The following is a 54468-nucleotide window of genomic DNA, read 5'->3' as shown; positions in this document are numbered from 1 at the left end:
CCGGCGCACGTGATGCGACGGGACGCCGGCCCGATCGGCGATCCGCCGCAGTGACTCGCCCTCGCCCCATGCCTGCCACACGACGTCCTGTACTGCCGCTGGCAGCGACGTCACCCCACTCATCCCAGCCTCCACGACCACGCATCATCTACCCTCGTGGTGCGTTGGTGGGTTGAGACCGACCCTCGCCAACCCTGCGTGAGCTGCGGGGAGGTCCGGTTGCGCCACCGACGCGCCGAAGATGGCTCCGGCTACCTCTGCTGGGCCTGCGTCCCGCCGATTATCGAGACCTGCACGAGCTGCGGCGACGACCGGCTCGTGAATGGTCGGATCGAGGGCCGTCCGTTCTGCCCGCTCTGCTACCCCCGCCAGCCAGAGTCGTTCCGCCCCTGCACGAGTTGCGGGACCGTGACCCGGTTGATCGCGAAGCTCTGCCCGCACTGTCGCGCCGACCAAATGATCCGCGAGATGATCCCCGACGACCTCGCAGCCTCCGACGCTCGGATCGCTCACCTGCGCGAGCGGTGGTTCCAGGGTGCTCCCTCGAAGATTATCTACGCCTTCGAGCGCGGTACCGTCGCCTGCACCCTGATCACCCGGGTTCTCGCCGATCCGCGCCCGTGCACCCACGCCTACCTCGACGAGGCCGGATCCGAGTTCCAGACCCGAGCAGTCCGGTCCGTGCTCATCGATCATGGGCTGCTGCCACCGCGGGACGAGCTGCTCGCCCGGTTCGAACTCTGGCTCCCTGATGCACTTGCCGAGATCCCCGACCCGAGCGAGCGACGCACCGTCACCCAGTATGCGCGCTGGCGGCACCTTCGCGCGTTGCGACGGAACACGATGCCCTCCCGCTCAGGACAGCTGTCCTGGCGACGGATCGAGATTATGGGGATCATCGAGCTCCTGGCGTGGGTTCACGGTCGCAGCGGCTCGCTCGCATCACTCGCCCAGGCAGACGTCGATGAATGGCTCGCCGGCGGCCCCCGCCCGTTCCTGCACCATTTCCTGACATGGGCGGGACGGGACGGAAGTTCCCGCCAGCTCGCGGCCCCACGCCCGTCGTCCGGAGGCCTGAATCCGCAGGCGCTGAGCGACGACGAACGCTGGCGATTGTTCGCCGACGTCACCTCCGACGCGTCCATCGATCCGCATACGAAGTTCGCCGCGGGGCTGATGCTCATGTTCGGCGTCCGCGCAGCGAAGATCGTCCAGCTGCGTGCGGAGGACGTCGCCGTCACCGATCAGGCCGTGATCGTCCGTCTCGGGACGGAACCTCTCGTGCTCCCTGCCGAGCTCGCCCCGGCCGCCGCCGGAGCGGCCAGCAATCGCACCGCGCCCCGGATGTTCGTGGAGAGCATCGAACAGGAGTGGGTCTATCCGGGAGCCCGCGCCGGCCATCATATGGCACCCGACACGCTCAACAGCCGGCTCCGCGCCGTCGGCATCCCTCCACGACTAGCACGCACCAGCGCGTTGATCGCCCTCGCGCAGGAACTCCCACCAGTCGTTCTCAGTCGCCTGACGGGGTTGGACATCTCCTCCGCAATCGCCTGGTCCAACGCGATCGGCGCGAACAACAACGCCTACGCCACCGCAGTCATCGAACGAGTCGGCATGCCTTTGCCGACTCTCTGAACCATGACCCTACGCCCTGTCAGCGGAGTCCTTGGACGGTCGGCTTCGGCTATAGGTATCGGCATACGTCGACAGAACTACATGTGTCGGGTTCGACGTGTTCGGCGTGGTCGCGGAGCCCGGCGAGGGTGTTGCGCAGGTCGTTGAGCTGCGCGATCTGCTGGTCGATATCGGCGAGCCTCGTATCGAGCAGGTCCCGGACGTGACCGCAGGGTGCTTGACCGTGGTCGCGGATGTCGAGGATCTGCCGGATTTGGGCGAGTGTGAGGCCTGCGGCTTGCCCGCGGTGGATGAAGCCGATCCGAGTGAGGGCATCGGCCGTGTAGTCGCGGTAGCCTGCGGGTGTCCGCTCGGCGGACGGTAGGAGCCCTTGGTCTTCGTAGAACCGCAGCGTTTTCGTGGTCGTGCCGGCCGCGTCGGCGAGTTCTCCGATCCGCATGTTCCTCGCTCCTCTGCGCATGTTGCACGCACCTCTTGACCTTCCCCCATGCTGGAAGGTTCATGATGACTGTATCAGCAGGATTTTCAGTACTCCAGGGAGGAATCGGATGCAGTCGACGTTTGATCTCGCGATTGTCGGGTCGGGTGGCGGGGCGTTCGCCGCCGCGATCCGCGCCACGATGCTGGGTAAGTCGGTGGTGATGATCGAGCGTGGCACGTTCGGTGGCACGTGTGTGAACACCGGATGCGTACCGTCCAAGGCGCTGCTCGCGGCCGCTGAGGCACGCCATGTGGCCGCCGACGCCGGTTCCCGGTTCCCGGGGATCGCCGCCACCGCGGACCTGGTGGACACGCCGGCGCTGATCGCCGGGAAGCAGGATCTGGTGGAGGCGATGCGGAGCGAGAAGTACGTCGACGTGGCCGATGCCTACGGCTGGCAGAACCATCAGGGTGATGCGGCCTTTGCCGGCACCCCGGATGCACCGGTGCTGGAAGTCACGGCCGCGGACGGCAGGGTCGAAACGGTCGAGGCGGCGCATTACCTGATCGCCACGGGCGCGCGCCCCTGGGGCCCACCGATCGAAGGGCTGGACGGGGTCGACTTCCTGACCTCGACATCGGCGATGGAGTTGGACAAGGTCCCGGACTCGCTGCTGGTGCTCGGCGGTGGCTATGTGGCACTGGAGATGGCCCAGTTGTTCGCCCGGCTCGGCGCGAAGGTGACCCTCCTGGTGCGGTCCCGGCTGGCGTCGAAGGAGGAGCCAGAGGTCTCCAAAGCGTTGCAGGAGGTCTTCGCCGACGAGGGCATCCGGGTGGTCCGCCGCGCTGTTCCCACACGCGTGGCCCGGGACGTGGCGACCGGTCAGATCGTCGTCACGGCCGAAGTCTTGGGCAGTAAGCAGGAGTTCCGTGCCGACGAGATCCTCGTCGCGCTCGGACGCCGCCCGGTCACGCAGGGTCTCAACCTGGATGTAGTGGGAGTGAATACCGGCGACGCCGGGCAGGTCCTAGTCACCGGCGACCTGCAGTCCTCGAATCCTCGCGTGTGGGCGGCCGGGGATGCGACCGGGCATCCCGAGTTCGTCTACGTCGCCGCCCGGCACGGCACGATGGTCGCCGAGAACGCCTTCGCCGATGCACACGAGTCCGTCGACTACACGCGGATGCCGCGTGTCACGTTCACCAGTCCCGCGATCGGCTCGGTCGGGATGACCGAGAAGGAAGTCCTCGCGGCCGGGATCCGCTGCGACTGCCGCGTCCTTCCCCTGGAGTACGTGCCGCGGGCGGTCGTGAACCGAGACACCCGCGGGTTCATCAAGATGGTCGCCAACGCCGACACCGGTGAGATTCTCGGCCTCACCGCCGTCGCCCGGGACGCCGGCGAGCTCGCCGCCGCGGGCGTCCATATCCTCGGTAAGACCATCACGGAGGTCGCCGACGCGTGGGCCCCGTACCTGACCATGGCCGAGGGCATCCGCATCGTCGCGAAAGCCTTCACCACCGACGTCTCGATGCTGTCCTGCTGCGCCTGAGCACGGACCAACCCGCTTCATCACCCACGAAACCGGAGAAAATGCCCATGACTGACCTCACGACCGATCTGTCCGACCGGCTCGCCCGATTCGATGAAGAAGCCCTGCTGGTCCCGTTGCTGCGACTACTCGTCGACGGTGACCCGGTCACCATCGACGACCTCGCGGGCGCCGTAAAGCTCCCCGTCGACGAGGTCCGAGCCCGCCTGGCCGCTACGCCGGACACCGAGTACGACGGCCAGGGCCGGATCATCGGCCAGGGCCTCACCTTGCGCCCCACCAGGCACCGGTTCACCGTCTCCGGTGAAGAGCTCTACACCTGGTGCGCGTTCGACACCCTGATCTTCCCCGCCCTCCTGGACCGCCCCGCCCGCATCGAGTCGATCTCCCCAACCAGCGGCGACACGATCCGGGTGAGCGTCGACCCGACCGTCGGCGTCACCAGTGTCGAACCGGCGACCGCGGTGATGTCCCTCGTGAATGCCGCAGACACGCCATCGATCCGCTCCTCGTTCTGCAACCAGGTCCACTACTTCACCTCCCCGCAGGACGCTGCCAGCTGGCTCACCGAACACCCCGGCGCGCAGACCCTCCCCGTCAGCGACGCCTTCGAGCTCGGTCGCACCGTGATCACCGGGATTCTCGAGCGGCCCCAGCCCGCTCGCAGCGTCGAGCCGTCCAGCAACTGCTGCGGACCCGAGACCTGCTGCTGAACGGCATACGAAATCGAGGCTCAATAGCGCGAGGCTCAATAACGCGCGCTACCAATAGCGCTGCGCGTGCGGTCGCAGCTCGAACCAAGGCTTGCCAAGATCCAAGCCGAGAGCTTTCGCCTCCTTCGAGGCCGCGACCACCATGCCGTCGTTGTTGCTCAGGACAACCAGCGGTCGACCCTCCAGAGACGGATCAAAGACCCGCTCGAATGAGGCGTAGGCGGAGTTGACGTCGACGTGAGCGAGCATGTGGTGCTATCGCAGGTGATGGATGCAGTACGTCGCGACGCCCCACACCTGGAAGTCGCTGAGCTCAGGTACGACAATGTCCGGATGCCCCGCGCTCTCAGCGCGCAGGACGACACCGGCCGCCGTCAGCTCGAGCCGCTTCACGGTCAGCTCTCCATCCAGCACCGCCACGATGATGTCGCCGTGCTGCGCGTGCTTCGAGCGGTCCACCAGCAGCTCATCGCCGTCGCTGATGCCCGCACCCGTCATCGAGTGGCCGGCTGCGCGAACGATGAACGTCGCCGCTTGGTCGTCGACGAGCATGTCAGTGAGGTCTATCGGTCCGTCGTAGTAGTCCTGAGCAGGCGACGGGAACCCGCACGCGACCGCGACGGGCGCGGCCAAGAGGGTCGACGCCGTCTCCGAGTCGACCTGCCGTGGCAAGGTCGCGAGCATCCTGCCTCCCAGAGTATGAACATAGAACCGATAGTCAAGTATGCGCGCATTGCTCGACATTCGAACATTTGCCAGATCATCGGCTAGGTTCCGGGCGCGCCGTCCGCAAGAATGATCGGCATGACCAACGAGATTGACGCCGAGATTGACGATCTTGCCCGCAAGGCAAGGGAACTAGCATCACGCATCCCGTTCGCGGACCGCGCCAACATCCTTCGCACGGTGGCATACGAAGTCCGCCAGGCGGTGAAGTTCGATCCCACCACCAATGCCGGGGCGCCCCAGGGTCGAGAGTGGGAACTGGAAGGACTCGGGAAGGTCTGTGATGCCGCGGAGAACTACTACTTCGAGGCGCGTACTGAGACCCGCCGCTGACGATTAGAACGTGACACCAGGCCCTGCCGCAAACGATCGTTTGCGGCGGAGGCGGCCCGGTGGATGCGAGCGACGGCCGCAATCGTCCCCCGAAACTACCTAGCTGCAACGGGCGCTCGGCCACCCCGTTGCTCCGTGAGCCGTCCTTTCATAGCCGTCCCGTATCCTCGCCTCATGACGAGAACTCGACCGATTGCCTTATTAGGAATCTCCTGTCTGACGGGCGCGCTGCTCAGCGGATGCGCCCTCGTGCATGGTCCTGCCGATCGCGTCGACGAGTTCGCGGCAGCAGGTGCAGAGTGCACCGGTTCATGGTGGATCGGCGACCTGCGCGAAGGCACTAGTGACGAAGCGCGGGTCGTCGCCGAAAGTGCGCTTGCAGAGGCAGAGGTGTCGCCCGATGCGCTGGCTTCGGCTCGAAGTCTGCTTGACGATTCCAAGAATGATTATGAGCGAGAGAACACAACAGCGCAGGAGCTGGAGCGCGAGGCGTACATGCTCACTGTGACGCTGCACGTGAAGGATCAGCTCGAAGCCGCCGGCTACCCCGACATCGATCGGGTTGTCGAGGTGTGGGCCGAAAGTTCCTGCTCCTGACCTGCGGGATGACAGTCGCTCCGGAAGTCCCGCCGTAAACGATCGTTTTCGGCTTTCGCACGACCAAGGTTGGTAGTTCGATCCGCCCTGGCGAACTCGGTGCGCGCATCCGGACGATCTCTCAACTTCGGTGTTCGCTGAGTCACGGCAGGCCTCGGACAATCTTGGTCACTCGTGCGCGTCGCCAGTGCGCTTGAGCGACAGGAACGAGGTGTCTCACGACCCATGCGCTTTGCGACGCCGAAGCTTCGACAGGATCAGATGAACGTGCCCAACGCGTGCCGGTAGCTGTCGCTGTTCTCACGTGTTGCAGCGGTCATGAGAAGGGCGTTGTCGTTGATTCTGCGCGTGAACTCACCCGCACAAGGAATGGTCACGATCTTCGTCAAACCTGCACGCCAGGCCGGTATTAGTGCTGGTAGGTCGCGCCGCTCGGGTTGGGCTTGGAGTTGCGTCGGCATCCCGGCCAGGTGCGCGTCCATTCCACGTTGGAACCAGGTGCTGGACGATTCGTCGTCGAACGCATTGTCTCCAAAGTGAGCGCGCCAGTCGGGTCCCGTTATCCGGTGGAGGAGATCGGCGCGTTCGGTCGAACCGTTCGCGGTGTTGTGAAGCTCGTCGAACAGTTGGGGGTCACTATCCTGACCCGCGTGCATCACGGCGGAGTGCCAGATGCCGGGCCACGCTATCGCCCATTCGTCGCGAGTTTTGGCGGTGACCGCAGGATGCTGAACGGCCGCGGGCACGTCCAGCAGCCGCGGAGGGAGGTCTTCACCATATGGCTGCAATTCATACGCCTCCCGGATCCAGAGCAGCTCCAGGAGGGTGTTGGGCCGATCCTCAACGGTGATCGACATATCGTGCGGCCACGGGTTGCCCGGCACCGGTGCGCTGGATCGCATAGTCCCCACTTTCAGTTCCGCCCATCTTTGCGGTCTCATGATCGCGAAGCAACGAGCCGCAGAATCGACCTAGTCTCGAGGCCGACACTTGCCGGTCCGCGATGAGGGAAGAGGTATGCGCGTCTCCGTGAGATCAGCCGGAAACTCTTGCCGTTCGGCTGATCTCGGACTGCCCCGCTATTCTCTGCCCCCGTCCGGGGTATGAGGCGACGTTGGTGGGCAGTTCGGACGTTACCAGGCGTAGACATTCTCGGAGATCTTGACCGCTCCTTCCGGTGCTTGAACACCGTCGACTACAACTTGGTACTTGCCTGCCAGACCGTCGACCCCGACCGTGCCGCCACCGCAGCCCACCACCCACTCATCCTCGCCTGCGTCCGCGACAAGACAAACGGTTGAGTTTTCGAGTCCCCGAGCGAGCCAGAGCGAAGTGCCCGCATGCTCCCCGACGTAGCGACTCGTCGATACGTCGACGTCGTCATACGCGTAGTCCGTGAGTTCCGGCAACTCATCGCGGCTTTCTCTTTCCCCTTGAAGGTCCGAGAATCCGACCAGGTCAGTACTGCAGCCAGGGAGAAGCGTGATCGACGCGAGAACCAGAGCTGTCGCAGAAGCGTAACGGAGGCGAGGCATGGCCCCCATCTTGGCCCACCGCAACCAAGAGCACCACAGGTCGACCGCCAGGCAGCCGATAACGATCGTTTTCGGTGGGCAGGACGGCGTCGACGACTAGTGTCAGTGTCCGAAGTCGTCGGCACAGAAGATTGCGTCGTTCAGGGAGCTGTGCGCGGGAGTATGGGTCGTTTTCGTGTCACTACTTGTGCGTACGACCCGACATGTTGTCCCATAGTGGTGTGGAAGAAGAGCCGGTCAAGGATGACCGAATTTCCAGGCGCGGTCTGCTGACCGTCGCTGACGAGGCGTGGGAGCTGGCCGTCGAACGAGCTGCGATCATCGGGCCGCTTGCTGACTCCAGCACGGGTGGATACGCCGTGGACGTGGCGGCCGAGAAGCTGGGTATCTCACGCGGACACGTCTATTTCTTGATTCGGCTGTGGCGTGATGGCCAGGGGTCGGTTTCTGATCTTGTCCCTGGCCGCTCCAGTGGTGGCCGCGGTGGGGCCCGTCTGCCCGTTGAGGTGGAGACGATCGTCCGAGACGTGATCCGCAAGCACTATCTGACGCGTCAACGCAAGACGATCGCTGCCGTCCACCGCGAGATCACTCGGATGTGTCGGCTTCGTGGACTTCCCATCCCTTCACGTGGTGCGGTTCGGCGACGCGTCGCCATGCTCGATCCCCGGACGGAGACTGTGGGTCGGGAGGGAAGAGAGGCAGCACGCCGGTTGCAATCAGCGGGCGGGGATGTCCCCGCGATTGTTGAAGTGTCGGAGCAGGTACAGATCGACCACACTGTGGTGGATCTGATCGTGGTGGACGAACAGCACCGGCTGCCGATCGGCCGTCCGTATGTGACCGTGGCGATCGACGTGCGGTCGCGGAGCATCGTGGGACTGGTGATCACGTTGGAAGCACCGTCCGCGCTCTCGGTCGGTTTGTGCCTGGCGCACATGGTCACCGACAAACGTGCCTCGCTGGAGCGGCTGGGGGTCGAGGTCACGTGGCCGATGTCGGGGAAGCCGCGCGAGTTGTATCTGGACAACGCGTCGGAGTTCAAGAGTGAAGCGCTACGGCGCGGGTGCCAGGAGCACGGGATCGCGTTGAACTATCGGCCTCCAGGGCGTCCGCACTACGGCGGAATCATCGAACGCGTCATCGGAACGCTGATGGAAATGGTGCACGAGGTGCCGGGCACCACGTTCTCCAACCCTGCCCAGCGCGGAAGCTACGATTCGGACACCCGAGCCGTACTGACGGTCACCGAGTTGGAGAAATGGCTGACCTTGGCGGTCTCCAGCTATCACGGACAGGTCCACGGCACGACCCGGCAAACCCCACGGGCGCTGTGGACAGCAGGGGTCCAGGAGGCAGCGCCGTCGATGGTCACGGATGCATCCGCGTTCCTGGTGGACTTTTTGCCCGTGGTGCGGCGGAAGCTGACACGGACCGGGTTCGTGATCGACCACGTGCACTATTTTCGGAACGGGCTAAAGCCGTGGATCGCACGCCGTAGCCAGATGGAACGATTCGTGATCCGCCGAGACCCACGGGACATCAGCCGCATCTGGGTCCTCGATCCCGACGATGGTTCCTATATGCCTGTGCCGTACCGGACGCTGTCGTACCCGGCTGTCAGCGTGTGGGAGCACCGCGCCGCTCTGGAGCGGCTGCGCGCTGAGGGCCGAGAGCAGGTTGACGAAGATGCCCTGTTCCGCACGGTCGAGCAGATGCGCACGATCACCGAAACTGCAAGCTCCACCACCCGCAAGGCACGTCGTAACGCCGAACGTCGTAAACGGGGCGGAACGGCAGATGAAATCTCTTTGATTCGCCCGCCGACTGACCTTCTACCGCCCGAGGGGAATAGCGGACCGTCTACGGAGGACCGCGTGATGCCCTTCGAAGAGATCGAGCAGTGGTGATGGAGGCGGAAGCCGTGACTGCGGACGAGGATCTCACGCATCTTCATCCCAGCGCGCAACCGATCGCACGCCTTCCCGCGGATGAGGGGCTCAGGCATGTGCGCGCTGACCGATGGATCGGATACTCTCGTGCATCCGAGGCGCTGGAACGGTTGGAGACTCTGTACGAGTGGCCGAAGAAGCAGCGTATGCCGAACCTGCTGCTGTTAGGGCCGACCAACAACGGCAAGTCGATGATTATCGAGAAGTTCCGCCGTCTCCACCCGCCGATCTCCCATGCCGAGCATGAACAGGTGCCAGTGCTGGCCGTTCAGATGCCGTCCGAGCCGTCAGTGTCCCGGTTCTACGTCGCGCTGCAGGCCGCACTCGGAGCACCACTTCGCCCGCGACAACGCGTATCAGAAATGGAACAGGCAACTCTGTCCCTGTTACGGGGGGTCGGAGTGCGGGTGCTGGTGATTGATGAGCTGCACAACGTGCTGGCAGGTCGCGGTGACACTCGACGCGAGTTCCTGAACGTGCTGAGATTTCTGGGCAACGAGCTGCGCATCCCGTTGGTCGGGGTTGGCACGCGCGAGGCGTACATGGCGATCCGATCCGACGACCAGCTCGAAAACCGGTTCGAGCCCTTCGCTCTTCCGCGCTGGGAACCGAATGATGAGGCGCGCGCGCTGCTGGCCAGTTTCGCGGCAGCATTCCCTCTTCGTCGACGCTCGATGATCGACACTGAAGAGATGGCGCGCTACCTCCTCACCCGCAGCGAGGGAACCATAGGCGAACTCACACGTCTGCTCACGGACGCTGCTGTCGCAGCGATCGAGACTGGCGAGGAAGCGATCAATCAGCGCACCCTCCTCGTCGCGTCATACGTCGGACCGACGGAGCGGCGACGTCTGTTCGAGCGCGAACTGCCATGACGCAGCGGTGGCCGCTTCATCCGACGCCCGGCCACGGCGAAGGGCTGACCTCGTGGCTCCACAGGCTCGCCACTGTGTACGGGATGGACCTCGACCAGCTTGTTCGCCACGGCCTCACTCCACCCGGCGCTCCCGCGCCTGGGTCGATCGGGTCACTGGACTTGGATGCGCCTTCTGAGCTGATCACGATTCTGGCGGCGCGTACCGGTGTGCCGGTGGAGCAGGTGCGTCGGATGACAATAGCTGGCTGGGTGCCGTGGCTTCTCGATTCGCTCCAGCCTGAACCGGTGCCCGGTGTCGCGTTCGACACGTATGTGCGCCAAGATTCCGTGCTCGTCACATCCAAGGAGCATCCTGACCGAGAAGTGACGAACTGGCGGGCTTGGCTGCCACTCAATTCCAAGAACCGACCGGTCAGCCGCGTGTGCCCTGCATGCGTGGAGAGCACGACCGACGGGGCGCTCACGTTTCCGCTGATCGTGCAACTTCCGATCACGCTCACCTGCCCACATCACGGCTGCCGGCTCGACGCTGCTCTCGGGCCCTACGCTTTCTTCGGCTGGGAGCGCAGCAAGGCGAACGATAGGCCCGCTCCGCGACAGGTCGTCATCCAAGACATACGCACTGAGCAAGCTCTGAGGACCGGGACGGTTCTCTTACCGACCCGGACAGTCCATGTCGGGGTGTGGTTCCGCCTGCTGCGCATCGTCATCGAGGAACTCTCTATTCCGCTCTCAAAACTTCGGGTCCGCTCACGCCTCGCCATCGAACTCATCTGGCGCACGGCGGGGCACCCTGCTCGTGCTGGCATCGTCGGTGCTGCGCGAACTTACGAGACCCTACCCTGGCCGCAGCAAGAGATGTATCTCGAAGCAGCCGCGACAGCCATTCACCTGGTCGAAACCGGAGAGATTGAAGCACGCGGCACACTCGGCCACCTCTTGACGCCTGAACCAGATCGCCCAGCTCACGACGGCTTGCCACCGCGCGATATCTGGGACGAGGCGCGAGAAGCGGCGGCCGGAGCACTCACTCTCGCCCAGCACGATCCGCTTGCAGCAGAGCACATGCTCGCGATCCTGACGAGTCTCACGCGCACCGAGAAGACGTTTCGGAGCATCCGCGGCGACTTGATTGACCTCGACGTTCCCGAAGATTTCCTTCCGCCGACGCTCGCTGCCATGCGTTCACGGAGGACGGCACCGGGTTTGTCACATAACAGTCCAGTAGCCATCGTTCACAAGACATAGAATAAATGACGGGTATTGTGACGATCGAGCCGGTCTGATCCGGATCAAAAGGAACTGTCACCCAAACGGTCGTATACGTGACACGGCAAGGAGATAAGGATGCTGGTGGGCTACATGCGAGTCTCCAAAGCCGATGGATCGCAGAACACCGACTTGCAACGCGATGCTCTCCTCGCAGCCGGGATCGGGGCAGACGCCCTGTACGAGGACCACGCCTCCGGAAAGCAAGACGACCGCCCGCACCTCGCCGCGTGCGTGAAAGCCCTCCGCGAAGGCGACACCCTGGTTGTCTGGAAGCTGGACCGCCTCGGCCGCGATCTACGCCACCTCGTCAATGTCGTCCATGACCTGACCCAACGCGGCATCGGCCTGAAAGTCCTCACCGGCGAGGGCGCCGCGATCGACACGACCACCGCATCCGGCAAACTCGTTTTCGGCATCTTCGCCGCCCTGGCCGAGTTCGAACGCGAACTCATCCGAGAACGCACACTCGCCGGCCTCGCCGCCGCCCGCGCCCGAGGCCGCAGAGGCGGGCGACCCTACAAGATGACCGCGACCAAGATCCGACTGGCGATGGCGTCGATGGGCCAACCCGACACGACTGTTGGCGACCTCTGCAAAGAACTCGGCGTGAGCCGCCAGACCTTGTATCGTCATGTCTCGCCCACCGGCGAACTCCGCGACGACGGGCGCAGAGTGCTAACCGAGGGCTCATCCAAACGACCTGGCGTTGCTTCACCCACAATATCTGGAACAAATCTCGCAGGTCCTGAGGACTCAGGATAAAGAGCTGATCATGCCCGTCATCGTCTGGATCTGTGTCATCGCTGCCTCCTGGCTAGGGGGGACATGCGCGCAGCTGAGCAGCGTGCTGAATGTGCCATCCCCCACTCTCGGCGCGGCCCTGTACTGGCTTGCGATCTTGCAGATGGGTAGCATCCCCGTGACCTTGCTCGCCTCGCTGCCGCTGCTCTTCATGAGTGGAGCCTTCGAGCGACGAGAAACGCCTCTTCGGACGAGGAGCATCGCGCTCGCACTCGTCGCGCTCGCTACTCTTGCGATCTCTGTCCTCGCATATGTGCTGCTGAACAGAGCCTCCGCGGGCTCCTTGGACGAAGGTAGTCCTTTCAACGGCATCGCTCGCGACGCCGCCACGCTCACGGCTTTTCACCTCATGCCGCTGCTCGTTCTCCTGGCGGTGCAGGCAGCGAGACCGGCAGTGAAGTCACATCGTCCAGAGGAGTAGCAGAGCTGGGTGCGACCTTGTGGGATGCTGACCGCGGCAGGCACCCGGCGAGCTACGGCCGTGCATCGTCGGAGTCGTCCATGGACAGTGTGACTTCTGCGCCGTCATCCCACACGCAGTGGACACCCGTGAGCGTTGCGTCCTCGGCGCTGAAAAGAAGATCGCACGCGGCGTCGCTGTACTGCCGGAAGATCCCGTCCTCGAGTTCGGTGCCGTTTCCAAGGCGCTCGGGCTGGGACATGCTTGTGGACAGCGAACCGCTGCCGTACGCGTAGCCGGCAAAGCCAGCGAGCATCACGGAAATACCCGCGACCGCAACCCAACCCACCTTCCGGCGGCGCATCGATGCGCCAACGCGTGCCGATTCGTCCACCTCTGGGGCTGGCCCGCTACCTTTCTTCGCGCGGTGTTCCATTGCCCGCAGGCGTGAAAGCTCGGCATCGCTCAGCGGGGGCTGGTTCGGCCCAAACGCGCGAACCTGCAACTCCGAGACATCGGCATCGCTCAACTGGTTCATACGACGACTGTACGACGCAATTGTGCACACCGAGTCAGCCACCAGAGCGGCGTACGAAGGCGGTCAGGGCTGTGTGACCCGGTCGCATCGGAAACCTTCGAGGTTTCGAGGCGATTGTCGATGATTACCCGACGGAGTTCTCCCATCTGTGCCCCTACACGCCGGTTGTACTGACTGGGAGATCCTGAATCTTCAGGCGCAGAGAGTCGAGGGACCAATCGAACTTCTTTCGCCGAGATGTCGCCGTGATCTGGACGATTTCTCGGGCTGGTTAGTTCACAAAGACCGCATAGTTTTGGTAGACAGGGTCGGATGCGATGGGCGCCAATGCGATGTGAAAGCACCTGGCGACTTCGGCGTAGATCCACGACACGAATGGAATTCAATGGCCGTTGCGCATAGGAGCACGAACTGGTTCGCTGTCTGGATCTCGATCACGGTCGTCATTGTGCTGATAGCGCTCGGCGGCTTGATCGTCTTCCTGAATAGCCAGGCAACATCGCCAGGAGCTGTCCCCGAAAGCGATTTCGTGGACTCCGAGACCGGTGCGATCACCGTCGGCGAAGGGGCCGATGAAGTGGCGATCTGGTTCGATTTCTATTGCCCCCACTGCCAAGACTTCGAAGCCGTCTACGGCCCGAGCATTGAATCGCTGCTCGAAGATGGCGAGATTAGTCTTCGGCTGCAACCTGTTGCCTTGTCGGGTCTCAACGCCGCATCCCGAACCGAATTCTCAGAGCGCTCGGGGAGCGCTCTGTATTGCGTGGCCGAAACGGCACCCGAAGCCACGATGCCGTTCTTTCAGCAGCTCTTCGCGGAGAAACCCGCCGGAGAAGGGCTGAGCGATGACCAGTTGTCATCGCTCGCGGCCGACGTCGGAGCAACTGATGCGGCCGAATGCATCGAGGACGGAACGTTCAGAGAATTCGTTGTCGACCAGGCGGGGAAACTTCCCGAGAATCCTGAAGGCGGAGGTGCTGGCACTCCCACGCTCATCGTCAACGGAGAGTACGTCCCCATCACCGGCAACGTCGACGCCGACATTCTCAATCGCCTTAATGATTGAGAGGCGCTTTGATGGCGCGGTGATCGCCCCGTGAGATCGCAGCGCAAGCCTTTTCCGGGCTCGATGGCGTAACGATCGTGGCCCTTCGACGCAGCGTCGTCCAGGATTGGGTTGTGGTGAACATGCGCATCGTGCACGTCAGCTTCGGCGTCTTGGCGGTCGTCTGCCTGTTGACTGGTTGTAGCGGGCCTACTGGTGTTGCTCAAACGAAGCCCGGTTTACCCGACGGCGTCGTCTTGGATCCGATGAACGGTGAATCCGCTGCCATGTGGATCGAGCGCGATGAGACGTTCGCCATCGTCACCTGGGGCAGTAGCAGTTGCCCTCCCATCCCTACCACCCTCACCGTCGAGGGAGCCGACCGCATCGCTGTGACGTTTGAAGCGTCACCCAATGATCCGTGCACCGCCAATATGGCGCCGACAACGCACGAGTTAGAGTTACCGAGCGAAATCACCGTCAGCCCAATCGTCGTCGAAGTGAGCTACGAGGACTGGTCGGAGACGGAATCTCTCACGCTCGACTAGCTCCAACCCCTTTATCGCCCCGTGTCTCACAGCATCGGTCCACGCAGGGACAGACGTTTCGGGATTTGCTGGACATGTACATGTTGAAGGCTTCTTTGAGGAAGGACTGACATGGACACCACAGATCACGATGAGCTCGACCAAGTATTGCGGCGGCTCGCGTCTCCGACGACGCAGATCACCCCGGCGGTGGAGGACGAGCTGGCGTCGATGACGATCGCCACGCGGGGGGCAGCGCGTCCGATCGTACGCAAGCGCGCCTGGCGGCTCTCGCTAACCGCAGGGATTCCGGTCGTCGCGGTGTTCGGCATCGGTGCGGCCGCGATGGCAACGGGTCTGTGGGAGCCATGGGCGCAAACACCCGACGGAACGTTCACGTACACGTTGCCCAGCGGTATGACGTGCGAGCAACGCGTCGGCGACCTCCATTCCGAGAACCCCGACATTCAGCGTGCTGTCCAAGAGATCTTCGCCACGACGGACGTCGTCGCCGAGTCGGATGTCGCCGCGCGGTACGAGCGGCTACTCACTGAGGACTCGGCCCTCGAGTACGCCCAGGCCACGGTTGACAATAGTAGCGGTTTGCCCGGATACAGCACGATCGAGGACGTGATCTACGGGATGGCAGTGCGCACAGCCGTGAACAACACCGTGAATGAAGAACTCGTCGATCGAGGATTCTTCCAGTCCGATGAGCAATATTCGATGTCGCTCCGAGGTCAGTCTCTGTGTGGAGAGGACGCACCGTGAGTCGTCGACGCATGAACGAACGTCAGTCCCGCGGTGTCGACAACATCTCGACGAACGCCGCGGATCTCCTCGCATACTTCGAGTACCGGGCTCGCGGCGCCGAGGCGGCCGATCTGCTGTCAGAGACGATGGCAACAGCATGGCGCCGTATCGATGCCATGCCCGACGAGCCCACTGAGGCGAGGATGTGGCTGTTCGGGATCGCACGAAATACCCTCGCGAACGCGGAACGGGCGGCACAGCGACGATGGAAGCTCGCAGACAAGCTCCGTGCCCATCTCACCACCTCCACGCCAGTCGACGATGACCAGCGCACGATCGAGGTACGCGACGCCGTGAGCCGGCTGACGCCGGACCTGCGCGAACTAATCGGCCTCATCCACTGGGACGGATTCAGCATCACCGACGCAGCCGGCATCACCGGCATCTCCGCATCGACCGCACGAACCCGATATCAGACTGCTCGGCACCAGCTCGCGCGATCTCTAGACCCGATTGGCCCCTCAACTGATGTAGGTGTCTCACCTACCCGCGGTGTCTCATAGCCCATGGGGTATGAGACGGGTTCCCCGCCATGTGGGATCGGCTGACGCGCACGAGTGTTGAGGACTTCGGACAGAAGTGCCGACGACTTCGGACATCGACAACTAGATGCGCGACACGCCGACGATTGATCCGCCGAAACCCCCTGCCGAAACCTAAACGCACCGAATCATGGGCGCTACCGTTTTCGGCATGGCACACGTAGTCGGATACGCCCGCGTCTCGAAGCGAGACCAGAACCCAGAGGCGCAAGAAGCCGAGCTGCGCGCCGCCAGCTGCGAACGAGTGTTCGTCGATCACGGCGAGTCCAGCCGCGTCACCGACCGGCCCCAGTGGCTCGCCTGTCTCGACTACCTCCGACCGGGGGACACCCTTAAAGTGCGCCGCCTTGACCGCCTCGCCGGCAGCGAGCGCATTCTGATCGAGACGCTGCAAGATCTCGACGCCCGCCAGGTGAACATCGTTAGCCTCACCGAGCCGATGATCGACACGACGACCCCGATGGGTCGAGCGCTCTTCGGCATCGTCGCCGTATTCGCGCAGCTCCGCGTCGACACGATTCGCGACAATACACAGCGCGGCCTTGACTATGCCCGTGGCCAGGGACGAACCGGCGGCCGGCCGAGCGTCATGACGCCCGAAAGAATCAATACCGCCGAGCGCATGCGCGCCGAGAATCAGAGCTGGGAGAGCATTGGTCGCGTACTAGGAGTCGGGGCATCTAGCGTTCGGCGCGCCCTCTACCGTCCGTAGAGTCGTTACAGCCACGAGGCGCGCCGGGAGCCCACCGTTTACCAGCCACATGCCGCCGCGCTCAGAGACGAGCGAGGACTCGCGCCCCGTGACCAGGGCTTCAAGACGCTGCTAACGCGTATCGATGTGCCATTGTCAATATACGACTATGACGTCTAGAGGGGGAGCCGTGGGGGCTGGCACGATGATTTCGGCGTACGCATATGAGGTTGCGCCTCGACAAGCAAGCGATTTTGTGGGAGGAGCTGTTCGCATCGGCCAAGGCCTCCAGAGCGCTTTGGACAGCACCTTCGACAGATCGCGACTCGGGAGCGCGCCATCCGTGAGCTTCATGGTCGATGAAACCTCACCTGCGAGGGCCCACCCGGTTAGGGACGAAGCACTGCAAGTCGCCTTCGGGCAAGGTGACCAAGCTGGGACTGCTGACGATCTGGTTGACTCCAACGCTGTGAGGATTTCGGTTCTCACGGAAGGATGGTCATCGTGCCGAAAGCATTCCCCAAAGAGTTCCGAAACGACGTCATCGCGGTCGCGCGTCGGGGCGACGCCCCGATCAGCCGGATCGCGAAGGACTTCGGTGTCTCGGAGTCGTGTCTGCAACGGTGGCTCAAGATCGCGGATGTCGAAGACGGCATCAAGCCAGGCGTGACCCAGGCCGACGCGACCGAGCTTCGCGAAGCCCGCAAACGCATCCGGTTGCTCGAGCAGAGAACGAGATCCTCCGCCGGGCGGCTGCGTATCTGTCGCAAGCGTCACTCCCCAAATGATGTTCCCGCTGGTCCGTGACCTTGCCGCTGACCGAATTCCGGTCGCGGTGACCTGCCGGGTGTTGGGCTTCAGCAAGCAAGCTTTCTTCCAGTGGCGCGCGAACCCCGTCTCGCAACGCGACTGGGACAACGCTCACCTCACCAACGCGGCCGTCGATCTTCACCGCGACGACCCGGCGTTCGGGTATCGGTTCATCGCCGACGAGATCGAAGCGGAGGCCGGCCTGGCAGCATCCGAGCGGCGCGTGTGGCGACTGTGCTCAGAGCAGAAGCTGTGGTCAGTGTTCTCGAAGAAGCGCGGCCTGAACCGAAAAGCGGGACCACCGGTGCATGACGATCTCGTGCTCCGCGACTTCACCGCGACAAGGCCGGACCAGCTGTGGCTGACCGACATCACCGAACATTGGACCGATGAGGGGAAGCTGTATCTCTGCGCGATCAAAGACGTCCACTCGAACCGAATCGTGGGCTACTCGCTCGATTCACGAATGACGGCTGAGCTGGCAGTCGCCGCGCTTCGCAACGCCGTCGCGCTGCGAGAGCCCACCGGAACGACCTTGCACTCGGACCGCGGATCGCAGTTCCGGTCGCGGAAGTTCGTCGAGCTGCTCCGCCAGAGCGGGATCACCGGATCGATGGGCCGCGTCGGCGCATGCGCGGACAACGCCGCAATGGAGTCGTTCTTCGCGCTGCTGCAGAAGAACGTCCTCAACAAGAAGAGGTGGCACTCGAGACAAGAACTCCGCCTCGAGATCGTGACCTGGATCGAGCGAACCTACCACCGCCGTAGGCGACAACGACGCCTCGGCAGACTCACCCCCATCGAGTTCGAGATAATCAACGCACAAGCCGCTCACGCGGCCTGAAAACCCAAACAAGACGAGTCAACCAGATCGTCAGCAGTCCCGCCGCGTCTGACTAGCCTCTAGGATCCCGGCTGATAATCGGCTCGACGATGGGGACCCATCGGCTGAGTTCATCGTCTGCGGGAGTGTCGTAGCCGACCGCCTTGCTGTGCGACCAACCCTGGTCGGCGCGGAGGTCGGCGAGGAACTCGGCGTATCGAAGGGGGCCGACGATCGCGTCGATAACTGGGACGCCGATCTGCTCTTGCACGTGACGGTAGAAGCCGAACTCGACGGTGCATCCGAGGACGACGCAGTCGGCGCCTTCGTCAACAGCAGCTTGCGCGGTTTCGAGAATCCGCTGCTCGGTGAATGCTGGATCCTGCTGGAATTCGTTCACGCTCATCTCGAGGACGCGGAAGTCGCGCACTCTTCGGGTGAATCCGTACTTTTCGACGTTCTCTTGCATCTCGGGTATCCACTTGCGCCGTCCGACGAGGATGGAGACGTTTTCCCCGAGCGTGGACGCGATGTGGAGGCACGCTTCCGCGGGAGCTGTGACGGCCATGCTCTTGGATATCTCGCGTGCGGCGCGGAGCCCTGGATCGTAGAAGCATCCGATGACGGCAGCGTCATAGCCCTCCTGTTGAGCCCATCGGATCGCCCCGGCCGTGGCGGGCGCTACCGCCATCTCGAATGCGTTGAACTCGAGATGCGTCGGGCCGTCCATCGGGAGGGAGGCGACATCCACTCTCGTGGTCTCACGACCTTCTGGTCGCAGTGCGTCGCCCATCGGGGCGTCATATGCGGATGTTCCGACGGGGTTGATCCAGAGAATTCGTGACATGAACTGACGCTAACGACTCGGGACTTGCTTTTCTTGTGCTTGTCGTCCGGTATTGGAGCTATTCACTCGACGGATTGCACTGGACCCGCGAACGACGCATGGAGGTGTGCGATGAGCCATCGGGAAGACACTCGACGCGCGACGCATGTGATCCACATCCGCCCGACGGCTCGCGCGTCTGTCGACGTGATATCGAAGTCGATGACGCCGTGAGCCCAGGCCACATCCCCGGCGATTTCGATGCTGCGCGAGTCCTCCCAGGAGAACGTGGTCACGTGCGTGGGGCGTCCCGCTCGCCACGACTGCGCGTAGGCCCGCCACCCTTCGAAGTGCTCACCCTCATCTGTGCCGATCACCGTCGTCGCTGGCGAGTCGACGAAGCACGAGGTCACCTGGTCTCCGTCGAGGTCTTTCCAACCACGGGCGAATCTGTCTAGGAGTTCAGTGACTTGTGTCCTGGTCATGGTGAGGTTCCTTCGAGAAGCGGGCGGGTGAGAACGCATCGATGAGAGGTCGTTGTACTCCGGACACCAGATCGGCGATCGACTCGCCCGTGAGAGGCCCGAGTGTGACTCCCAACATGGCGTGACCGGTCGCGATGAACGCGTCCCGCGTGTTCGGGATCGCTCCGATCACCGGCAGGCTGTCGGCGCTGACGGGACGAAGGCCAGCCCATTTATGCGACGCCCCAGGGTGAAAGCCCTCGGCGAAATAGCTCTCCGCGGACTGTTGCATGTGAGACAGCCGTCGACCGTCGATGCGGAGAGAACGGCCGCCCAGTTCCATGACTCCGGCGATTCGAAGTCCGTTGTCCGTGGGAGTGAGCGCGGCTTTTGCATCCGGGATGTAAACGGGGCGCCGGAGCGGCACCTCAGGTCGGACGCGGACGCTGTAGCCTTTGCCCGCCTGCATCGGCAGCTTGTAGCCCAGTCCGCGCGCGAGCTTCGTGCTCTCCGTACCTGCTGCGAGAACGACGATGGAGTCGCCGATAGTGGTGCCGTCCCTCAGTAGCACCTCAGGGTGTGGCGCTTGCGTGACCCGATCGACGGGGGAATGTGTGCGTATGATAACTCCCTCCCGCACGGCTCTACTCGCAATCCCCGCGCACAGCGCTTCCGGATCCACATACTGTTCGTCCGGGAAGTAGATCCCCGATCTGGCCGAGCGTCCGAGGCCGGGTTCCAGGTGTTTGAGCTCGCTCGCGCTGACGACGTAGTCGTCCACGTTGATTCCGTACTCACTCAGGCGTGAGTAGGAGGGGAGTGCGCGACGGGCTTTAGCTTCATCGTCAAACACGATCAGCATGCCATCCGATCGGATCGATGTCGTCACGCCTGACTTTTCGAGGTCGGCAAACGATCGGGCCGCGCCGACGGCGAATCGAGCGGTGGCGGCCAGACCCGCCTCGAAGTCGGAGCGCCGGGTGGCGCGCGCGAAGCGCAACCCCCACGCCATCATCGACGGCGTGGGGGTTGCGCGGATACTGAATCCGCCGGAGCGGTGGAAGAGAGAGCGCATACCGTACGAGAGTGCTCCCGGGGCTGCGACTGGGGCGGAGAGTGACGGGACGATCCAACCGGCGTTTCCGGCGGATGCTCCCGCGCCGATCTCGCCGGCATCGAATACGGTGACGTGGTGTCCTCGACGACGCAACTGCAATGCGCACGAGAGGCCGATGATGCCCGCGCCAACGACGACTACGTGCCTCTCGCTCACCAGTTGATGCTCCGCAGCTGGTCGTGTTCGGCACGCTGCAGGAGCTCTGTGACGACGGCGGCATCCTGGACGCCGACGCCAACGCTGCTGTAGACCGTGACCCGGGCATCCCTCGCATCCACCTGGCCCGCGAGAACGGCCCCGATTTCGATGACGTCTGAGGCGCGAACAACACCTGCGGATACCGCATCGACGATCTGACCGCACTGACGTACCGCCGTCGGCTGGTGGTCGACAATCAGCCTGGCTTCTTCCATCAGCTCTCGTGCCACTTCACGTCGATCTGGGGCGAAGGCACCGATGCTGATGATGGTGGCGCCGGCTTTGACCCAGCCGCTGGCGATCACCGGCTCGTAACTGCTGGTGCAGAGGAAGACGACATCCGCGTCGCTCACCGCCGCAGCGGGCGAGGGCGCAGAGAAGACGTCGATGTCGCTGAATTTTTGCTGCAGTTTGCTGGCAAGAGCGGCGGCCTTGGCCGGTCGAGGATCCCAGAGAGACACGACTCGGGTCCCTAAATGCTCAACCGCTGCGTGCGCGTGGAGCGTCCCCTGTGTTCCGAGGCCAATCACGGCGACCTTGGGGTTTCGGTTTGCAAGCGTGCGGGCGGCGACGATGGAGGCCGCCACCGTGCGGCGGCTGGTGAGAGCCTCTCCGTCGATGATTGCAGCGGGGCGGCCGGTGTCAGCGTCCAGGGCGACCACGATCGCGGACACCATCGGCAGGCCCCTGGCCTTGTTGCCGGGCACGACCGCGCCGAACTTACTCACGGGGGGAGTGTGGGGAGTCGTGCGTGCGGCATACGAGAACGCCGTGGAGCCGGCTGCGCCTGTGAGCAGTACCCGTTCACCCAGCTGCGATGTTCCAGCTGAGAGCGCTATGAAGCACTCTTTCTGCGTCTGAATGATCTCTTCTGCAGTGAGAAGTCGTTCGACGTCGTGAGGCCCGATGATGAGAATAGAACTGTCTGTCGCTTGCACAGCACCATCTTTCACCCCCGCGGCTCCCTCGAGATGTGCGCATGGCACATGCTGGTCAGCAAATGAAAGCTGTCTGCACATTCGGGTTTCATCGATCGGGTTTTACTGTCAACCCATCACGAAGGAAGGCAAACTGTGAGACTCATCGACCTCGAAGAACTGGATCCACTCACGCTGGGAGCGACGCTGCTCGGGAATGGTGGTGGCGGAGATCCTTATCAAGCCAAGCTGATGGCGCATCAGGCGATCAATGACTTCGGTCCGATCAAGCTCATCAGCGCGGACGAGCTGCCCGAGGACGCGCTGGTCGTGACCATCGGCGTGCTCGGCGCTCCGACCGTCATCATCGAGAAGATCCCCTCCGGCCAGCTGTACGCGGACGCCGTGCGCGCTCTCGGATCGTACCTGGGAAAGGAAATCGCGGCGATCCTGCCCGTCGAGGTCGGGGGGATGAATACGCTCGTGCCGCTCATGGTAGCCGCGGAACTCGGACTCCCATGCATCGACGCGGATGGGATGCGTCGAGCGTTCCCACAGATCGAGATGACCGTATTCACTCTCGCCGGAATCTCGGCATCCCCCGTGGCACTGGCGGATGAGCACGGCAACACCGTGATCGTGGTATCCAAGACCAACCAAATCGCAGAGACCCTCATCCGCAACGCGTCGATGAATCTTGGGCTTGCGAACTCGTTCGCCTCATACTCGATGACGGCGGGAACGGCTCGAACCGTCGCGATTCAGGGATCTCTCACCTACGCCACGGAAGTCGGGAGGCTTCTTCGGGCGATCCAGGGTGGGACCGGATCGTGGGAAGACCTGTATGCGTTCACCGGGGGGCGAACGCTTTTCGAGGGGAAGATCGTCGATCTCGACCGTCGGACGACATCAGGCTTCGCGCGGGGAACCGTCGTCATCGAGGCATTCGCCAACGGGTCCAGCACGATGCGCATCGAGATTCAGAACGAGATGCTGCTCGCAATCGAAGACGGGGTCGCTGTCCTCACCCCGCCCGACCTGATCTGCATGGTCGATCATGAGACGGCGGAGCCGATCACGACCGAGCAGCTCGCCTATGGCCAGCGGGTGAGAGTCATCGGGATGCCGTGCGCGCCGGAATGGAATCGTGAAGGAATGCTGGAAGTCGTGGGCCCGAGCGCTTTCGGCTACGACGTCGAGTACATCGCATTCGAGGGAGAAGCACAGTGATCAAGGACCTTCGTATCGGAATCGACGTCGGCGGCACGAACACGGACGCGGTCGTCGTCGACAACCAAGGGGCGGTCGTCGCAGCAACCAAGGCAGCCACGACCCCGGACCCCTTCGACGGAATCCGCGCTGCGCTGGAGCAGGTCCTCGTCGGAGTTGACAAGCACCGGATCGGTCAAGCCATGCTTGGCACGACTCATCCCGCGAACGCCGTCATTCAGCGTCGATCCTTGCAGCGAGTGGGCACCCTCCGCCTGGCAGCTCCAGCGACGGTCGGCGTGCGACCTGGAGCAGCGTGGCCAGCCGACCTCCTCGCAGCGATCATGGGGCCGGTCTCGATCATTCGAGGCGGGAACAATTACGACGGCTCGGAGATATCCCCCCTTGACGAGAACGCGGTGCGCGCGTTCGCGGGAGAGGTGGCGGGAGTCGTCGAAGCCATCGCCATCTCAGCACCGTTCTCTCCGGCAAGCCACGATCACGAGCTCCGCGCGGCTGAGATCCTCTTCGAGGAGCTCGGCTCGGACTTCGCGGTCAGCCTCAGCCACCGCGTGGGGGCGCTGGGACTCCTCGAACGAGAAAACGCCACGATCCTCAATGCGTCACTTCTCGGCGTTGCTCGTGGAGTTGTCCGCGGCTTCGACTCAGCTTTGACACAGAACTCCCTCGTCGTCGAATCATTCTTGACGCAGAACGACGGAACGCTGATGTCGGCGGAGGAGGCAGTGCAACTGCCTGTTCTGTCCCTCGGGTCGGGGCCTACCAACTCGATGCGGGGTGCGTCCTCGCTGGCGCAGCTGAGCGACGCGATGGTGATCGATGTCGGCGGCACGTCGGCCGACGTCGGAATCCTCGTCGATGGCTTTCCCCGAGAATCGGCGTCCGCCATCGAGGTCGGAGGCGTGCGCACCAACTTCCGCATGCCTGACCTGATCTCGATCGGACTGGGCGGCGGCTCCCTCATCGGCGAGACCCCAGATGGTGTCACGGTGGGACCGGATTCTGTCGGTTACCGAGTGTCCACAGATGCTCGCGTGCGCGGCGGATCCACTCTGACCTTGTCCGATATCTCCGTGCGCGGAGGCAGACTCCAAGGATTCGGCGACCCGGCCCTCGTGGAGTCGGTATCCGAGGACACGGTTCGTCAGGCGCTTGCATGGGTCGACAGCCAGATCGAGATCATGGTCGAACGGATGAAAGCGAGCAAGCACGTTCTTCCACTCATCGCTGTCGGCGGCGGATCACATCTCGTTCCCGACGAGGTTGCCGGCGTGAGCGAAGTGGTGCGTCCTCCCAACCACGCGGTCGCAAACGCATACGGTGCGGCGATCGCGGAGGCATCCGGGAGCATCGACCAGGTCTACCGGTACGGCGAACAGGGCCGCGAATCCAGCCTCGAAGAAGCCCGGTGGGCAGCAGTCGACGCGGCCGTGCGCGCAGGTGCCGATCCCGCAGCAGTACGTGTCACCTCCATCAATGAGGTGCCCCTGACCTACGTTCCCGGTGAGGCATGCCGTGTTCAGGTCAAGGCGGCAGGACCATTGCTGCGATGACCGAGCCGATCGTGGGGGACCCCATCATCGCGGACGCTCACAATGACCTCCTTCTCGCGGTGCGGCACATGCGAGAGCGCGGCCATCCGGATCCGTTCGGTGCGGAATTCCTGCCCCAGCTGCGGGCCGGCGGCGTCCGGCTCCAGGTGCTACCCATCTGCACGGAGGAACAGTTCGTCGGAGAGGGCGCACTTCGGCGGGCGATGGTCCTGCTCGAGGAGGCGTACCGCCTCGCGGATGAGCACGCCGACGACGTTCTTCTCGTGCGGACGAAGAGCGAGTTGGACGACGCTCTCACCTCCGGCAGGATCGCCTTGATCCTGGCACTGGAAGGTGCCGAACCGATCGGGTCAGGTCTGGAACTCATCGACACCTTCTACAGGTCCGGGGTGCGAATGGCTTCGCTGTCCTGGAACCGCCGAACGATGATGGCCGATGGTGTCGGCGAATCGGACACCGGGGGGCGGCTCACCGCGCTCGGCGTCTCAGCCATCGCCCTCATGGAGGAGCGGGGGATGGTGGTCGACGTCTCACACCTATCGAGGGCGGGGTTCGACCACTTCGCTGACATCGCTCAGAAGCCATTCATCGCATCGCACTCCTCCTGCGCCACCCTCCAGCCCCATCCGCGCAACCTCCACGACGATCAGCTCCTGGTGATGAGGGACAAGCAGGCTCTCCTGTGCCTGAACGCCTTTGGTCCGTTCCTTTCGGATCGACCAGATGTGGACTCGTATCTTGATCACGTCGAACATGCAGTCGCGGTAGTCGGTTCATCGCAAGTCGGGATGGGCACCGACTTCCTGTTGGACGTTGCGAAGATCGTGGACCCTATACTGAGCGGGCTGCTCGTGCCCATCGACGACCTCCCTTGGGTGGATGGCTTGAGCCGGCCTGCGGACTTCGAGACGTTCATCCCACGACTTACCCAGCGGGTTGGTACGAACGTTGCGACGGCCGTCGCGGGGGAGAACCTCGTCTCGTTCATGAGGACCGCCTTGCCCTAGCCCGTGGGAGAATCCGGCCATGTTGAAGGATCCCCGTACCTCTGAGAACGTCACCGTGCGCCAGCTCCTCGCGCTGCCGTTGCTGAGCCAGGCGACCCTGTTGGCCGGCGATGCCGGTGTCGATCTGAGCGTCCTCGACGTTCAGATCGCGCCTCAAGGTAGAGCTGTCTTTCTGATTCAGACGGGTGCCTCTGTGGTGATCGATGGTTCGCGTGTGCGAACGGACACCTACTTCCTCGATCTCGTTCTCCGGTGGGCATCGGAGGCGTCCGCGTCCATGGTCGTCGTCACCAACCCCGGGTTGGACATCGGCCTTGCCCCGCGAAGGCTTGCCAACCGTTTGGGGATTCCACTTGTCGAGACGGATCTCGACACGTTCATCGTTGTCGATTCCCTCAGAGAGATCATCACCGAACCTGACCGCGTGCTCGCTGCGCTCATCGTCGATGCGGTGACAGCGCTCAGTCGAGTCAACCCTCGCGAAGGCGCGTCCGGGATGCTCCGTGTCGTCGACTCGATCTTGGATGCGACAACAGCTCTGGTCGGACTCGAGGGGCGGACAGTGCTCGGCCTCGAGATCGATCCTCCGCTTGTCGCGAAAGACCGCATCCCGGTCTACACGATCCAATCTCTGGGACAGACCGCACGAGCGATACAGCCCGTCGTCCTCGCCATCAACGAGGCCCCGAGCTTCTGGCTCGTTGCCGAGCGTGACAGTCCCACGGCGTCGTGGCGGCGAGGGGCAGAAAGCATCCTCAAGATCGCAAGCCAGTTCCTCGTCGCGACTCTTCTGTCCGACCGCCTCGCGCAGGAGCGAGACGCCCGCGTGAGACTGGGCGCTCTGAACGCGGTGATCGCGTCGGATGGTACAGAGCCCTCTGTGCTGCGACAGATCGGCGTTCTGGGATGGAAGGTCGAGGGATGGTGCTCAGCCGTCCATGTTCAATCGATCGGATCGGGGAACGAGCTCCTTGTGCTCGCGCGCACTGATGAGCTCAAGACAGCGCTCTCGCGCAACGGTATCGATGGAGCCATCATCGAGCGTGCAGACGGGTGGACCCTCTGGGGTTTCTCCGATCGGGAACCGACAGCCGGCCAGCGATCGAAACTTATCGCTGGTGTGCGTCGCGCTCTGCTCACCATCGCTGCTGAACACGAGGACATGAAGGTTGCCGCCGGGATCGGGCGACCGTATTTCGGCCTTGCAGGGTTGCGTCGAAGCCTCGCTGAAGCGCACGAAGCCGCCACTATCGCGCAAACCGGTGGTGATCGGGTCGCCGTGCAGCATATCGATGAGCTCGGGGTGCAGCAGATCCTGTTCGGCTGGTACTCGTCGAAGGAGTTCGCCGAATATGCGCGTACTCTTCTGAAACCCATCCTCGACGCCGATGCGCACGGAGTCCTGATGGAGACGCTGGAGAGCTACTTGGATTCTCAGTCTTCACCGACGCTGACGGCGGAGTCCCTGGGCCTTCACCGCAACACCGTGATGAATCGGCTCACGCGTGTTCAGGATCTGCTCGTCGCCGACCTGACCGACCCGGATCAGCGTCTTGCTGTTCAGCTGGCGTGTCGCATCATCAGACTCGATTCCTTCTAGCACGTTGTGCACTTAGCACTGAGCCTTCGCAAGAACTGAGCATGCAGCCCCTGTGTTGCGTGTCTAGGCACTCGTAATCTCCTCCTCACGTGGGGTATCCCGATCCCGCACCGCACCCGAGGAGTGATGATGTCGTTTTCGAAGAAAAGGATGAGGTGGGTTTCCGCAGCCGCGGTTCCCCTTCTCATCGCACTCACTGCCTGTTCAGCGAATGCGCCCGAGTCTGGTGGAGAGGAGCAGGTTCGCGTCGCGTTTCTCAACGTGAGCGCGGCGAACACCTACTTGGCTTCGGCCCGCGACGCGATGGCGGACTACGCCGATGAGGAAAACGTGGAGATCACGGACTTCGATGCGAAGTTCGACGCGGGAGTGCAGGCCAATCAGATCCAGGACGTCATCTCGTCCGGGCAATACCAGGGCGTGATCTTGACGGCGCTCGATGGCGCCGGCATGGTCCCGGCCGTCCAGGAAGCCTTGGACGCGGGTCTCGAGGTCGTCGTGCTCAACCAGATCGTCGGAGACAGGTTCGACACCGCGGATCCGCAGGTTGACGGAGTGGCCGCATCTGTCGTGTCGCCTCCGGAGATCACCGGCGAACGGCTTGGCCAGTTGACGGCCGACGCATGCGCCGACATCGATCCGTGCCGGGTCGTGTACATGTTCGGACTCAAGGGCACAGCATTCGACAATGCTGTGCGGGCGGGCTTCGACTCGTCGGTCGACGATGCGAAGAACGTGGAGATCGTGGCGGAGCCCGAGGGCGGGTTCCTTGGCACCGACGAGCCGCTCAAAGCGACTCAGGACGTGATTCAGGCGACCCCGGAGTTCGATGTGCTGGTGGGCAGCGGGGACCAGCAGGTCAAGGGAGCGCAGCTGGCGCTCGCTGACGCCGGCATGTCCTCGGTCAAGCTCATCGGTGTCGGTGGCTCGGAGCCCGCCATCGCCGGCATCAAGGACGGCACGTGGTTCGGGACGATCGCCCTCGCTCCCGCCGATGAGGGACGCTTCGCGATCGAAGCAATGGTCGCGGCCATCCGCGACTCCAAGAAGACAGGTGGCATCGACGCGGTCGAGGACCTCCCTGGTGGCGGACTGATCACGTCCGACAACGTCGCCGACTTCACCGCACAGTGGAAGGGCTGAGAAGATGACTACGCCCGCGCCGTTCCTTAACCTCACGAACATCGCCAAGTCGTTTGATGGCGTTCACGCTCTTCGTGACATCGCCGTCACCATCCGGCGGGGCACGGTACATGCGTTGGTTGGAGAAAACGGCGCGGGCAAGTCCACCCTCGGCAAGGTGATCGCAGGCGTTCACGGCGAGGACCAGGGAACCATCGAGATCGATGGAGTCCGCGTCTCGTTCTCTACGCCCCGAGACGCACTGCGGCACGGCATTACGATCGTCGCTCAGGAGCTCGCACTCGTTCCAACCCGCTCGGTCATCGAGAACGTCTACCTCGGTACCGAGCCGCATATCGGTCCTTTCGTGCGGACCCGAGCGTTGCGGTCTCGCTACGCGACGCTCACCGAAGATAGCGGCATCTTCGTCGACCCTTTTGCCTACGTCGGCGACCTGTCCATTGCTGACCAGCAGAAGGTTGAAATCCTGCGCGCGCTCGCGCGGGGATCATCGCTGATCGTGATGGACGAGCCCACAGCCAGACTGGCGACGCACGAGGCGTTCGCGTTACGCCGCATCGTGAAGCAGCTGAGAGATGCCGGTGCCACGATTGTCTACGTGTCGCACTTCCTTGAAGAGGTGCTCGACATCGCCGACGACATCACGGTTCTCCGCGATGGCCGAGTCATCCGCTCGGGAGCAGCCGCTGTAGAAAGCCCCCAGACCCTCATCGAGAGCATGATCGGTCGACCTTTGGCTGCGGCCTTCCCATCAAAGCAATACCCGGAAGGCGGCGGCCGCACGATGCTCGAAGTGTCCGGTCTCAGCGGTCGCGGTTTTCACGATGTCTCCCTGCAGGTTTCCCCTGGCGAGATTGTCGCCCTTACGGGACTGGTGGGATCAGGGCGCACTGAAGTCGTCCGAGCACTCTTCGGCGCTGATCGATCGACATCCGGCACGGTGCTCCTCGACGGGTCGCCGTACCTCCGCCGGAAGCCGTGGCGGTCTGTTGAACGGGGAATCGCACTGCTTCCAGAGTCCCGAAAACTCGAGGGCCTGTTCCTCAGCTTCTCGATCTCGGACAATGTGTCGTTGGCGTCGCTGAAGAAGTTCAGCAGAGGTGGGTTCGTCCGGACCGGACGTGAGCGGGCGGCTGTATCTGAGCGGCTCGCCGAAGTGGACGTCCGCATGCGCAACGCTACGGACCCCGTCGGGCTTCTTTCTGGCGGAAACCAGCAGAAGACAATGTTCGCGAAGTCGCTCCTGACCCGGCCGCGCCTGTTGATCATCGATGAACCCACCCGTGGGGTCGACGTCGGTGCGAAGCGACAGATCTACGACCTCATAGTCCGACTCGCTCAAGAAGGAATGGCGGTGCTGGTCGTGTCTTCCGAGATGGAGGAAGTGATCGGCATCGCGCACCGCGTCGCGGTGATGCGGCAGGGAGAGATTGTCGGAACCCTCGCAGGGGATGACGTGACAGAACACGCCATCGCCCTACTCGCCTTCGGCTCGGATGGCCTCATGCAGCACCCTCAAGGAAAGGAATAACCCGTGACCACGATCGAGGCGCAGACTTCACCACGCGGGGCTCAGATTCGCCGCTATCTCTCGAGGTACGCCATTGTCTGGGTGACGCTGGCGCTCTTCGTTCTTCTTGCTGTGTCCACTCAAGGATTCCTCACCCCCCAGAACTTGACGAACATTCTCGCCCAGCAGGCGACGGTGCTCATCGTGGCCGTGCCTTTCACTCTCCTCATGATCGCCGGCAGCTTCGACATCAGCCTTTCCGCCGTCTACGTCGCTGCACCTATCGTTGGCATCCAGCTTCAGATCGCCACGGGGTCGATTTGGCTCGCCGTCCTCGGCGGCATCGCATTCGGAATCGTCTGCGGTGTGGTGAACGCGATCGTCGTCGTCCGGTTCAACATCAACTCCTTCATCGCCACGCTCGCGACTTCCTTCATCATCTTCGGTGTCGGATACCTTGTCAGCGGACAGTCGATTGTCGTCCCGACAGACCCCGACTTCCGCGGGCTGGCAATGACCCGCATCCTCGGGCTCACCTCCGCGACATGGTTCGCGCTCCTGGCGGTGGCGGTCTTCTGGGTGCTTCTGGCTCGCACCCGATACGGGCGATACGTCTACGCCACTGGCGCGAACCCCGAGGCGGCACGGCTCTCTGGGGTGAGGGCAGGATGGATCGTCGCATCGACTTTCCTGCTCGCGGGAGGAGCGGCAGGGTTCGCCGGGGTGCTAAACGCGTCTCGAAGCGCGAGCGCGCAGGCGTCCGATGACTTCACCTTCGCGTTCGGCGTGATCGCTGCCGTCGTCGTCGGTGGCACGTCAATCGCAGGCGGATCGGGTGCTGTATGGCGAACCGTGGTGGGCGTCGTGTTCATCGCGCTCCTCAACAACGGGTTCAACCTGAACCAGGTGGATCCGATCATCCAGCGCATCATCCTCGGCTGCGTGATTCTCCTCGCAGTCGGAATCGACGCTGTGACTCGACGCGGAAAGGCCGGATAGCAGGAACGCATAGCGAAGCACGGACAGAGAAGTGGGACGAGGCACTCACTTGGGGCGGCGACACGACAGTCGCGCGATTTGACCCGGAGACCGGCGCGCACTTCTTCGTCCGGATCGACTCGACCCGACTCGGACCGGCCGCGGGCGGCACGCGTGCTGTCGTGTACACGAACCCCGCGGATGCATTGATTGATGCTGGCCGGCTGGCAGGAGCAACGACCCTGAAGATGGCCGTGGCGGGACTGCCCATGGGCGGAGGAAAATCTGTCATCGCTCGGGTCAAGCGCTGAACACCGCCCGTGGCGTCTTCGCTACTATCCTCGCCACTGCCTCCAGGCTCGGGTACTCGAGCCTCAAGGGGCGGCGGTTGATCGTTCAAGGGCTGGGCGCCGTCGGGGGAGATCTAGCTGTGATGTCCAGGCGGGTTGTTGAGCCTGCTGAGGGGTGGGGCTCCGATGGTGGAGTGGTGCCTGTGATGATTGTAGAAGTGGATCCAGTCGGGTAGGGCAGCGCGTCGTTCGGTCTCCGATTCGTAGAAACGTGCATAGGCCCATCCGTCGGCGAGGGTGCGGTGGAATCGCTCGATCTTGCCGTTCGTCTGCGGTCGGTAGGGGCGGGTGCGTTGGGGGCTGATGCTGAGCTCAGCGCAAGCGTCGCGCCAGGCGAACGAGCGATACGCCGATCCGTTGTCGGAGAGGACGCGTTCGACGGTGACCCCGCGATCAGCGAACCAGGTGACCGCGCGTTGGAGAACACCGACCGCGGTGGCGCCCTTCTCGTCCTGACAGATCTCGACGTAAGCGACCCGGGAGTGGTCATCGATCACGGTGTGCAGGAAAGCGGTGCCCAACAATGGTGCGCGACGATTCCCGCCGCGCGTCTTGGTATTCGCCCGGTTGCGATCGCCCTGCGACTTGCCGACGTAACGCCAACCGCCCGCGTCAGGGATGTTGCCGAACTTCGTCACGTCAACGTGGATCATTGACCCGGGATAGTCGTGTTCGTAGCGACGGATCGGCTCGCCCGTGACCCGGTCGATATGCGAGAGCCGGTTGATGCGGCACCGAGTCAGCACCGCATGAACGGTCGAAGCCGGGATACCCACTCTCCCGCGATCTGAGCCGGGCCGAACCGTCTGCGCCATCGCACTCGCAGGATCCGCTTCACGATCTCTGGCGACGTCTTCGTCGGCATCGACCGGGGCCGACTGGAACGGTCGACCATTCCGGCCGCCCCCTCGGCGCGATAACGATGCGCCCATTTGCGCGCCGTGATCGGCGAGACCATAAACATCTTCGCCGCGACCGTTGCCGGCCACCGATCCTCAACGACGAGCTTCGCAAGCCGGAGACGAGCGCGCGGAGTGAGAGCAGCATGGGCGTGGGACATGAAGGCCTCCTGAGTCCGGAAAGTGGTTCCTAGACAGCTCCAATCTCGCAACAGGAGGCCTTCGCTATCCGCAGATCACACGCGATTCACACAACAACGTCCCTGGACATCACATCTAGTCGGCCCCGCTCGGGTCTTCACGCCCGCCGAAGAAATTGAAGGCGCCGATGGAGTGGCGACTTCTTTTGGGTGATCCTCACCCGCACTTCGTGCCCCGTCGCAGTCCTCGCGGGTTTCGCATTGTAGAGGCGGTGACGGGCCCACGCCTTGATGGCGGACGCGGTGAGCTAGGCCTCGAATCCGCGACAAGCACGCTGATCCGAGCGGCGCCAGGTGTCCCCCAGGTGTCCCCGGGCATCGCGAGGATACTGTTTCAGATGATCTCTCGCGTGCCGGAAGTGCCTCACGTGCATCCTGAGAACCCCTGTTCATCCGCCAAGAGCAGGAGCTTCCTCGGCTGATCAGGTCCAGCGTCTCGGAGCCGCAATTTCGTCAGGATCACCCTGCTAAGGTGGAGTCCCCTCACGGGGACCAGGGGTTCAAATCCCCTCGTCTCCGCGGTAGATTCCCTGGTCAGAGCCCTTTTTACGAGGTTCTATCCTCCTTCCTGCGAATCGGGTTTGACGCGTTCTCAGGGGAGTGTGAGGGGAGCGGCGAGTTCAAGCGGTGCAGCGCTTTGATGTCTTGCGCCTCTCCGAGTACGTGCGCGTAGACCTTCAAACGGTGCGCGGATCGTCGCCTAACCACGCCGCAACCTGGTTGATCGGGATGCCCTGTCGGAGCCACGTGCTCGCGGCGAAGTGCCGGAGATCGTGGATCGTGTGCTCAGGCGAGGTCGTCGTCCAGGCGACCGCCCGACGGAAGTAGGTGCCACGCAGTTGCAGGCCCGTCGCGCTCGTTGCCAGGTCTCCGACCCGCAGCGCCCGCAGCTCAGACCAGCGCAGCCCCGAAAGGCTCAGCCACTCGGTAATGAGCGCACCATGCGGCGACCGCTCTCGCTGAGTGGCGAGTATGCGAGCCAAAATCGATGCCGTCCGCGGAGCGCCCTCGTTAGCTTGGACAGCCCCGGACGGCATCCGTACTCCACGCACCGGATTCGACGGCGTAAGACGCTGCCGAACAGCCCACGACCAGAGCGCAGAGAGGGTCGTCCTCGTCCGCGAGACCGTCGAGTGAGCACGGCTGCCCAACAGATCAGTGAGCAGGGAGAGCACATCTGCTTTAGACACTGCCCCGATAGGACGAGCGGCAAACTTCGGGGGGCGAGGTCGTCTCGATCCGTGCGCAGAGTGTGTGGGGCGACCTGGCCTGAACGAGCTTCGAGGAACGCAGCCGCAACTTCAGATACCGGGGTCTTGGCTCGTTGCGGTGACACGAACCCGCCACCGTGCAACGCTTCCTTCTGCTGGCGCTCCCAGGACTCGGCAGCCCGTTTCGTGGAGAACGACTTATCCGCAACGACACGGCCTCCGGAGTGAAGCCGGACACGCCAACGTACCCCGGAGGCCGTCTCCCTCCGCTCAATGCTCAATGTCGACCCCGGCAAGCGAGAGGACTGCGGCGGCTGGGTACAACCGACGCGCTCCGATTCCCAAAGGCTTGATCGGGAAGGCACCCGCACGCACTTTACGGCTGATCGTGGACGGGTGAAGGTGCATGAGCTCCAAGAGTCTGAGCAACTTGATGAACTCCTCGGTGCCCTGGGAAATTTGCAGACAGAACTGGATGCGTACACGCGAATCGTGGCTGCGTACGCGATGCGTGATCAGAAGTACACCCTGCTCGAAGCCGCAACAAGGTTGAACACTGGCAAGAGCACGCTGTCACGCTGGCGTCTTCATACGATCGCGCTCGACGGTCGCTATCGGGCTGAGTGACCTGACCCGCAACCACTCGCTTCGCGGGACGATAAGGCTTGACCAGTACCCTGCTTGCTCGGGCCGTGGCGCTGGCGAAGTGCAGCGCTAGGGTGAGTACCGTGAGCGCAAGTGGGCCGTTGTGGGTGGTCGTCCTCGTTGGTGCGCTCTCCGGCGTGATAGGCGCAATCGTCGGGCCGATTATGCAGCGCGTCTTTGCACGTAACGATCGCGCCGTCGATGCACGCCAAGAGTGGGTCAAGCTTAAGCTGCAGACGGTATTTGGCGTCGGTGACGAGTGGGTTTCGAGTGACGGCCCGCAAGTTGCGTTTATGCGCTTGGTTCCTCCATACGGAGCTACGGCACACTACTACGACATGCACACGATCAACTGGGCCGTGCAAGAGTCAGTCGACCTCATGATGCTTCAGCCCCGGAGGAGCGCTTGGGCGCGACAGTGGTTGTACGACTGGCATTTCACGCTCCAGCACGAGTTCAGCGTTCTCCATGCTTGGTTTCACTATAACGAGGAGCGCGATCAGTGGAACGACGAGCGGTACGAACGGGCAGACAGCCTGTATCAGCGCCGAGTGCGGCGAGTGCAGAGCGCGCTGTCGATCTGGGGCACCGGCCAGTGGCTGACTCATCCAAGTTGGAGGTTGCGGCTATCGACGTCGAGGCTCGGTGCGAAGGTGAGAAATCGGGAGACCCCCGCGGCTAAGTCCGCTCCTGAGGAAATCCGTAACGGTGCGTACTTGCAAAATTGCGACTGTGGTCAACGAGGGCTCGAAGCATGGTCGAGGCTCCACAATGTTGAGGCCGAGGTTTCGGAGGAGCAGCCACCCGTCGAGTAGAAGTGCCTAGCATCTGCGACACCCGCGCCAGTACCGTCGATATGCTGTGCGTAGAAGGCGGCGAAGATGCTGTCAAAAGGAGTTTGTATGTCACCGGCGGCACAACTACTTCCAGAGCATAATCACGCATGCGAAAGTGCGCGACTGTCAAGTTGCAACTGTTTCTGCCACGGCGCGGGCCATCAGCTTGATCTCATCAAGCGAGCCGTTTCTTGCACTCCGAGTGGTGTGAACAACATCGGTCAGCTACTCAGTGACCTCGAGGGCATCTACGGTGGATTTCACTCCGGCTTGCGCGACGCGGCTACGCCTACGCGACGCAAGGTGCCCGACGACCTCCCGCAGATCGATCTAAATCAACGACGAGGCGCGACCTGGGTTGAGACGCTTCTCGTTGACGAGGCGGTTCACGCCGCGTTCGTCACAGTCGCCCGGGCGAGCGTCTCTCTTAGCGACGCAGAACGAGCTAGCCGACAGGACTTCGTTGTCCAACTTGCCGAAGGCGCGCTTCGCGCTGTTGGCGGTGATGTGGAGTCGCACAATATCTGTGACGGACATCTTTGGTGCAGCGTTCTCGCAGAGACGAACGACCCGAGTAGCGCAAGTTCCACTTTGAGTGTTGCGCAGGCGTCGCCATATGGGCGCATCGCGTACCCACGTAGCCGTCAGGCACGGATTCCGCGAGCACTGGCGACGGTGCGTGCAGGAGGTGTCGCTCACGCACGAGCTTTGGTTGCGTCCAGCGCCTCAGTTCCAGGGTTGGCGGACATTATTCACCTCGTGGGTTCAGCCACATGTCCTGACCTTTGGCATCATCCGGCTGCCGTCCGATATTCGCTGATCCCGTTTGTCGCAAACTCTGGATGGGCACCGACAGGGACCACGAGTATCGCAACTCAGTCCCAACTCCAGGTGCTTGAGCAGCGATGGGATAAGCGGGGCAACTGGTAGGGCGAAGCGCGGAAAATTCCCATCCATGAACAAGGGCGACCGCTTCGCGGTCGCAGGGCGGGACGGGAGCGGCTGCGCGTGCGGCTGGCGCCGTTCTCACCGCCCCCGTCCGAACTCGACCCTTTTCATGTCGGCAACTTCAGGCCATGCAATGCGCCGTATCGCAGCTGCCGCAGGCGCAACCGTGCCACGCCACTTGGCTGCAGTAGTCGTATCCGTCCAGATCGATCGGGAGACCGCGCAAATCGACGCCGGAGGGTGCGTGTATGGTTCCACACTCACATCGTCGCCGTGCTTTGTCCCACGGCTTCGGGACTCTGTGAACAGCACCACAGCTGGGAGCGCTGAGCGTGATGAAACGGAAGCCCTTCACCGGCTGCCCGTCAGCGTCGTACATGCCCGAACGCGCGAGCCGCTGCCAATCACCCCGACATTGTGCCGCGCACCACGGGCACACCGCCGTACGCCGCGACTGACAGTGAACGAATACGCCAGGCTGAGCCTCATAGGGGCGAGCGCAATTCGAACGCCGCATCGCTTCTGCGAAGGCATCTGCAAGACCTGAATCCGACATCCCAGTCGGTTGGCCAGGGGAGCAGCAGGGGAGTCGCACCGCCGCACACGCCGAGAACTGGCGTGCATCCGATGCGCGAAGCCGCACGATTACACGGCCAGCGCGATTCCCGTGGCACTGCTAAGGTGGAGTCCCCTCACGGGGACCAGGGGTTCAAATCCCCTTGTCTCCGCAGAAGAACCCCCGCTCCGGCGGGGGTTTTCTCGTTCCCGGCCCCTGGGCTCCCGTGTCGGGGCAGACTCGAATCATGCTTCGCGACATCACCACGATCGTCTTCGATGTGCTGGGCACCCTGGTCGATGAGCCCGGAGGGCTTCGCGCTGCCATCGAGGAGGCGGGTGGCTCTCCCCGTGATTCCGATGGACTCCTCGCCGTCTGGCAACGTCATATCGACGGGGAGCAGCGCCGGATCGCACGGGGTGAGCGCGACTACGTCGACTCCGGGATCCTGGATCGCGAGGCGGCGACACTGGTGGCGCAGACCGCGGGGATCACGGATGCCGCCACCGTCGATCGCCTCGCGACCGCGGCGAAGCGTCTTCCCGCCTGGCCGGATTCGCGCGAGGGCATCGAGCGTCTCGCCGCCCGCTTCCGTGTGCTCGGGCTGTCGAACGCGAACCCGGAGTCGCTGCACGCGCTCGGGGAGCACGCCGGACTGCCGTGGCACGGAGCGCTATCGGCGGACGCCGTCGAGGCTTACAAGCCCTCCCCGCGGGTCTACCGGCTCGCGGTGGAGGAGGCGGGCGGCGACCCGACGCGCGTGCTCATGGTCGCCGCACACGCCTGGGATCTCCGAGGCGCCGGAGCCGCGGGGATGAGGACCGCGTACGTACCGCGTCCGGCAGGTGATCCGCCCGAGGACACCGACGCCTTCGACGGGCGCTTCCCCCGCCTGGCCGAGCTGGCGGAGGCGTTGGGCTGAAGCGGCGGGATCGTCTCGTGTCTGTGTCCGACCCGACGTTCGGCTCAGCCCTCGGGTAGCCTCGTCCGCATGTCCTCCGCCACGACGCAGACCCACAGACGCGAAGCCTTCGGCTCGCGGAACGTGTTCATCCTCTCCGCGATCGGCTCAGCGGTCGGCCTCGGGAACATCTGGCGGTTCCCCTACGTCGCCTACGAGGGCGGCGGCGGGGCATTCCTCATCCCGTACCTGTGCGCGCTGCTGACCGCCGGCATCCCGCTGCTGTTCTTCGACTACGCGATCGGTCATCGATACCGCGGATCGGCGCCTCTCGCCTTCCGTCGTCTGCACCGTGCTGCCGAGCCCCTCGGATGGTGGCAGGTGCTCATCTGCGTCGTGATCGCCGTCTACTACGCCGTGATCATCGCGTGGGCGGCCATGTACACCTGGTTCTCGGCCCAGCTCACCTGGGGTGCGGGCAACGAGAACGACTTCTTCTTCGCCGACTTCCTGCGCTCGGCGGACGTCGCCGAAGTCGGCGTCTCGACCGACTTCGTCCCCCAGGTCGGCATCCCTCTCGTGGTCGTGTGGCTCATCGTCATCGTGATCATGGCGCTGGGTGTGAAGCGCGGCATCGGCAGGGCGAACATGATCCTGATGCCGTTGCTCACGGTCATGTTCGCGATCCTCGTGGTGCAGTCGCTGTTCCTCCCCGGTGCGATGGACGGCCTCAACGCCTTCTTCACCCCGAACTGGGAGGCACTCGCCGACCCGGGCGTCTGGGCCTCCGCGTACGGCCACATCTTCTTCTCGCTGTCGGTCGCGTTCGGCATCATGGTGACCTACTCCTCGTATCTCAAGCGCAAGACCGACCTGACCGGTTCGGGACTCGTCGTGGCCTTCGCGAACTCGGGCTTCGAGATCCTCGCCGGCATCGGTGTCTTCGCGGCCCTCGGCTTCATGGCGCAGGCGCAGGGGACCGAGGTGGCGGGAGTCGCCTCTTCCGGCATCGGATTGGCGTTCATCGCGTTCCCGACGATCGTGTCGCAGGCGACGGGCGGATCGATCATCGGCGTCCTCTTCTTCGGGGCTCTGGTGTTCGCCGGAGTCACCTCGCTCATCTCCATCCTCGAGGTGATCGTCGCCGCGCTGCAGGACAAGCTGGGCTGGGCGCGTGTGCGCACGACCCTGACCGTGGCGATCCCGCTCGCTATCGTCTCGATGGCGCTGTTCTCGACGACGACGGCGCTCTCCGTCCTCGATACGGTCGATGCCTTCGTCAACTCTTTCGGCATCATGGCGGTCGCCCTGGTGGCCGTGATCATCGTGGCCTGGTTGCTGCACAAGCTGCCGGTGCTGGTCGAGCACCTCAATCGTCGATCGAGCTTCCGGGTGGGCGCGATCTGGAAGCTGCTCGTCGGCGTGCTGGCACCCGTCGTGCTCGGGTACCTCTTCATCAGCGAGCTCATCGCGAAGACGTCCGAGCCCTACAGCGGCTACCCCGCCTGGTTCCTCGCCGTCTTCGGATGGGGCATGGTGATCGCCCTCGTGGTGCTGGCCCTGGTCCTGTCGGCGTTGCCGTGGAGCGGCCGTTCCCACGCGAAGGACGATCCCGAGTACGACGAGTTCCTCGTCGAAGAGGAGTACGAGCCGGATGCGGAGACGTCCGCGATCCCGGCCGTTGGCACCACGACGAAGGGAGCGAGCGCATGACTCCGATCGCTGTCGTCATGATGATCATCGCCATGGTCACGGTCTGGGGCGGGCTGGTCGCCGGGATCGTGAACCTGGCCCGTCATCCCGAGGAGTCGGGGACGGAGCCGGCACCTCCCGTCGAGCTCTGACCGGGCGTCGACGGAGAACCGATCGCATCCGACCGGAGAAGTCGGGTCGGCGGATGAGATGCGCAGCGACGATGGTGGGGAAAGGAGGACCTCATGATCGGCACGCTGAACGCCCTGGTCGACCTCGTCGACACCTACGGTGTCGCGGGAGAGATCGACATCGACGCGTTCGCCCGTGAGAACGGCACGACGGAGTACCACCTGCGTCGGATGTTCTCGGCGCTGGCGGGGATGCCGCTCTCGGAGTACGTGCGTCGTCGCCGGATGACGCACGCGGGAGCGGAACTCGCAGCCGGCGCTCCGAGCCTGCTCGATGTGGCCGTGCGCCACGGATACGGCTCGGTCGAGGCGTTCGCTCGCGCCTTCCGCGCGGTGCACGGCATCGGACCGGCCGATGCGCGCCGTGACGGGGGCCCTCTCCGTACACAACCCTCGCTCCGGTTCCGCCTGAGCGTGGAAGGGAGCATCCCCATGCACGTCACCATCACCCACCGGCCCGCGCTCGTGCTCGTCGGTCACGCCGTGGAGGTTCCGTTGATCCACGAAGGCGCCAATCCGCACATCCAGGCGCACATCGCGGCCATCCCGCCCGAGGAGCATGCGCGGCTCAAGACCCTCGGCGATGCCGAGCCCTCGGGGATCCTGGCCGTCACGGCAGACGTCGAACCCGACGCCCCGGAAGGCTCGCTGCTGAGGTATCTGCACGGCGTCGCGGTGCAGAGCACGACATCGGTTCCGGAAGACCTCGACGTGCTTCCGGTCGACGAGGGATCGTGGGCGGTCTTCGCCGCCAGTGGGCCCTTCCCCGCCGCTCTGCAGACGCTGTGGGCGGCCACGGCGACGGAGTGGTTCCCGTCGAACCCGTGGAGGCTGCGCCCAGGCCCGTCGGTCGTGCGCTACCTGGAGTTCAGCGGTGACTCCGCGTCGTGCGAGCTCTGGCTTCCGGTCGAACCGGCCTGAGGCCGGCGGGGTGGGCGCGCGTGCGCACCCACCCCGTGTCCGTGGCCCGTGCGACACTGAGCGCACGATCCAGGGAGGCACGTGATGGCGGCCATCGATCCGAAGAAGACACTCGACGCGTACCGGGCGAAGCGGGGCGAGTTCCGCGTCGTCGAGGTGCCGCCCCTGCAGTACCTGATGATCGACGGGGCAGGAGACCCGAACACCGCGCCCGCCTATCGGGACGCCGTGTCGGCGCTGTTCCCCCTGGCATACGCGCTGAAGTTCGCGAGTCGGAACGACCTCGGCATCGACACCGTGGTCATGCCGCTCGAGGGACTCTGGCATGCGCCCGACATGGAGTCGTTCACTTCCCGCCGTGACAAGTCGGCCTGGATGTGGACGATGATGATCATGGTCGGCGATCACATCACCCCCGCGATGTTCGCGGCAGCCGTCGAGTCGGTGTCGCAGAAGGCTGTGAAGAAGAGGGAGCCGATCCCTGCGCTCGACTCCGTGCGGCTGCAGACCCTCGACGAGGGCAGCTGCGTACAGACACTCCACGTCGGACCGTTCGACGACGAAGGACCGGTGCTCGAAGAGCTGCATCACCACTTCATCCCCGACAACGGGTTCCAGATGCGGGGGCTCCATCACGAGATCTACCTGAGCGACCTGCGCCGTGCCGATCCGGCGAAGCTGCGCACCATCCTCCGGCAGCCGATCATGCCGCACGCCTGAGCGACAGGTCGGGAGCGACAGGGCGGGAGCGACAGGCGAGGCGAAATCAAGCCCCTCGGCGGGGTTCCGCACGACGGATACGCTTCAACGATGAGCACGGTCAAGAACGCGGCGCGCGTCGCCAAGAGGTCGTCGACGTTCCGACGGGTCGCCCGTGCCGGCTTCGTCGTCCTCGGTCTCATCCACGTCATCATCGGCTCGGTGGCGATCTCCATCGCGGCCGGCGCCTCCGGTGACGCCGACCAGGACGGGGCCATGGAGCAGATCCGCCAGAGCCCGATCGGAGGGCTGCTGCTCGTGCTCGTGGCCGCCGGGCTGATCGCGCTCGCCGTGTGGCAGATCGCCAGTGCCTTCCTCGCCGCCGATCCGGCCGAGACGAAGAAGTGGGGTCAGCGCGTCAAGCTGTTCGGCATCGCCGCCGCCTACCTCATCGTCGGGGGCATGGCCCTGATCTACGCCGTGGGTGGCAATGCCGACTCCGAGACGGCGTCGAAGACCCTGAGCGCGGTGCTGCTCTCGGCGCCCGGCGGCGTCGCCCTGTTGGTCGTCGTAGGGCTCTCGGTCGTCGGGGTCGGGGTCGGGTTCATCGTCGGCGGCTTCACCCGCGGCTTCGAGAAGCTGCTCGACCTGCCATCGGGAGTCGCCCGCAGGGGCATCGTGACCCTGGGAGTGATCGGCTACTTCGGCAAAGGCACCGCCGTCGCCGTGACCGGGGTGCTCTTCGTCGTCGCCGCCGTCACGCAGGACCCGGAGAAGGGCGCGGGGCTCGATGCCGCCCTGCACAGTCTGCTCGACCTGCCCCTCGGCGGACTCGTCCTGGGTGCTGTCGGCGCGGGGTTCGCCGTCTACGGCGTCTTCTGCATCGCCCGGGCCCGCTACGCCAGGATGTGAGTTCGAGCGTTCACGCGGTGGCGGGTTTCTCGCTCCACACCAGCAGGAAAGCGCCGAGAGCGATCATCAGCCCGCCACCGGTTGCCCCCATCGCCTCAATACGTCGGGGCGAGCGACCGAACCAGTCACGGGCGGCGCTCGCCAGGAGCACCCATACGGCGTCGCAGCTCACGCCGATCACCACGACGACCACCCCGAGCAGGAACAGCTGCGCCGGCACCGATCCGGCATGCAGATCGACGAACTGCGGGAGGATCGCGAGGAAGAACGCGATGGACTTCGGGTTCGTGACGCCGACGACGAAGCCCTCGGTGAGAAGCCGCCAGCCCGAGCGCTTCGCCGGCGCCGTGGCCATGGCTCTCGCCGCGTCCTTCCGGTGGCGGATCGCCTGGATGCCCAGGAAGATCAGGTAGCCGGCGCCGAGCACCTTGACGATCGTGAACAGCACGACCGACTGCGCGATCACGGTGCCGACGCCGAGAGCCACCGCGACGACGAGCACGATCGATCCGACCGCCGTGCCCAGGATGCTGAGGAATCCGCCCATCCGGCCGAGCGCCATGGCTCGGCCGATCGTGAAGAGCACGGTCGGCCCGGGGATGACGACCATGATGAACGCCGCGACGACGAAGGTGAACAGCGTGTCCTGGGCGATCATGGGACGAGCTTAGAGGCGCGGACGCCGGGCGGTCGAGGTCCGCGACCACCCGGCGTCGCTCGAATCGGGGGACGGATCAGGCCGTACCCCAGAAGCGATCCTCCGCTTCCTGGTCCTCGCTCATCAGCCAGACCTCGACGATGCGGCCGTCGGCGACACGGAACACGTCGACACCGTGCTGATCGAGAACGTGCTGATCGAGGTCATCGTGCCCCACGCGCTGCGCGCGGAATCGCACGGTGGCGGATACCAGGGCACCGCTCTCGGTCGCCGACTCCGTCTCGAGGGCGAACGTGCCCCCGCTCAGCTGCATGAACCGTCCCAGGTGCGCGATGATCGCGTCGGGGCCGACGTGATCTCCTGACAGCTGGTTCGCTCCGGGCTGGTGCCAGACGGCATCCGGATGGAAGGTCGCCGCCAGCGCCTCCATGTCTCCGGCGGCCATGGCCGCACCGTACTGTCCTACGACGTCGATCGCCGACATGATGCTCCTTCTCGATGGGTCGGTACTGTGGAGCATCCAGCGTCTCGGCAGGGGCGCGGTTACTTCAACGTCACCGGAAGGGGCAGCGGATGTCGAACACGTGGACGGTGTTCTCGGCCAGCTGCCCGTCGCGCGCATCACTCGCGCGCATCGCGAACAAATGGACCGCGATGATCGTCGTCCTCCTGCACGAGCAGCCTCTGCGCTTCGGCGAATTGCACACCAGGATGGACGGAATCACGAAGAAGGTGCTCGTCGACACGCTCCGCGCCCTGGAACGCGACGGCATGCTGGAGCGCGGCGTCGGAGACGACGGCCACTCCCGCTATCTGCTCACTCCGCTCGGGCGCACGCTGTATGCGCCGCTCCAGGCGCTGCAGGTCTGGGCGGAGTCGCATGTCGAGGACGTACGTGACGCGCAGGACCGCTACGACGCGGCCGCCGACGCGAAGACTCTCGGCGGCCCTTGACCCGTCGCGCCCACCCCCGGTCCGCAGGTGGGAACATGGAGGGATGAGCACTTCTCCCGGTCTCGACGTGATCGCCCCCCTGAACGACGCCGAGGTGCGGCGCATTCGCGGCGACTTCCCGATCCTGGGTGCACAGGTGCACGGGCGTCCGCTGGTGTATCTGGACTCCGGGGCGACGTCACAGCGACCGGTGGCTGTGCTCGACGCCGAGCGCGACTTCGCCACCTCGATGAACTCGGCCGTGCATCGCGGTGCGCACACGCTCGCTGCCGAGGCGACCGAGCTGTTCGAGGACGCCCGCACGGCCGTCGCCCGATTCGTCGGCGCGGACGACGACGAGATCGTCTGGACCTCCAACGCCACCGAGGCGATCAACCTCGTCGCGTACTCCCTCTCGAACGCGTCGCTCGGGCGTGGCGGTGCGGCTGCGGAGCGCCTGCGGCTCCGAGAGGGCGACGAGATCGTCACCACCGAGATGGAGCACCACGCGAACCTCATCCCGTGGCAGGAGCTCGCGGCCCGCACCGGCGCCACGCTCAAGGTGATCCCCCTCGACGACGACGGTGCCCTGCGGCTCGACGCCGCGGCCGAGCTGATCACGGCACGCACCAAGCTCGTCGCCTTCACGCACGTCTCCAACGTTCTGGGAGTCATCAATCCCGTGGAGCAGCTGGTCGCGCTCGCCCGTAAGGTCGGGGCGCTGACGCTGCTCGACGCCTGCCAGTCGGCACCGCATCTGCCCCTCGATGTGCGCGCCCTCGACGTCGACTTCGCCGTGCTGTCCGGACACAAGATGCTCGGACCCACCGGGATCGGTGCCCTCTACGGCCGCCGCGAGGTGCTGGCAGCGATGCCGCCCTTCCTGACGGGCGGCTCGATGATCACGACGGTCACCACGACCGAAGCCGAGTACCTTCCGCCGCCGCAGCGTTTCGAGGCGGGCACGCAGCGGGTGTCGCAGGCGATCGCGCTCGCCGCAGCGGTCGGCTACCTGACCGAGGTCGGGATGCCGCGTATCGCCGCGCATGAGGCGGCCTTCGGTCGACGACTCGTCGACGGTCTGAGCGCGATCGACGGGGTGCGCGTGCTCGGCGCTGGTATCGACCTGCCCCGCGTGGGACTGGCGAGCTTCGACGTCCAGGGCATCCACTCCCACGACGTGGGGCAGTTCCTCGACGATCTCGGCATCGCGGTGCGCGTCGGCCATCACTGCGCACAGCCGCTGCACCGCCGGCTCGGCGTGACCTCGTCCACCAGGGCGAGCACCTATCTCTACACGACCGATGCCGAGGTGGATGCCGTGATCGAGGGCGTCGCCGGAGCCATCGACTTCTTCCGGAGGGGCGCATGAGCGACCTGCAGAACCTGTATCAGGAGCTGATCCTCGACCACTCGCGCACCCCGCACGGGTATGGGCTGCGGGAGGAGATCCCGGCGCAGTCGCACCAGCTGAACCCGACCTGCGGCGACGAGATCACCCTCCAGGTGCACCGCGGAGCCGACGGCGGCATCGAGGCTATCGCCTGGGAGGGACACGGCTGCGCGATCTCGCAGGCATCCGCCTCGCTGCTGGCAGAGCTCGCCGAGGGGCTCAGCGTCGAAGACCTCGAGGTGCGCATCGCCGCATTCCGCGAGGCGATGCGCTCCCGCGGCAAGATCGAACCCGATGAGGAGCTGCTCGGAGATGCCGCAGCTCTCGGTGGGGTGTCGAAGTACGTCGCACGCGTCAAGTGCGCCATGCTCGCCTGGGTCGCAGCGGAAGACGCGCTCACCCGCAGCTGAGGTGCAGGATGGACGCATGTCCGTGCAGCTGATGCCCCTGCCCGCCGAACGCTTCGACGAATGGCGGTCCGCCGCGCGGAAGCGTCTCATCGACGGCAACAGGGCGTCGGACCGGCGCCCCGGCGTCGACGCGGTCGCCCACGTCGATCAGCTCTTCGGTGAGGTGTTCCCGGGCTCCGCCGCGACCGCGACCGCGCGGGTCATGCGCGTGGTCATGGACGCGGAAGGGGAGGTCGGGACGCTCCTGCTGATTCTGCGGGACGACAAGCTCTTCCTCCTCGACCTCGTCGTCGACGAGCCGTTCACCGACGCGCACAGCGACGATCTGCTCGCAGAGATCCTGCGGGTCGCGCGAGAAGAGGGCGCCACGCAGGTCGGCATGCAGCTGTTCCCGCAGGACTCGACCGGTCGGGCGTTCGCGAGCGGGAGAGGCTTTGAGGTGGCCTCCATCCAGATGGTGCTCGAGCCGCTCCCTGCGCGCGACGTCGCTTCCCACGTCGACGTGTCGCCGATGATCCCGGAGCGCTTCCCGACGTTCGCCGCCGCATCGGAGGAGGGGTTCGCGAACGACCTCGTCGAGTCCGGTCGCTACACCCCGGAGGAGGCGCTCGCCGAGTCGCATCGTCAGATGATCGCCGAGCTTCCCGACGGACTCGACACCGCGGGGCAGGAGCTCTTCACCGCCTCCGTCGACGGGACGGAGGTCGGCATCCTGTGGGTCGGCGTGCGTCAGCGCGAAGGTCGTCCTCATGTGTTCGTCCTGGACATCGAGGTGGCCGCCGAGCACCGGCGCAGAGGGTACGGGCGCGAACTGATGCATGCCGTCGAGCGGGAGGCGCGCCGGCTCGGTGCGGACTCGATCGGTCTGCACGTCTTCGGCTTCAACACGGGAGCGATCGACCTGTACGAGCAGCTGGGCTACCGCCGCACCGAGGAGAGCCTGCTCCGTGACGTCTGAGCCGTCGTAGGAGGACTCGACGGGAATAGCCTCGAGCGCCCGGCGTTGGTCCCGACATGACAACTCTCGGAATCATCGGTGCAGGACACATCGGCAGCCAGGTCGCACGCGTGGCGATCGCGAACGGGTACGACGTGGTGATCGCGAACTCGCGGGGACCGGAGACTCTCGCCGACCTCGTCGCCGAGCTCGGCCCGAACGCTCGCGCCGCCACTGCGGAGGATGCCGCCGCCGCTGCGGACGTCGCGGTCGTCACGGTGCCACTCCGCGCGATCGACGACCTGCCTGCAGAGCAACTCGCCGGCAAGATCGTGCTCGACACGAACAACTACTACTTCGAGCGGGACGGGCACATCGAAGCCCTCGACAAGGGGGAGACGACGACGTCGGAGCTGGTGCAGCGCGCGCTCCCGAACTCCAAGATCGCGAAGGCCTTCAACCACATCTTCGCCTCGGAGATCACGTCGGACGGCACTCCTGCCGGCACGCCGAACCGGCGGGCGTTGGCGACTGCCGGTGATGATGCGGAGGCTGTCGCCTTCGTGACCCGCTTCTACGACGAGGCAGGGTTCGACACCGTCAACGTGGGACCGCTCAGCGAGTCGTGGCGGGTCGAGCGTGACCGTCCGGCGTATGTGGTCCGACAGAACGCGGAAGAGCTGACGGAGAACCTCGCACGCGCGAACCGTCTGCCCTGACCATCGATGCGGGTGGGGGGACGCATCCTCTCGCCCGGTCGTCGGGGTCCATCGGCGCGGAGCCTTGGGATACCAAAAGTTGAGGAACACCGGCAGGGGTGCGACAATGCCCAGATGGCGGGGGCTATAGCAGCAGGCGGGGAACTCGAGTCGGTGCGGGTCACCCGCATCCTTCGTGACGACATCATCCTCGGACACCGGAAGCCGGGTGCACGACTCGTCGAGCGGGACATCGCCGCGGAGTTGAACGTGTCCCGCCTTCCGGTCCGCGAAGCCATCCGCACGCTCGTCGCCGAGGGGATCGTGGTCGCGCGTCCTCGTACCTGGGCTGTCGTGAGGGAGTTCACGCACCGCGACATCCAGGACTTCGCAGAGGTGCGAGAGGCCATCGAGACGCTGATCTTCGTCTTCGCGGCGGAGCGGCACGACGAGGCGGGTATCGCCCGCATCCGTGCCGCGTACGAGCGCGAGCTCGCGGCCGCACGTGCCGAGGATTCCGAGGCGGCGAGGATCGCGGCGGCGGAGTTCCATGAGGTCGCCGTCGAACTCGCCGCGAACGAGATGCTCGGAGAGCTGATCGCCGTCTTCCTCACCCGTCTGCGCTGGCTGTTCGGTCAGCACGACGACCTGCTCGCCATGGCGGACGAGCACAGGATCATCCTCGAGGCGATGACGGCGCGCGATACGGAGGCGCTGCGTCGGATCGTGCCGGCGCACCTCGCCAGCGGCCAGTCCGCGGCGGAGCGGCGGCTTGCGGCGCGCAGCGACCTGACGGTCTGAGCCTCGCGGGTCCGCGCCCCCCCCGAGGTGAGGTCCTGCGGAGGCGCCTCCGGTTGTATATTGGGGCGATCGGAGTCGGTCCGGAACTGGTGCGCTGTCCTGGGGAGCGAGATGCGAGGTCTTGCTGTCGCGGTCGGATGCCTCTTACTTGTCGGTGGGATCACAGTCGTCGCCATCGCCGATCAGGAGCGTCTGGAATCGATCGCCGCGGTCAAAGCGGAGATCGTGCGGATCGAACGCGCGCTGGAGACGACGAGGAGCGACAACCGGGAGCTCGCCGCGCAGCTGACCGCGCTGCGTTCTCAGCTCGCCGAGCAGGACGCGCAGATCGCGGACACGACGGGTTTCCTCCCGTGATGCGTCGCGCCGTGGCCGTCGCGCTCGCGGCCTCCGTGCTCCTCGTCTCGGGGATGATCGGCAGATCCCAGGGCCTCGAGCAGGAGAGGGCGTCCGCCGTCGCTGAGCTGACCGCGCTCACCGAGCAGTACCACGATGCCGGACAGCGTACGGACTACCTCGATGGCGCGGTCGACCGCGCGGAGCAGGACACCGCGGAGCGTGCCGCCGTCCTCGCCCAGCGTCCCGCCTTCCTCGCGGAGGTGCAGGCGCTCACCGTCGCCCTCAAGGGTGCGGAGGGGCGGGTGGACACCGCCGCGCACCGTGCTGCCGCGCTTTCGGCACAGCAGACGGTCGCCGCCGAGAAGGAGAACCCCGACACGGTCGCTGCGGCCACGGCGACCGTGCACGCGCTCACCGAGAAGGTCGGCACGGAGGTCGCCTCGTGGCAGGCGGCGCAGAGCTCGGGCCCCGGCGGGCCGGCGTGGTCGTCGAGCGGCCCTGACGGCTACGCGCGGGTGCGGGCGGCGCTCGACCTCGTCGGCGGTGGAGGCGTCGGGCTCTACGAATCGTCGTCCTGTGCGGGGGGAAACGCCCCGGCCTGCGCGAACAGCAACGGGTACATCAAGTACCGCGCCGACATCGCGAGCTGGGGCGCCGGCCGGTTGAACTGGGCGATGGCGCACGAGCTCGCGCACATCTATCAGTTCCGTGTATGGGGCTCGCTCACGTCGTCCGGTGCCTACGGGTCGCTGTTCGGCGGCGACCCGGAGTTCCTCGCCAACTGCATGGCCGTGGTGCGCGGATATCCCGGATCGGTCGGCTGCAACGGCGATCAGCAGGCGTGGGCCTCGGGCATCTGGGTGGGCGTCGTCCGCTGAGGCGGTGCGCCTCAGCGGCGTCAGGATATCGGCGTCAGGATATCGGCGTCGTGGTGTCGATCGCTTCGCGCAGCGGCCGCCGCATCACACGCCAGTACGACGCCGGCGCGATACGGGTGAGCACATCGATGAGGCGCGCCTCGCGGCCGACCATGGTCCGTGCAGCCCGTCGTTCGGTCGCGCGGATGATCCGCGCCGCCGCGTCTGCGGGCTCGGTGTGGTACATCTCCGCCTGGGCGGCGGCGGCGCGGGCGGCGACCTTCGGGTCGATGGCCGCGGCATAGCGGCCGTGCAGGATGATCCCGGTGCGCACCCCTGCCGGGTACACGGCGCCGACGGTCACAGAGGTGCCCTCCAGCTCGTGCCGCAGTGCTTCCGAGAAGGCGCGGACGGCGAATTTGCTCACCGCGTAGGGGATCCGTCCGGCGGGGGCGGCGAGGGCGTAGACGCTCGCCAGATGGGTGATGTGGGCGGCAGGGGCGGCGCGGAGCGCGGGGAGGAGCGCTTTGGTGACGGACACGGTGCCCCAGAGGTTCACGTCGGTGAGCCAGCGCATCTCCTCCATCGTCAGCTGATCGATGTCGCCGAGCATGGAGGAGCCGGCGCACGTGATCAGCGCATTGATCCGCGGGTGCGACGCGGTGATGTCCGTGACGGCTGCGAAGACGGCGTCGTCGTCGCGGAGGTCGACGACGTGCGTGGTCACGCGTGCGTCGTGCAGCTCCTCGGCGATCCTCGCGAGAGCCGCGGTGTCGTGGTCGACCAGCGCGAGAGATGTTCCTCGGGCAGCGAGCCGGCGTGCGATCTCCGCGCCCATCCCGTTGGCGCCTCCGGTGATCACGGTGGTGCCCCCGGTGAGATCGAGGTGTTTCATGCGTCTCCTGCAGGGCGTGATCGGGGCGCGAACCCGCGGATGTCGGATGGGTGGGGCATGCTGATTCCGACCATTCTGGCCGACACCGGGCCGCATCGATACCGGTACGCTCAAGGAGAGGAGGTACCGGTGGGACGGACAGCGGATGCCATCGCCGAAGGCGTCGCGATCGCGACCGCTGCCGCGCGCCTGGCCGTCAAGAACCACATCCTCATCGGCACCATCGCCGAGGACGGCGTGTTCGACATGGACAAGTACATCGACGACGCGCGTGAGGCGCTCCGTGCCATGGCAGAGGAGTCGGAAGAAGCCGCGGCCACCGTCACCGCCCTGCGCAAGCGGGCGAGGGGCCGGCATTCCGATCCGGTGGGGACGCACGACTACCGCGATCGCGATGTGCGCAACCTCCGCCGTCGGGCCAAGCAGTCCACCGGCGTCGCCGTGCGTCTGCGCGAGATCATGCAGGACCGGGAGCAGCTCGCCGCGATCGTCGAGGAGGCGAGGAGCGCGGCCTGGGCCGACGTGCGCCACAACCTCGACCGTCGACTGCGTGTCGAGGGGATGCGCCCCGACCAGGATCCCGACTACAACCGCATGCGCGAGGCCCGGATGCAGGCCCTTCGGCTCGTCGACCTGCAGGCGCTCTCCTCGGAGCAGAGAGCCAAGGCCAAGAGGCGGAAGAAGCAGCAGAAGGCCGCATCGGCCGACGACTGAGGCCTCGTTTCGCTTTCGCGTCGGGACTGTTGTAGGCTGTTCTACGGCCCGCTGAGCGGGCCGGGCGCCCGTAGCTCAATGGATAGAGCATCTGACTACGGATCAGAAGGTTAGGGGTTCGAGTCCCTTCGGGCGCACACTGTGTTGAGACAGTGAGAAACGGCTTCCACTCCGGTGGAGGCCGTTTCTGCGTTGTCGGGAACGAGCCGACTCATCGTTGAGGATGAGCCCCGCGTCGTCAGGTGAGCAGGCTCGTGATCGCCGGGTCGCGGTCGGCCACCTCGGCGGCGGTCGCGACGATCACGTCGCGGATCGCGGCGACGGCGACGGCCGGTGTCACATCCGCACGGTGGGCGAGGCTGACCGTGCGGGTCATCATGGGGTGCGTCAGCCGGACCGATCGCAGGGCGGGGCGATCGAGGAGCACCATCGCCGGCACGACCGCGACGCCGACACCGCGCTCGACGAAACGCAGCACCGCGTCCATCTCGGCGCCTTCGAGCACATGGGTGGGCCTGAGGCCCTCGGCGCGGAAGGCCGCCTCGGTCGTGGCTCGAAGCTCGTAGGTCTCGTCGAGTGCGATCAGGGGGAGGGACGCGAGGTGGAGGAGCGTCATGGATGCCGAGCTCGATACGGGCGGCTCGGTCGCGGCCGAGACGACGACGAGCTCCTCGGTGAGCAGCGGCATCCGCGTGAGGCTGAACCCCGAGGGTGGAGGGCCGTCGGATTCCGTGATGAGTGCGATGTCGACGGCGCCGACGGCGAGCTCCTCGACGAGGCGGCGAGATCCGCTTTCGGTGAGATGCAGGTCGACGCCGGGGTGCGCGGCGTGGAAGGAGCGGATCGCCTCGGCGACGAGGCTGATGCAGAGGGTGGGAGGGGCGCCGAGGCGCACGCGTCCCCGTCGGAGCCCGGCGAGTTCGCCCATCTCGTCGCGGATGGCATCGGCCTCCGCCAGCATGCGCTGTGCGCGGGGGAGGAGCGTCTCGCCGGCGGCCGTGAGGGCGATATGGCCGCGCGCGCGGTGGAACAGCTCGGCGCCGAGCTCGCGCTCCAGCGTCGAGATCTGCCGGCTCAAAGACGGCTGTGCCAGGTGCAGGTGCTCGGAGGCGCGGGTGAAGTGTCCGAGACGCGCGACCTCGACGAACCCGCGGAGCTGCTCGAGGTTCATGGCCATAGCCTACCCGCATCGTTTCAAGTCGAACTATGCATTGGAGTTATTAGGATCGCCTAACTACCGTGGACCGCATGGCTACGCGCGAACGTCAGATATCCACCACCGTCCTCGTCATCGGCACCGGAGGCTCGGGTCTCCGGGCAGCGATCGAGATCGCCGAACACGGCGTCGACGTGCTCGCCGTGGGCAAACGGCCGCGGCAGGACGCGCACACCTCCCTCGCCGCCGGCGGCATCAACGCCGCGCTCGGCACGATGGACGCGGAGGACAGCTGGCAGCAGCACGCGGCCGACACCATCAAGGAGAGCTACCTCCTCGCCAACCCGCACACGGTCGAGATCGTCACCCAGGGCGCCGAGCGGGGCATCCGCGACCTCGAGCGCTGGGGCATGGACTTCGCGCGTGAAGACGACGGCCGCATCTCGCAGCGGTTCTTCGGCGCTCACACCTTCCGCCGTACGGCGTTCGCCGGCGACTACACGGGGCTCGAGATCCAGCGCACCCTCGTGCGCAAGGCCGAGCAGCTCGACGTGCCGATCCTCGACCACGTCTACATCACCCGCCTCCTGGTGCGCGACAACGTCGTGTTCGGGGCCTACGGCTTCGACCAGGCCGACGGCACCCGCTACCTCATCCACGCGGATGCCGTGATCCTCGCCGCGGGCGGACACAACCGCATCTGGCGCCGCACCTCTTCCCGCCGCGACGAGAACACGGGCGACTCCTTCCGCCTGGCGGTCGACGCGGGAGCTCGCCTGCGCGACCCCGAGCTCGTCCAGTTCCACCCGTCCGGCATCATCGAGCCGGAGAGCGCGGCGGGAACCCTGATCTCCGAGGCGGCTCGCGGCGAGGGCGGCATCCTGCGCAACGCGCTCGGTGAGCGGTTCATGGCGAAGTACGACCCCGAGCGGATGGAGCTGTCGACGCGGGACCGCGTCGCGCTCGCGGCGTACACCGAGATCCAGGAAGGTCGCGGCACCGAGAACGGTGGCGTCTGGCTCGACGTGTCGCACCTGCCGCGCGAGACGATCATGACCCGCCTGCCACGCGTCTATCAGACGATGATGGAGCTGCAGATGCTCGACATCACCACCGACCCGATCGAGATCGCACCGACCGCGCACTATTCGATGGGCGGTGTGTGGGTGCGGCCGGAAGACCACCAGACCGATGTCGACGGCCTCTACGCGATCGGCGAGGCCTCCAGCGGACTGCATGGCGCCAACCGACTCGGGGGCAACTCGCTCATCGAGCTGCTCGTCTACGGGCGGATCGTGGGGCAGGCGGCCATGGAGCATGCGGCCGGGCTGGATGCGCAGCGTCGGTCGGCGACGGCCGTCGCCGAGGCGCGTGCGGAGATCGACGACCTGCTCGCCGCGGAGGGACGTGAGAACGTCCGCGCGCTGCAGCGCGCGATCCGCAACCTGATGACCGAGTACGCCGGAGTCGTGCGCTCGGAGGAGGGGCTGCGCGCGGGACTCGCCGACCTCGACATGATCGAGGGGCGCATGGAGGACATCGGCATCCACCCCGACATCGCGGGTTTCCAGGACCTCGCGCACGCGTTCGATCTCAAGGCGTCGGCGCTCGCTGCACGCGCCACCCTCGAGGCGGCGCTGGAACGTCGGGAGACCCGTGGATGCCATAACCGCAGCGACTTCCCCGACACCGACCCGACACTGCAGGTGAACCTGGTGTGGTCGCCGAAGGACGGTGTGACCCGAGAGGCGATCCCTGAGATCTCGCCTGAGATCGCCGAGCTCATGCGGGAGGTCGACACCGAGGGCAAGCTCGTCGAGTAGCGGGGACCCCGTTCACGACCGAGGCCCCGTCCTGCCGATGACAGCAGGACGGGGCCTCTGTGGTGCTCCGGATTCTTCGGGAGCTCAGTCGGCCTGCGGCTCTTCCGTGTCGATCACGCCGATGCCGACCGCCTCGTGATCGGGCTCGGGCTCATCGCGCTTCGGAGCCTTGGGCTCTTCGCCCGGGGCCTTCTCGGTGCTGGGCTCTTCGAGCTCCTCGGTGCTCGGAACCTCGCTCGGGTCGGCGTCTTCTGGCGATTCCGCCTCGGCGGGTGTCGTGACCTCGCCCTCGCTCGTGTCCGACGACGGCGTGGGCGTGGGGGTCTGCGATTCGGGGGAGGCCTCGTCCGTGGTCTCCGGGTCGGGAGTGGTGTCGGTCATGATGACCCCTTTCGACGATGTGGTCCGAACAGGATGGCTCAGCACACGCATGACGGGAAGGGGCTTGACGCGCTGATGAGTTAACCGCGGTGAACCGAAGTGGTGAATCCGGCGTAGCCTGGAGGGGTGACAGCGTACGTCTCGGCCTTCGACCTCTTCTCCATCGGAGTGGGGCCATCGAGCTCCCATACGGTCGGACCGATGCGAGCGGCCCTCGACTTCGCTCGGCGACTCACAGCGACGGGCATCCTTCCCCAGGTCGCCCGGATCGGCAGCACCCTCTACGGTTCGCTCGGAGCGACGGGTATCGGGCACGGCACCCCGGATGCGGTCGTCGCGGGCCTGCGCGGTCTCACGCCGGAG

The 54468-nt window shown here is 65.0% G+C and carries 58 protein-coding genes, 2 tRNA genes and 3 pseudogenes (2 of these 63 running past the window's edge); 45 read left to right on the top strand and 18 right to left on the bottom strand.

Annotated elements, in window-relative coordinates:
* Positions 1–123 carry the beginning of a helix-turn-helix domain-containing protein gene (locus ILP86_RS18620; protein ID WP_193762634.1) on the bottom strand. The gene continues 240 nt to the left of window position 1, outside the view, so 123 of the gene's 363 nt are visible here — the first part of the coding sequence; it begins with the start codon at positions 121–123; its stop codon lies beyond the left edge, outside the window.
* Positions 124–468: 345 nt separating this feature from the next.
* On the opposite strand from ILP86_RS18620, the gene ILP86_RS18615 reads away from it, so the two are divergent.
* Complete coding sequence (locus tag ILP86_RS18615) at positions 469–1638, top strand: hypothetical protein (protein ID WP_193762633.1); 1170 nt, start codon at positions 469–471, stop codon at positions 1636–1638.
* Between the two features lie 49 nt (positions 1639–1687).
* On the opposite strand, the gene ILP86_RS18610 is transcribed toward ILP86_RS18615, so the two are convergent.
* The gene (locus tag ILP86_RS18610; protein WP_019157635.1) at positions 1688–2077 is read right to left on the bottom strand and encodes a heavy metal-responsive transcriptional regulator; all 390 of its coding nucleotides are present in this window, start codon (positions 2075–2077) and stop codon (positions 1688–1690) included.
* 109 nt (positions 2078–2186) lie between these two features.
* On the opposite strand from ILP86_RS18610, the gene merA reads away from it, so the two are divergent.
* Entirely contained in the window at positions 2187–3611 is a 1425-nt protein-coding gene (merA, locus tag ILP86_RS18605) for a mercury(II) reductase (RefSeq protein ID WP_193762632.1), read from the top strand.
* A gap of 47 nt (positions 3612–3658) precedes the next feature.
* Entirely contained in the window at positions 3659–4324 is a 666-nt protein-coding gene (gene merB, locus ILP86_RS18600; protein ID WP_055990918.1) for an organomercurial lyase MerB, read from the top strand.
* 54 nt (positions 4325–4378) lie between these two features.
* On the opposite strand, the pseudogene ILP86_RS18595 reads toward merB, so the two are convergent.
* Together ILP86_RS18595 and ILP86_RS18590 are read right to left on the bottom strand one after the other, a co-directional pair.
* Positions 4379–4573 (bottom strand): annotated as a pseudogene (locus ILP86_RS18595) (DNA polymerase V subunit UmuC); the annotation flags it as partial.
* A gap of 6 nt (positions 4574–4579) precedes the next feature.
* Complete coding sequence (locus tag ILP86_RS18590) at positions 4580–5008, bottom strand: LexA family transcriptional regulator (RefSeq protein ID WP_193762631.1); 429 nt, start codon at positions 5006–5008, stop codon at positions 4580–4582.
* 120 nt (positions 5009–5128) lie between these two features.
* Here ILP86_RS18590 and ILP86_RS18585 point away from each other — a divergent pair, with 120 nt between their 5' ends.
* Both ILP86_RS18585 and ILP86_RS18580 read left to right on the top strand, forming a co-directional pair.
* Positions 5129–5383, top strand: a complete 255-nt coding sequence (locus ILP86_RS18585; protein WP_193762630.1) for a hypothetical protein — start codon at positions 5129–5131, stop codon at positions 5381–5383.
* A gap of 174 nt (positions 5384–5557) precedes the next feature.
* Positions 5558–5980 carry a hypothetical protein gene (locus tag ILP86_RS18580; protein WP_193762629.1) on the top strand — a complete coding sequence of 141 codons (423 nt, stop codon included), beginning with the start codon at positions 5558–5560 and terminating at the stop codon, positions 5978–5980.
* Between the two features lie 257 nt (positions 5981–6237).
* On the opposite strand, the gene ILP86_RS18575 is transcribed toward ILP86_RS18580, so the two are convergent.
* Positions 6238–6882 carry a hypothetical protein gene (locus tag ILP86_RS18575; protein ID WP_193762628.1) on the bottom strand — a complete coding sequence of 215 codons (645 nt, stop codon included), beginning with the start codon at positions 6880–6882 and terminating at the stop codon, positions 6238–6240.
* An 836-nt stretch (positions 6883–7718) separates the two neighbouring features.
* Here ILP86_RS18575 and ILP86_RS18570 point away from each other — a divergent pair.
* The 5 genes from ILP86_RS18570 (at position 7719) to ILP86_RS18550 (ending at position 12838) form a co-directional block, all read left to right on the top strand.
* The gene (locus tag ILP86_RS18570; protein ID WP_193762627.1) at positions 7719–9425 is read left to right on the top strand and encodes a Mu transposase C-terminal domain-containing protein; all 1707 of its coding nucleotides are present in this window, start codon (positions 7719–7721) and stop codon (positions 9423–9425) included.
* A gap of 14 nt (positions 9426–9439) precedes the next feature.
* Positions 9440–10342: a TniB family NTP-binding protein gene (locus tag ILP86_RS18565; protein ID WP_308431979.1), complete on the top strand. Its 903-nt coding sequence runs from the start codon at positions 9440–9442 to the stop codon at positions 10340–10342.
* Positions 10339–11592 carry a TniQ family protein gene (locus ILP86_RS18560; protein ID WP_193762625.1) on the top strand — a complete coding sequence of 418 codons (1254 nt, stop codon included), beginning with the start codon at positions 10339–10341 and terminating at the stop codon, positions 11590–11592. Before ILP86_RS18565 ends, ILP86_RS18560 begins: the two co-directional genes overlap by 4 nt.
* A gap of 99 nt (positions 11593–11691) precedes the next feature.
* Positions 11692–12378: a recombinase family protein gene (locus tag ILP86_RS18555; protein ID WP_193762624.1), complete on the top strand. Its 687-nt coding sequence runs from the start codon at positions 11692–11694 to the stop codon at positions 12376–12378.
* Positions 12379–12388: 10 nt separating this feature from the next.
* On the top strand, positions 12389–12838 hold the full coding sequence (locus ILP86_RS18550; RefSeq protein ID WP_193762623.1) for a hypothetical protein: 450 nt from the start codon (positions 12389–12391) through the stop codon (positions 12836–12838).
* A gap of 52 nt (positions 12839–12890) precedes the next feature.
* On the opposite strand, the gene ILP86_RS18545 is transcribed toward ILP86_RS18550, so the two are convergent.
* On the bottom strand, positions 12891–13355 hold the full coding sequence (locus tag ILP86_RS18545; RefSeq protein ID WP_193762622.1) for a hypothetical protein: 465 nt from the start codon (positions 13353–13355) through the stop codon (positions 12891–12893).
* A gap of 385 nt (positions 13356–13740) precedes the next feature.
* Here ILP86_RS18545 and ILP86_RS18540 point away from each other — a divergent pair, with 385 nt between their 5' ends.
* The 6 genes and pseudogenes from ILP86_RS18540 (at position 13741) to ILP86_RS18515 (ending at position 18627) form a co-directional block, all read left to right on the top strand.
* A complete protein-coding gene (locus tag ILP86_RS18540) occupies positions 13741–14421 on the top strand; it encodes a thioredoxin domain-containing protein (RefSeq protein ID WP_193762621.1) in 681 nt (226 codons plus the stop codon).
* 116 nt (positions 14422–14537) lie between these two features.
* On the top strand, positions 14538–14948 hold the full coding sequence (locus tag ILP86_RS18535; RefSeq protein WP_193762620.1) for a hypothetical protein: 411 nt from the start codon (positions 14538–14540) through the stop codon (positions 14946–14948).
* 210 nt (positions 14949–15158) lie between these two features.
* A complete protein-coding gene (locus ILP86_RS18530; RefSeq protein WP_227751403.1) occupies positions 15159–15698 on the top strand; it encodes a hypothetical protein in 540 nt (179 codons plus the stop codon).
* Positions 15695–16243, top strand: a complete 549-nt coding sequence (locus ILP86_RS18525) for an RNA polymerase sigma factor (RefSeq protein ID WP_308431978.1) — start codon at positions 15695–15697, stop codon at positions 16241–16243. The genes ILP86_RS18530 and ILP86_RS18525 overlap by 4 nt, the downstream gene beginning before the upstream one ends.
* A 190-nt stretch (positions 16244–16433) precedes the next feature.
* Positions 16434–16994 carry a recombinase family protein gene (locus tag ILP86_RS18520; RefSeq protein WP_193762618.1) on the top strand — a complete coding sequence of 187 codons (561 nt, stop codon included), beginning with the start codon at positions 16434–16436 and terminating at the stop codon, positions 16992–16994.
* Between the two features lie 483 nt (positions 16995–17477).
* Positions 17478–18627 (top strand): annotated as a pseudogene (locus ILP86_RS18515) (IS3 family transposase).
* 52 nt (positions 18628–18679) lie between these two features.
* Here ILP86_RS18515 and ILP86_RS18510 read toward each other — a convergent pair.
* From ILP86_RS18510 to ILP86_RS18495, 4 genes are all read right to left on the bottom strand, one after another.
* Positions 18680–19453, bottom strand: coding sequence for an aspartate/glutamate racemase family protein (locus ILP86_RS18510; RefSeq protein WP_193762617.1), 774 nt, complete (start codon positions 19451–19453; stop codon positions 18680–18682).
* Between the two features lie 62 nt (positions 19454–19515).
* Positions 19516–19917 carry a nuclear transport factor 2 family protein gene (locus ILP86_RS20050; RefSeq protein ID WP_193762616.1) on the bottom strand — a complete coding sequence of 134 codons (402 nt, stop codon included), beginning with the start codon at positions 19915–19917 and terminating at the stop codon, positions 19516–19518.
* Positions 19895–21169, bottom strand: coding sequence for an FAD-dependent oxidoreductase (locus ILP86_RS18500; protein WP_193762615.1), 1275 nt, complete (start codon positions 21167–21169; stop codon positions 19895–19897). Before ILP86_RS18500 ends, ILP86_RS20050 begins: the two co-directional genes overlap by 23 nt.
* The gene (locus tag ILP86_RS18495; protein WP_227751402.1) at positions 21166–22230 is read right to left on the bottom strand and encodes an ornithine cyclodeaminase family protein; all 1065 of its coding nucleotides are present in this window, start codon (positions 22228–22230) and stop codon (positions 21166–21168) included. Before ILP86_RS18495 ends, ILP86_RS18500 begins: the two co-directional genes overlap by 4 nt.
* A 54-nt stretch (positions 22231–22284) precedes the next feature.
* Here ILP86_RS18495 and ILP86_RS18490 point away from each other — a divergent pair, with 54 nt between their 5' ends.
* From ILP86_RS18490 to ILP86_RS19680, 8 genes are all read left to right on the top strand, one after another.
* Positions 22285–23358 (top strand): DUF917 domain-containing protein, encoded by a 1074-nt coding sequence (locus ILP86_RS18490; protein ID WP_193762613.1) that lies wholly within the window; start codon positions 22285–22287, stop codon positions 23356–23358.
* On the top strand, positions 23355–24911 hold the full coding sequence (locus tag ILP86_RS19955; protein ID WP_248539689.1) for a hydantoinase/oxoprolinase family protein: 1557 nt from the start codon (positions 23355–23357) through the stop codon (positions 24909–24911). Before ILP86_RS18490 ends, ILP86_RS19955 begins: the two co-directional genes overlap by 4 nt.
* Positions 24908–25918, top strand: coding sequence for a dipeptidase (locus tag ILP86_RS18480; RefSeq protein WP_193762612.1), 1011 nt, complete (start codon positions 24908–24910; stop codon positions 25916–25918). The genes ILP86_RS19955 and ILP86_RS18480 overlap by 4 nt, the downstream gene beginning before the upstream one ends.
* A gap of 100 nt (positions 25919–26018) precedes the next feature.
* Positions 26019–27518, top strand: coding sequence for a CdaR family transcriptional regulator (locus ILP86_RS18475; protein ID WP_193762611.1), 1500 nt, complete (start codon positions 26019–26021; stop codon positions 27516–27518).
* Between the two features lie 126 nt (positions 27519–27644).
* The gene (locus ILP86_RS18470; RefSeq protein ID WP_308431977.1) at positions 27645–28661 is read left to right on the top strand and encodes a sugar ABC transporter substrate-binding protein; all 1017 of its coding nucleotides are present in this window, start codon (positions 27645–27647) and stop codon (positions 28659–28661) included.
* Between the two features lie 4 nt (positions 28662–28665).
* The gene (locus ILP86_RS18465) at positions 28666–30192 is read left to right on the top strand and encodes a sugar ABC transporter ATP-binding protein (RefSeq protein ID WP_193762609.1); all 1527 of its coding nucleotides are present in this window, start codon (positions 28666–28668) and stop codon (positions 30190–30192) included.
* 144 nt (positions 30193–30336) lie between these two features.
* Positions 30337–31170 carry an ABC transporter permease gene (locus tag ILP86_RS18460; RefSeq protein ID WP_227751400.1) on the top strand — a complete coding sequence of 278 codons (834 nt, stop codon included), beginning with the start codon at positions 30337–30339 and terminating at the stop codon, positions 31168–31170.
* A complete protein-coding gene (locus tag ILP86_RS19680; protein WP_227751410.1) occupies positions 31110–31460 on the top strand; it encodes a Glu/Leu/Phe/Val dehydrogenase dimerization domain-containing protein in 351 nt (116 codons plus the stop codon). Before ILP86_RS18460 ends, ILP86_RS19680 begins: the two co-directional genes overlap by 61 nt.
* 113 nt (positions 31461–31573) lie before the next feature.
* On the opposite strand, the pseudogene ILP86_RS18450 reads toward ILP86_RS19680, so the two are convergent.
* Positions 31574–32559, bottom strand: a pseudogene (locus ILP86_RS18450) (IS481 family transposase).
* Positions 32560–33036: 477 nt separating this feature from the next.
* On the opposite strand from ILP86_RS18450, the gene ILP86_RS18445 reads away from it, so the two are divergent.
* Positions 33037–33117, top strand: a tRNA-Ser gene (locus tag ILP86_RS18445).
* A gap of 158 nt (positions 33118–33275) precedes the next feature.
* Here ILP86_RS18445 and ILP86_RS18440 read toward each other — a convergent pair.
* Complete coding sequence (locus tag ILP86_RS18440) at positions 33276–33581, bottom strand: hypothetical protein (RefSeq protein ID WP_193762608.1); 306 nt, start codon at positions 33579–33581, stop codon at positions 33276–33278.
* 501 nt (positions 33582–34082) lie between these two features.
* On the opposite strand from ILP86_RS18440, the gene ILP86_RS18435 reads away from it, so the two are divergent.
* Together ILP86_RS18435 and ILP86_RS18430 are read left to right on the top strand one after the other, a co-directional pair.
* A complete protein-coding gene (locus ILP86_RS18435) occupies positions 34083–34436 on the top strand; it encodes a hypothetical protein (protein ID WP_193762607.1) in 354 nt (117 codons plus the stop codon).
* Positions 34437–34537: 101 nt separating this feature from the next.
* Positions 34538–35269, top strand: a complete 732-nt coding sequence (locus tag ILP86_RS18430) for a hypothetical protein (RefSeq protein WP_193762606.1) — start codon at positions 34538–34540, stop codon at positions 35267–35269.
* A 1090-nt stretch (positions 35270–36359) separates the two neighbouring features.
* Here ILP86_RS18430 and ILP86_RS20045 read toward each other — a convergent pair.
* Positions 36360–36755: a replication initiator gene (locus ILP86_RS20045; RefSeq protein ID WP_350502259.1), complete on the bottom strand. Its 396-nt coding sequence runs from the start codon at positions 36753–36755 to the stop codon at positions 36360–36362.
* A gap of 286 nt (positions 36756–37041) precedes the next feature.
* On the opposite strand from ILP86_RS20045, the gene ILP86_RS18425 reads away from it, so the two are divergent.
* The 6 genes from ILP86_RS18425 to ILP86_RS18400 all read left to right on the top strand — a co-directional run bounded on the left by ILP86_RS18425 (position 37042) and on the right by ILP86_RS18400 (position 42110).
* The gene (locus ILP86_RS18425; protein ID WP_193762605.1) at positions 37042–37716 is read left to right on the top strand and encodes a haloacid dehalogenase type II; all 675 of its coding nucleotides are present in this window, start codon (positions 37042–37044) and stop codon (positions 37714–37716) included.
* Between the two features lie 69 nt (positions 37717–37785).
* Complete coding sequence (locus ILP86_RS18420) at positions 37786–39408, top strand: sodium-dependent transporter (protein ID WP_193762604.1); 1623 nt, start codon at positions 37786–37788, stop codon at positions 39406–39408.
* A complete protein-coding gene (locus ILP86_RS19675; protein ID WP_227751399.1) occupies positions 39405–39539 on the top strand; it encodes a methionine/alanine import family NSS transporter small subunit in 135 nt (44 codons plus the stop codon). The genes ILP86_RS18420 and ILP86_RS19675 overlap by 4 nt, the downstream gene beginning before the upstream one ends.
* 93 nt (positions 39540–39632) lie before the next feature.
* The gene (locus ILP86_RS18410; protein ID WP_193762603.1) at positions 39633–40499 is read left to right on the top strand and encodes a GyrI-like domain-containing protein; all 867 of its coding nucleotides are present in this window, start codon (positions 39633–39635) and stop codon (positions 40497–40499) included.
* Between the two features lie 84 nt (positions 40500–40583).
* Positions 40584–41219 carry a GyrI-like domain-containing protein gene (locus ILP86_RS18405; RefSeq protein ID WP_193762602.1) on the top strand — a complete coding sequence of 212 codons (636 nt, stop codon included), beginning with the start codon at positions 40584–40586 and terminating at the stop codon, positions 41217–41219.
* A gap of 90 nt (positions 41220–41309) precedes the next feature.
* A complete protein-coding gene (locus ILP86_RS18400; protein WP_113681192.1) occupies positions 41310–42110 on the top strand; it encodes a DUF1206 domain-containing protein in 801 nt (266 codons plus the stop codon).
* Between the two features lie 10 nt (positions 42111–42120).
* On the opposite strand, the gene ILP86_RS18395 is transcribed toward ILP86_RS18400, so the two are convergent.
* Both ILP86_RS18395 and ILP86_RS18390 read right to left on the bottom strand, forming a co-directional pair.
* Positions 42121–42768, bottom strand: a complete 648-nt coding sequence (locus ILP86_RS18395; RefSeq protein ID WP_061016105.1) for a LysE family translocator — start codon at positions 42766–42768, stop codon at positions 42121–42123.
* Between the two features lie 76 nt (positions 42769–42844).
* Positions 42845–43252: a nuclear transport factor 2 family protein gene (locus ILP86_RS18390; RefSeq protein ID WP_046746717.1), complete on the bottom strand. Its 408-nt coding sequence runs from the start codon at positions 43250–43252 to the stop codon at positions 42845–42847.
* A gap of 89 nt (positions 43253–43341) precedes the next feature.
* Between ILP86_RS18390 and ILP86_RS18385 the strand changes: the two genes are divergently transcribed.
* The 8 genes from ILP86_RS18385 (at position 43342) to ILP86_RS18350 (ending at position 49157) form a co-directional block, all read left to right on the top strand.
* Positions 43342–43722, top strand: a complete 381-nt coding sequence (locus ILP86_RS18385) for a helix-turn-helix domain-containing protein (protein WP_061016101.1) — start codon at positions 43342–43344, stop codon at positions 43720–43722.
* 43 nt (positions 43723–43765) lie between these two features.
* Complete coding sequence (locus ILP86_RS18380) at positions 43766–45073, top strand: aminotransferase class V-fold PLP-dependent enzyme (protein ID WP_193762601.1); 1308 nt, start codon at positions 43766–43768, stop codon at positions 45071–45073.
* On the top strand, positions 45070–45504 hold the full coding sequence (sufU, locus tag ILP86_RS18375; protein ID WP_046746714.1) for a Fe-S cluster assembly sulfur transfer protein SufU: 435 nt from the start codon (positions 45070–45072) through the stop codon (positions 45502–45504). The genes ILP86_RS18380 and sufU overlap by 4 nt, the downstream gene beginning before the upstream one ends.
* Positions 45505–45520: 16 nt before the next feature.
* Complete coding sequence (locus tag ILP86_RS18370; RefSeq protein ID WP_193762600.1) at positions 45521–46462, top strand: GNAT family N-acetyltransferase; 942 nt, start codon at positions 45521–45523, stop codon at positions 46460–46462.
* A gap of 56 nt (positions 46463–46518) precedes the next feature.
* Complete coding sequence (locus tag ILP86_RS18365; RefSeq protein ID WP_046746713.1) at positions 46519–47160, top strand: NADPH-dependent F420 reductase; 642 nt, start codon at positions 46519–46521, stop codon at positions 47158–47160.
* 114 nt (positions 47161–47274) lie between these two features.
* The gene (locus ILP86_RS18360) at positions 47275–47940 is read left to right on the top strand and encodes a GntR family transcriptional regulator (RefSeq protein ID WP_046746712.1); all 666 of its coding nucleotides are present in this window, start codon (positions 47275–47277) and stop codon (positions 47938–47940) included.
* 111 nt (positions 47941–48051) lie between these two features.
* On the top strand, positions 48052–48297 hold the full coding sequence (locus tag ILP86_RS18355) for a hypothetical protein (protein ID WP_127011808.1): 246 nt from the start codon (positions 48052–48054) through the stop codon (positions 48295–48297).
* A complete protein-coding gene (locus ILP86_RS18350) occupies positions 48297–49157 on the top strand; it encodes a hypothetical protein (RefSeq protein ID WP_058631592.1) in 861 nt (286 codons plus the stop codon). Before ILP86_RS18355 ends, ILP86_RS18350 begins: the two co-directional genes overlap by 1 nt.
* A 34-nt stretch (positions 49158–49191) precedes the next feature.
* Here ILP86_RS18350 and ILP86_RS18345 read toward each other — a convergent pair whose 3' ends face one another.
* Positions 49192–50031, bottom strand: a complete 840-nt coding sequence (locus ILP86_RS18345; RefSeq protein WP_179516239.1) for an SDR family oxidoreductase — start codon at positions 50029–50031, stop codon at positions 49192–49194.
* Positions 50032–50088: 57 nt separating this feature from the next.
* Here ILP86_RS18345 and ILP86_RS18340 point away from each other — a divergent pair, with 57 nt between their 5' ends.
* Entirely contained in the window at positions 50089–50745 is a 657-nt protein-coding gene (locus ILP86_RS18340; RefSeq protein ID WP_227751398.1) for an asparagine synthase, read from the top strand.
* A gap of 64 nt (positions 50746–50809) precedes the next feature.
* Positions 50810–50882, top strand: a tRNA-Arg gene (locus ILP86_RS18335).
* A 101-nt stretch (positions 50883–50983) separates the two neighbouring features.
* Here ILP86_RS18335 and ILP86_RS18330 read toward each other — a convergent pair.
* Positions 50984–51916, bottom strand: coding sequence for a LysR family transcriptional regulator (locus tag ILP86_RS18330; RefSeq protein ID WP_058631591.1), 933 nt, complete (start codon positions 51914–51916; stop codon positions 50984–50986).
* Positions 51917–51993: 77 nt separating this feature from the next.
* On the opposite strand from ILP86_RS18330, the gene ILP86_RS18325 reads away from it, so the two are divergent.
* Complete coding sequence (locus ILP86_RS18325; protein WP_046746706.1) at positions 51994–53724, top strand: L-aspartate oxidase; 1731 nt, start codon at positions 51994–51996, stop codon at positions 53722–53724.
* Between the two features lie 84 nt (positions 53725–53808).
* Here the strand turns inward: ILP86_RS18325 and ILP86_RS18320 are convergent, their stop codons facing one another.
* Positions 53809–54105 carry a hypothetical protein gene (locus tag ILP86_RS18320; RefSeq protein WP_046746705.1) on the bottom strand — a complete coding sequence of 99 codons (297 nt, stop codon included), beginning with the start codon at positions 54103–54105 and terminating at the stop codon, positions 53809–53811.
* 126 nt (positions 54106–54231) lie between these two features.
* Here ILP86_RS18320 and ILP86_RS18315 point away from each other — a divergent pair, with 126 nt between their 5' ends.
* Positions 54232–54468 carry the 5' portion of an L-serine ammonia-lyase, iron-sulfur-dependent, subunit alpha gene (locus ILP86_RS18315; RefSeq protein ID WP_193762599.1) on the top strand. 1260 nt of this gene lie beyond the right edge of the window, so the window shows 237 of its 1497 coding nt (coding positions 1–237); the start codon lies at positions 54232–54234; its stop codon lies beyond the right edge, outside the window.

It is taken from the genome of Microbacterium sp. R1 (genome assembly GCF_015159725.1).
In the GTDB taxonomy this organism is placed as follows: domain Bacteria; phylum Actinomycetota; class Actinomycetes; order Actinomycetales; family Microbacteriaceae; genus Microbacterium; species Microbacterium oxydans.
Note: the sequence above shows the minus strand (reverse complement) of the source record. Positions and strands in the feature narration are given on the sequence as shown.

What these genes read in the sequence shown, in the direction of transcription:
- ILP86_RS18360 (WP_046746712.1), top strand. Translation starts at nt 47,275, where the DNA reads ATGGCGGGGGCTATAGCAGCAGGCGGGGAACTCGAGTCGGTGCGGGTC.
- ILP86_RS18320 (WP_046746705.1), bottom strand. Translation starts at nt 54,105, where the DNA reads ATGACCGACACCACTCCCGACCCGGAGACCACGGACGAGGCCTCCCCC.
- ILP86_RS18545 (WP_193762622.1), bottom strand. Translation starts at nt 13,355, where the DNA reads ATGAACCAGTTGAGCGATGCCGATGTCTCGGAGTTGCAGGTTCGCGCG.
- ILP86_RS19675 (WP_227751399.1), top strand. Translation starts at nt 39,405, where the DNA reads ATGACTCCGATCGCTGTCGTCATGATGATCATCGCCATGGTCACGGTC.
- ILP86_RS18550 (WP_193762623.1), top strand. Translation starts at nt 12,389, where the DNA reads ATGCCCGTCATCGTCTGGATCTGTGTCATCGCTGCCTCCTGGCTAGGG.
- ILP86_RS18425 (WP_193762605.1), top strand. Translation starts at nt 37,042, where the DNA reads ATGCTTCGCGACATCACCACGATCGTCTTCGATGTGCTGGGCACCCTG.
- ILP86_RS18580 (WP_193762629.1), top strand. Translation starts at nt 5,558, where the DNA reads ATGACGAGAACTCGACCGATTGCCTTATTAGGAATCTCCTGTCTGACG.
- ILP86_RS18570 (WP_193762627.1), top strand. Translation starts at nt 7,719, where the DNA reads ATGTTGTCCCATAGTGGTGTGGAAGAAGAGCCGGTCAAGGATGACCGA.
- ILP86_RS18325 (WP_046746706.1), top strand. Translation starts at nt 51,994, where the DNA reads ATGGCTACGCGCGAACGTCAGATATCCACCACCGTCCTCGTCATCGGC.
- ILP86_RS18530 (WP_227751403.1), top strand. Translation starts at nt 15,159, where the DNA reads ATGACGATCGCCACGCGGGGGGCAGCGCGTCCGATCGTACGCAAGCGC.
- ILP86_RS18555 (WP_193762624.1), top strand. Translation starts at nt 11,692, where the DNA reads ATGCTGGTGGGCTACATGCGAGTCTCCAAAGCCGATGGATCGCAGAAC.
- ILP86_RS18390 (WP_046746717.1), bottom strand. Translation starts at nt 43,252, where the DNA reads ATGTCGGCGATCGACGTCGTAGGACAGTACGGTGCGGCCATGGCCGCC.
- ILP86_RS18585 (WP_193762630.1), top strand. Translation starts at nt 5,129, where the DNA reads ATGACCAACGAGATTGACGCCGAGATTGACGATCTTGCCCGCAAGGCA.
- ILP86_RS18410 (WP_193762603.1), top strand. Translation starts at nt 39,633, where the DNA reads ATGATCGGCACGCTGAACGCCCTGGTCGACCTCGTCGACACCTACGGT.
- ILP86_RS18435 (WP_193762607.1), top strand. Translation starts at nt 34,083, where the DNA reads ATGCTCAATGTCGACCCCGGCAAGCGAGAGGACTGCGGCGGCTGGGTA.
- ILP86_RS18560 (WP_193762625.1), top strand. Translation starts at nt 10,339, where the DNA reads ATGACGCAGCGGTGGCCGCTTCATCCGACGCCCGGCCACGGCGAAGGG.
- ILP86_RS20050 (WP_193762616.1), bottom strand. Translation starts at nt 19,917, where the DNA reads ATGACCAGGACACAAGTCACTGAACTCCTAGACAGATTCGCCCGTGGT.
- ILP86_RS18400 (WP_113681192.1), top strand. Translation starts at nt 41,310, where the DNA reads ATGAGCACGGTCAAGAACGCGGCGCGCGTCGCCAAGAGGTCGTCGACG.
- ILP86_RS18355 (WP_127011808.1), top strand. Translation starts at nt 48,052, where the DNA reads ATGCGAGGTCTTGCTGTCGCGGTCGGATGCCTCTTACTTGTCGGTGGG.
- ILP86_RS18405 (WP_193762602.1), top strand. Translation starts at nt 40,584, where the DNA reads ATGGCGGCCATCGATCCGAAGAAGACACTCGACGCGTACCGGGCGAAG.
- ILP86_RS20045 (WP_350502259.1), bottom strand. Translation starts at nt 36,755, where the DNA reads ATGCGGCGTTCGAATTGCGCTCGCCCCTATGAGGCTCAGCCTGGCGTA.
- ILP86_RS18575 (WP_193762628.1), bottom strand. Translation starts at nt 6,882, where the DNA reads ATGCGATCCAGCGCACCGGTGCCGGGCAACCCGTGGCCGCACGATATG.
- ILP86_RS18330 (WP_058631591.1), bottom strand. Translation starts at nt 51,916, where the DNA reads ATGAACCTCGAGCAGCTCCGCGGGTTCGTCGAGGTCGCGCGTCTCGGA.
- sufU (WP_046746714.1), top strand. Translation starts at nt 45,070, where the DNA reads ATGAGCGACCTGCAGAACCTGTATCAGGAGCTGATCCTCGACCACTCG.
- ILP86_RS18370 (WP_193762600.1), top strand. Translation starts at nt 45,521, where the DNA reads ATGTCCGTGCAGCTGATGCCCCTGCCCGCCGAACGCTTCGACGAATGG.
- ILP86_RS18470 (WP_308431977.1), top strand. Translation starts at nt 27,645, where the DNA reads ATGATGTCGTTTTCGAAGAAAAGGATGAGGTGGGTTTCCGCAGCCGCG.
- ILP86_RS18480 (WP_193762612.1), top strand. Translation starts at nt 24,908, where the DNA reads ATGACCGAGCCGATCGTGGGGGACCCCATCATCGCGGACGCTCACAAT.
- merB (WP_055990918.1), top strand. Translation starts at nt 3,659, where the DNA reads ATGACTGACCTCACGACCGATCTGTCCGACCGGCTCGCCCGATTCGAT.
- ILP86_RS18615 (WP_193762633.1), top strand. Translation starts at nt 469, where the DNA reads ATGATCCCCGACGACCTCGCAGCCTCCGACGCTCGGATCGCTCACCTG.
- ILP86_RS18495 (WP_227751402.1), bottom strand. Translation starts at nt 22,230, where the DNA reads ATGTGCAGACAGCTTTCATTTGCTGACCAGCATGTGCCATGCGCACAT.
- ILP86_RS18385 (WP_061016101.1), top strand. Translation starts at nt 43,342, where the DNA reads ATGTCGAACACGTGGACGGTGTTCTCGGCCAGCTGCCCGTCGCGCGCA.
- ILP86_RS18590 (WP_193762631.1), bottom strand. Translation starts at nt 5,008, where the DNA reads ATGCTCGCGACCTTGCCACGGCAGGTCGACTCGGAGACGGCGTCGACC.
- ILP86_RS18365 (WP_046746713.1), top strand. Translation starts at nt 46,519, where the DNA reads ATGACAACTCTCGGAATCATCGGTGCAGGACACATCGGCAGCCAGGTC.
- ILP86_RS18345 (WP_179516239.1), bottom strand. Translation starts at nt 50,031, where the DNA reads ATGAAACACCTCGATCTCACCGGGGGCACCACCGTGATCACCGGAGGC.
- merA (WP_193762632.1), top strand. Translation starts at nt 2,187, where the DNA reads ATGCAGTCGACGTTTGATCTCGCGATTGTCGGGTCGGGTGGCGGGGCG.
- ILP86_RS18395 (WP_061016105.1), bottom strand. Translation starts at nt 42,768, where the DNA reads ATGATCGCCCAGGACACGCTGTTCACCTTCGTCGTCGCGGCGTTCATC.
- ILP86_RS18380 (WP_193762601.1), top strand. Translation starts at nt 43,766, where the DNA reads ATGAGCACTTCTCCCGGTCTCGACGTGATCGCCCCCCTGAACGACGCC.
- ILP86_RS18465 (WP_193762609.1), top strand. Translation starts at nt 28,666, where the DNA reads ATGACTACGCCCGCGCCGTTCCTTAACCTCACGAACATCGCCAAGTCG.
- ILP86_RS18540 (WP_193762621.1), top strand. Translation starts at nt 13,741, where the DNA reads ATGGCCGTTGCGCATAGGAGCACGAACTGGTTCGCTGTCTGGATCTCG.
- ILP86_RS18350 (WP_058631592.1), top strand. Translation starts at nt 48,297, where the DNA reads ATGCGTCGCGCCGTGGCCGTCGCGCTCGCGGCCTCCGTGCTCCTCGTC.
- ILP86_RS18420 (WP_193762604.1), top strand. Translation starts at nt 37,786, where the DNA reads ATGTCCTCCGCCACGACGCAGACCCACAGACGCGAAGCCTTCGGCTCG.
- ILP86_RS18340 (WP_227751398.1), top strand. Translation starts at nt 50,089, where the DNA reads ATGCTGATTCCGACCATTCTGGCCGACACCGGGCCGCATCGATACCGG.
- ILP86_RS18520 (WP_193762618.1), top strand. Translation starts at nt 16,434, where the DNA reads ATGGCACACGTAGTCGGATACGCCCGCGTCTCGAAGCGAGACCAGAAC.
- ILP86_RS18610 (WP_019157635.1), bottom strand. Translation starts at nt 2,077, where the DNA reads ATGCGGATCGGAGAACTCGCCGACGCGGCCGGCACGACCACGAAAACG.
- ILP86_RS18510 (WP_193762617.1), bottom strand. Translation starts at nt 19,453, where the DNA reads ATGTCACGAATTCTCTGGATCAACCCCGTCGGAACATCCGCATATGAC.